Below are 57,413 nucleotides of genomic sequence, written 5' to 3' on the forward strand. Positions count from 1 at the left end.
CCGCCTGTCTGTTCCCTGCCACGGTCACCCACTCTGGTCATAGAAAAAGGGGGCCGAAGCCCCCTTTTTGTCTCATCCGGTCAACGCTTACAGCGCCTTCAGGATGGCCTCGACGCTGGCCTTGGCATCGCCAAACAGCATCTGGGTGTTCTCCTTGAAGAACAGCGGGTTCTGGACACCGGCGTAGCCAGTGTTCATGGAGCGCTTGAAGCCGATGACGTTCTGCGCCTTCCACACTTCCAGCACCGGCATGCCGGCGATGGGGCTGCCCGGATCTTCCATGGCGGCCGGGTTGACGGTGTCGTTGGCACCGATCACCAGCACCACGTCGGTGTCGGCGAAGTCATCGTTGATCTCGTCCATTTCCAGCACGATGTCATAGGGGACTTTCGCTTCCGCCAGCAGCACGTTCATGTGACCAGGCAGACGACCGGCCACCGGGTGGATGCCGAAGCGCACCTTGACGCCGCGATCACGCAGCTTCTGGGTGATCTCGGCCACCGGGTACTGGGCCTGCGCCACCGCCATGCCGTAGCCCGGGGTGATGATGACGGAGCTGGCGTTCTTCAGCATGTCGGCCACGTCTTCGGCGTTGGTCTCGCGGTATTCGCCCAGCTCCTGCTCGGCGGTGGAGGCCACGCCGTCGGAGCCAAAGCCTCCTGCGATCACGGAGATGAAGGAGCGGTTCATCGCCTTGCACATGATGTAGGAGAGGATGGCACCGGAGGAACCCACCAGGGCACCGGTGACGATCAGCAGGTCATTGGAGAGCATGAAGCCCGCCGCCGCCGCCGCCCAACCGGAGTAGGAGTTCAGCATGGAGACCACCACCGGCATGTCCGCACCACCGATGGAGGCGACCAAGTGCCAGCCGAAGGCGAAGGCGATCAGGGTCATCACCAGCAGGGCGAAGGTGGAGCCACCGGCGTTGACGAAGTGGATCATCAGCGCGATGGAGACCACCACGGCCAGCAGGTTCAGCTTGTGGCGGTGCGGCAGCATCAGCGGCTTGGAAGAGATGAGGCCACGCAGCTTGCCGAACGCCACCACGGAACCGGTGAAGGTCACGGCACCGATGAAGACGCCCAGGAACACTTCCACCAGGTGGATGTTCAGCATGGCGCCGGAGAGGTGCTCGACCTGGGCGACACTGGCCGCCTGCTCGAACGCCGCCCGGGCGGCTGCCAGGGTCGCATCCAGGTTGGAGCCGACGGAGACCACCACTTCAGCGGGGGCGGAGGGGTGCAGATCGATGAAGCTGTTGAAGCCCACCAGCACCGCTGCCATGCCCACGAAGCTGTGCAGCACGGCCACCAGCTCGGGCATCTCGGTCATCTCGACCTTGAGGGCCAGACGCACGCCGATGGCGCCACCGATGGCCATGGCCAGGATGATCCAGTGGACGCCACTGGTTTCCGGGTTGAAGACGGTGGCGAGCAGGGCGATGGCCATCCCCGCGATACCGAACAGGTTGCCATGCTTGGCCGTTTCTTGCTTCGACAGTCCCGCGAGACTGAGGATGAAGAGCACGGCGGCAACGATATAGGATGCTGTTACCAGTCCTTGAGACACGTTAAACCTCCTTAATCCTTACGGAACATCTTCAGCATGCGCTGAGTGACGGTGAAGCCACCGAAGATGTTGATACTGGCAATCAGCACGGCGACAAAGGCCAGCACGGTGACCAGGGTCGACCCTTGTCCAATCTGCAACAGCGCACCGACCACGATGATGCCGGAGATGGCATTGGTGACCGACATCAGCGGCGTGTGCAGGGCGTGAGAGACGTTCCACACCACGTAGTAACCGACCACGCAGGCCAGGATGAAGACGGTGAAGTGGGAGAGGAAGGCGGCAGGCGCCACAGCGGCCACCCAACCGAAGGCGGCGATGCCGAGGGCACCGAACACGAACTTCTTGTTGGAGGGCTTGGCCTCTTCCTTCTTGGCGGCCGGTTTGGCGGCAGCGGGTTTCTGCGGGGCAGCAGAGACGGAGATGGCGGGGGGCGGGAAGGTCACTTCACCGGCCTGGACCACCGTCATGTTGCGCTGCACCACGTCTTCGAAGTCGATGGCGACGTTGCCGTCCTTCTCCTTGCACATCAGCTTCATCAGGTTCACCAGGTTGGTGCCGTAGAGCTGGGAGGATTGGGCAGGCAGGCGGCCCGGCAGATCGGTGTAACCGATCACCTTGACGCCGTTGTCGGTGACATGCAGTTCACCCGGTACCGTGTATTCGCAGTTGCCGCCGGCCTGGGCCGCCATGTCCACGATGACGGAGCCCGGCTTCATGCTGTCCACCATTTCCTTGGTGATGAGCTTGGGTGCCGGCTTGCCCGGGATCAGGGCGGTAGTGATGATGATGTCCACTTCCTTGGCCTGCTGGGCGAACAGCTCCATCTCGGCCTTGATGAACTCTTCGCTCATCACCTTGGCGTAACCGTCGCTGGATGCGCCATCTTCGCCGCCGAAGTCCAGCTTGAGGAATTCCCCACCCATGGACTCGATCTGCTCGGCCACTTCCAGACGGGTATCGAAGGCACGCACGATGGCACCGAGGGAACCGGCGGTCCCGATGGCGGCCAGACCGGCCACACCGGCACCGATGACCAGCACCTTGGCGGGCGGTACTTTACCGGCGGCGGTGATCTGGCCGGTGAAGAAGCGACCGAACTGGTGCGCGGCTTCCACGACGGCGCGATAGCCACCGATGTTGGCCATGGAAGAGAGGGCGTCGAGGGACTGGGCACGGGAGATCCGCGGCACCATGTCCATCGCCATCACATTGATGTTGCGCTCGGAAAGCTTCTTGACCAGCTCGGGGTTCTGGGCGGGCCAGATGAAGCTCACCAGGGTGGCACCATCCTTAATTTGTGCGATTTCGGCCTCGGTCGGCGCGTTGACCTTGAAGACAAGGTCGGCTTGCCAGACGTTCGGTACCACGCTGGCACCGGCAGCCTCGAAGGCGGCATCATCGAAGCTGGCTCGCAGGCCGGCACCGGCCTCGATGGCAACCTCGAAGCCGAGCTTTTTCAGCTGCTCGACAGTGGCCGGGGTCGCTGCGACCCGGGTCTCACCGGCGAGACTCTCTCTCGGTATTCCAATCTGCATGACTATTCCCTGATGGTTAATAAACAATCATCGCCAAGTCTCTCATGTCTGAGGGGACAAGGCATGATCAAAGTGCAGGTCACGGGCCCTTTGTTATGAAAATCAGCAGGCTTCACCTCGACCTCCTGTCACGGTCAGGCCCCCGCTTTTCAGGCGCGAGGGTGATTAGTATCAAATTTTGGAGTTTTATTACAACCACGGCCCCGGGCGGGCGGGTACAGAATTCAGCCCATCCCGGACCATGATTAAAAAAAACAAACCAAATTAGGGGCTTATACCAGCAAAAAGCGCTAAAAAAAGTGATCCAACCAGTCAAAAAAAATGTTTAACCCGGCCTCTACCTTAGCGTTTTTTGTTCTTACGAAATCTGCCGTTGGCTCATCTGATGAGATGAAAAGGGAAAAAGTAACCATTTTGCAACGATCAGGGGGCCGCGTCCCCGCCTGCTGGCGGGTTCGGGCCCCCTGGTGCAACCGGGCCTTGGGCCCGTTTCAGGCGCGCTCTGCTTACCAGGCCGCCTCATAAATATGCCGGCTCTGGGCCAGGTCGATGTCGCCGTGCTCACCCAGGGCGGTCATGCCGTGCTCTTCGAGCTTGGCCAGCAGGGCGTCGATCCGGGCGTCGGCCACGTAATCCCGCAGCCGGGTCTTGATCCCCATCCGCTCGAAGAAGTCGCGGGTGGCGGCGATGGCCCCGTCGATACGCTCCTCGTCACTGCCGCTGCGCAGATCCCAGACCCGCTCGGCGTATTGCAGCAGCTTGGCGCGCTTCTGCTCGCGCTTGGCCTGCAGCAGGGCGGGCAGCACCACCGCCAGGGTCTGGGCGTGGTCCAGACCGTGCAGGGCGGTGATCTCGTGGCCCAGCATGTGGGTGGCCCAGTCCTGGGGCACGCCGGCTCCGATCAGGCCGTTCAGTGCCAGGGTGGCGCTCCACATGATGTTGGCACGCACGTCGTAGTTTTCCGGCTCCACCAGCGCCTTGGGCCCCTCTTCCGCCAGGGTCAGCAGCAGCCCTTCTGCGAAGCGATCCTGCACCTTGGCATCCACCGGGTAGGTGAGGTACTGCTCCAGGGTGTGGATGAAGGCATCCACCACCCCATTGGCCACCTGACGGGCGGGCAGGGTGTAGGTGAGCACGGGGTCGAGCACGGCGAAGCGCGGCATCACGAAGGGCGAGAAGAAGTGCTGCTTGTCCCCTGTGCTCTTGCGGGTGATGACGGCGCCCATGTTCATCTCGGAACCGGTGGCCGGCAGGGTCAGCACGCTGCCCAGAGGAATGGCGGAGGCCACCTCGCCCCCGACGGTCTCGAGGATGTGCCAGGGATCCCTGGCCGGATCGTAGTGAGCGGCCGCGGCGATGAACTTGGAGCCGTCCAGCACGGAGCCGCCACCCACTGCCAGCAGGAAGTCGATCTTCTCGGCGCGGGCCAGTTCGACGGCGCCCATCAGGGTCTCGTAGGTGGGGTTGGGCTCGATGCCGCCAAATTCAAACAGGGTCAGGCCGGCCAGCTCGCGGCGGATCTGGCCCAGCAGGCCGCTGCGCACCACGCTGCCACCGCCGTAGGTGACGAGGATGCGGGCGTCGCTGGGGATCTGGCCGCGCAGCTGGGCCACCTGGCCCTTGCCGAACAGCACCTTGGTGGGGGTGTGCAGGATGAAGTTGTTCATGGGATCTCCCGGGGTGGTCGTAGTCGGTAAGGTATGGGTTGCATTTTTCTCTTATAACCCCCTACCATCAAGGGAACTTTCTGCCGATTTATTGCCTATTTCTACTGAGCCTGGATAAATGAGTACAAATCAGCCCATCGCGGCGACCCACCAGTCCGCCCTCGCCAGCCGACTCGCCGCCCTGGCCCCCCACCCGGGGATCACCGCCGCCCCCGTGCCCGGCGTGCACCTCATCTACACCACGGAGCATCACGACCGCATCCCGGTGCTCTACCGCCCGCGCATGATCATCATCCTGCAGGGGCACAAGGTGGGCTATCTCTCGGACTTCACCTTCCGCTACGACCCCGAGCACTACCTGATGATGACCCTGCCGCTGCCCTGCGAGTGCGAGTGCTTCGCCTCCCCCGAATCCCCTCTGGTGGGGCTCTCGGTGGAGATCGACGTGGCGGCGCTGCAGGCCCTGCTGCTGGAGATGGGGGACGCGGCCCCCGCCCCGGCGGAGCCGGGTCGCGGCGTCGTCTCCGTGCCCCTCTCCGAGACCATGCTCTGCGCGGTGGAGCGCCTCATCGACGTGATGGACAAACCGCTCCACGCCCGGGTGCTGGGGCCCCAGATCGTGCGCGAGATCCTGTTCCACGCCCTGCACGAGGGGGGGGCCCCCGCCCTGCTGGCCATGGCCAGCCGTCACAGCCAGGTGAGCCAGATAGCCCGGGTGCTGCGTATCATGGAGCAGCGCTTTACCGAGAACCTGACGGTGGAGGAGCTGGCCCGGGAGGCAAACATGAGCGTCTCGGCCTTCCACCACCACTTCAAGGCGGCCACCGCCACCTCGCCCCTGCAGTACATCAAGACCCTGCGCCTGCACCGGGCGCGGCTGATGATGCTGCACGACGGCCTCAAGGCCGGGGTGGCGGCGGACAAGGTGGGCTACGAGAGCGGCTCCCAGTTCAGCCGCGAATACAAACGCTTCTTTGGCAACACCCCGAGTGAACACGCGGCACGCTTCCGCTCGGGACAACTGCGTATCGTGGAGGGATGACATGCGCACACTGATCCTGCTCGTTCTGACCCTGCTGGCCACCGCCTGCACCGGCATTCCACCGGGGCACCAGGTGGTCAAGCCCTTCCAGCTCGACCGCTACCTGGGCACCTGGTACGAGGTGGCCCGCCTCGATCACGGTTTCGAGCGCGGCCTGAACCGGGTCACCGCCACCTACAGCCTGCGGGATGACGGTGGTGTCAGGGTGATCAACCGGGGGCAGGACGAACAGGGGGAGTGGCGCGAGGCCGAGGGGCGCGCCTACTTCGTGGGTGACAGCGACGAGGGGCGCCTCAAGGTGAGCTTCTTCGGCCCCTTCTACGGCAGCTACAACGTACTGGCGACGGACTATGACCTCTCCCTGGTGAGCAGTTACAACCTCCAGTACCTCTGGATCCTCTCCCGCACGCCCCATCCCCCCAAAGAGAAGGTAGAGGCCCTGGTCGAGCGGGCCCGGGGGCTCGGCTTTGCCACCGACCGGCTGATCTGGGTCAGCCAGGATCCGGCGGGGAACGCCCCATGAGGATCTTCCAGGCCACCCCCGGTGACATTCCCCGGGTCACCCCCCTGTTCGTGGAATACCGGGCGTTCTACCGGCTGCCTGCCCGGCCCGAGGCCGCCGAAGCCTTCCTGCTGGAGCGCTGCACCGCCGGGGAGTCGGTGCTCTTCGTGGCCCAGAGCGAGGAGGGAGAGGTGCTGGGATTTGCCCACCTCTATCCCCTGTTCTGCTCCCTCGCCCTGAAGCCCATCTGGCTGCTGTACGATCTTTTCGTGGCGCCGGCGGCCCGCCAGCAGGGGGTGGCCCAGGCGCTGCTGGCGCGGGCCGATCGCCACGGCCAGGAGACGGGCGCCGCCTTCCTGATGCTGAGCACCGCCACCGACAACCGGCAGGCTCAGGCCCTCTACGAAGGGCACGGCTACCAGCGGGACAACGAGTTCTACAGCTACATCAAGCCTCTCTGAGCCTCTGCCTGCGCCCGTTGCAGGGCCAGGACCCGGTATTATTCAGCGGGTGCATGGTGAAATAATATCCATACACAGGATGAATAAAGGCGACCCCGGGGTCGCCTTTGTCACATCCGGGTCCCAGCCTAGAGCCGGAAGCGCCCGATCTCCTGCTCCAGCCGCTCGGTGAGAGACTTGAGCTGGGCCGCCTGGGCGGCCTCTTCGCCGGCCTGGGCCGCCAGCGCCTGGGAGACGTGGCGGATATTCTCGGTGTTGCGGCTGATCTCGCCGGTCACCGAGGTCTGCTCCTCGGCCGCCGCCGCGATCTGGGTCGCCATGTCGCTGATGGCGCCGATGGCCTCGTTGATCCTGCCCAGGCTGAGATTCGCCGCTTCGGCGTCCTCCACGCTGGTGCCCGCCAGCTGGCGGCTGGTCTCCATGCCGCCCACCGCCTTGCGGGTGGTCTGCTGCAGCGCCTCGATCATCTGCTGGATCTCGGCGGTGGAGTCGTGGGTGCGGCGCGACAGCACCCGCACCTCGTCCGCCACCACGGCAAAGCCGCGCCCCTGCTCCCCGGCCCGGGCCGCCTCGATGGCGGCGTTCAGGGCCAGCAGGTTGGTCTGCTCGGCGATGCCGCTGATGGTGGCCAGAATGCCGCTGATCTGCTGGGCGTGGCCATCCAGCTCGTGGATGGTCTGGCTGGCGTCGGAGACCTCCCCCGCCAGCCCCGTGATGCTGCGCTGGCTCTGGCCGACCTGGGACTGGCCGGCCACCGCGAGGCGCACCGCATCGCCGGCGGTGTTGGCGGCAAACTCGGCGTTGCCGGCGATCTCCTGGGTGGCGGAGGCCATCTCGGTCACCGCGGTGGCCACCATGACGATCTCGTCCTGCTGCTGGCGCACCCGCTGGCTGCGGGCCTCGGCCCCCGCCGCCTGGGTGCGGGACTGGGCCGCCAGCTCGACGGTGACGTCCCGCAACCGGCTGACGATGCCGTGCAGTCGCGCCACGAACTGGTTGAAGTTCTGGGCCAGCTGCCCCACCTCATCCTGGCTGCGGGTGGCGATCTGCACCGTGAGATCACCCTCCCCGTGGGCGATGTCGGCAAGCGCCCTGGAGACCCGCCCCAGATCCGCGAACAGGTAGTTGAACATGGCGATGAGCAGGGCACCGAACACCAGCAGCAGCACCAGGGTCAGCCCCACCAGTTGCCACAGCAGGGAGGCGAGCGGCGCCTCCAGCACCTCCTTGTACATCACCATGGCGAGCAGCCAGTCGGTGCCGGGCACTCCCTGCACCGAGAGCAGCACCTCGCGCCCGTTCAGGTTGGCGCCGTGCAGTTCGCCGTCGCGGCTCCACGCATCCAGCGCCGCCCCGGTGAGACCGGGATCCAGCTCCGCCACCTGCTTGAGCGCCAGCTCCTTGTTCGGGTGGCCGACGATGAGGCCGGTGCGGTCGAGCAGCATGGCGTAGCCCTCTCCCTGCACCTTCATGGCCAGCACCTCGTCGATGAGGGCGTCGAGGGAGAGATCCGCCCCGGCCACCCCGATCACCCGGCCCTGGTGGCTCACCGGCTCGGCCAGGGTCACCACCATCTGCTGCATGGTCACGCTGACATAGGGCGGCGTGACGATGAGCTTGCCCGCCTTGTCGGCGTTCTGGTACCAGGGGCGGGCCCTGGGGTCATAGTTGGCGGTGTTGAGGGAGGGATCGTGGCGGGTCATCTCCCCCTGCGCCGAACCAAAATAGGTGAGGCCGAAACCGCCGGAGGTGCGGGTCTGCAACAGGTGGGGCACCAGGGCCGTGTCGGGGTCGCGCGCAATGACAGCGGCCAGGGCGTCGACCGCGTGCTTGCGATCCTCAAGCCAGTTGCCGATGGCCACCGAGTGGGCGTGGCCGTAGTTGACCGCCTCGCTCTGGATGGCGTCAAGGGTGCGGGATTTGAGGGTGTGGAAGGCGACAATACCGAGCAGGGCTGCCATCAGCAGCACTACCCCCAGGCTGGCCGCGAGCAGCTTGCCGCGCAACGAGAGAGTCATGACAACGAATCCTTGTGGTAGCCGGGGGCCGGGAATACCCCCATCTTGGTAGTTCTATCGGCACAATGATGAACGGTCTTTAGTGAATCCTGATATTTTTTCATCTATCAACAACAGAACGCACTACCAGCAACAGACTGTTCACTATTCCATGCTGACACCCGCAGGCACCACAAGGCCGCCCGAAGGCGGCCTGTCACTTACCCCTGATAGGCACCGGCGGAGTAGGTCAGCTCATAGCTGTGGCTGTAGATCTCGATGATGTTGCCGAAGGGATCTTCCATGTAGACCATGCGGTAGGGCTTCTCGCCCGGATAGTACTCGCGCACCGGCATCCGCTGCTTGCCACCCGCTGCGACGATGCGCGCCGCCAGCCCCTCGACATCCGGATCCTGCACGCTGAAGTGGAACACCCCGGTCTTCCAGAATTCGAAGTTGTTTTCGCGCTGCTCGCTGTTGGGGAACTCGAACAGCTCGATGCCGATCTTGTCGCCGGTGGAGAGATGAGCGATGCGGAAAGAGCCCCAGCCCGGGCCAAATACGTCGTTGCACATCACGCCGATGGCGGAGTCATCCTCGGTGATGGTGGTCGCCGGCATGATGAGATACCAGCCCATCACCTTGGTATAGAACTCGACTGCCTTGTCGAGGTCAGTCACCGTGATGCCGATGTGGGAGAAGTTGCGCGGGTAAGTCATAAGTCACCTTGAAATTGTGTGTGGGAAACAGGTGACATGATAGGAAGAGACGCCATAATGAAAAATAAGGTCAAACTAATGGAATGCATAAATTAAATTTATGGTTAATCCACTCTGGCTCCACACCCTGGTGGTGGTGCATGAAACCGGCAGTTTTACCCGTGCCGCCGATCGGCTGGATCTCACTCAGGCCGCCGTCAGTCAGCATATCTCGCGCCTCGAGGCCGAATTCGGCCCCCTGCTGCTACGCAAGCCCCGTCAGCTGGAGCTCACCCCGCGCGGGCTGGTGCTGCTCGACTTCGCCCGCCAGCAGGCGCAGGCCGCCGAACAGCTGCGGGCCCGTCTCTCTGACGATGACCCTCACCGCGGCGCCATCACCCTCAGCACCCCCGGCAGCATCGGCCTGCTGCTCTATCCCCTGCTGCTCGACCAGCAACAGGAGCACCCCGGACTCACCATCCAGCACCGCTTTGCCCCCACCCCCGACATAGTGCAGGCGATACTGGCGGGGCGCAGCGATCTGGGACTGGTGGATCAACCGCCGGAGCACCCCAGCATAGCCGCCGAGCCCTTCGCCCGCGAACCCCTCTGTCTGGTAGTACCCAACGACGGCGAGGAGCCGAGCTGGCAGCACCTCTGTCAGCTCGGCTTTATTGACCACCCGGATGGCCGCAGCATGGCTCAGCGCCTGCTGGGACGATGCTATCCCGGCCAGCGCTTCGGCGAGATCCCGCTGCGCGGCTTTACCAACCAGATCGGCCTGATCCTGGAGCCAGTCGCCCGCGGCCTCGGCTTTACCGTGCTGCCCCGCTTCGCCGTCACCGCCTTTGCCCAACAGGAGCAGATCCGGGTGATCCAGAGCAGCATTGAGGTGATCGACACCCTCTGGCTGATCTACCGCGCCGAATGGCCGCTCCCCGCCCGCCACCAGCGGCTGGTGGAAACCCTCAAGACGCAGGTCGGCGCCATCTGATGGACAAACAACAAGGCCGCCTCAAGGGCGGCCTTTTACTGTCCGGCGGCTGGGTTATTTGACCCGCGCCAGCGCCGTGTTGATCCTCAGGTTGGTCGCTTCCAGCCCCGGCTGCTGGCCGTAGAAGTCGAACGCCAGCTCGACACCGGGGCGACACAGCAGGCAGTGGGTGGAGCCGCCGAAGTGGAACATGCCGAGCTGCTCCCCCTTCGCGATCCGCTGCCCCGGCTGCACCGTCACCTCGCAGCTCGACACCTCGGCCATCCCCACCGGCACCACGCACATCAGGCCGATTTTGGGGTTGTCCGCCTCGATAAAGATGAGTGCCCGGGTCGCCACTGCGGTGAGGAAGGGCTGGGACTGGTTCGGGGCGCTGGGGTCGGGCCCCGCCGGGCTGTCGAAACCCTGGTGGCGGTTGGCCAGGTAGTAGCTGCCGTTGACCACTTTGACCGAGCGCACCGTGCCGCTCACCGGGCTGTGCCAGCGGTGATAGCTGAGGGCGCTGAGGAAGGCCTGATAGAGGGTGCCCCCCTCGAACGCGGCGACGCGCGGGTCGAAGTCCAGCAGGTTGTCCAGGGAATAGGGCTGCCCCTTGAGCCAGAAGGCGTCCTGCCGCCTTACCCCGGTCACCACCTGCAGCGGGGCCGACTCGCAGGCGTTGGCGATCACGCTGTCATCGTCCGGGGCCGTCACCGGCCGCACGCCGGGGCAGAAGCGGCGGGTGAAGAAGTCGTCCCAGCTGGCGAAGCCCTCGTATTCCTCTCCCGGCACGGTGTGGAAGATCCCCTCGAAGCGCTCTGGGGTGGGGTTGTCGCCGGCCCCGAGCGCCCCCTGCGCCACCTTGACCATCTCCCGTTTCGCCACCTCCCCGAGCCAGGGGACGATCAGGGTCTGGCGATCCAGGGGGCTCACCGACTCCGTCAGCACATAACGGGACGCGGGACTTTGCAGGAAGTCGGCCCAGTATCCGAGGATCTTGCGCAGTTGCTGGTTCACCAGCGCATTGGCAAAGAAGTCGTACCCGGCGGCCGTCGCCATGGGCCAGTTGAGCAGGGCATTGATGGGGAATCCGATCAGCCCGGCGGGCTCCTGGGTCTGCACATCTTGATAGGCTTCCGGGGCCGTGGTCATGATGCCGTTGAGCAGCTGCAGGAACTCATCGAAGCTGCGCACCTGGACCTGACCGAGCGGCGTGCTGTGCTCGTGCTGCCACGCCTCGTCAAACATCCCCTGGGCCTGCTGGTGCAGGAGAGGATCCTGCTCCACCAGCGCCTTCAGTCCGGCGATCGGGGCCACCAGCGGGCGAGGCTGGCGGGTGACCGCCTGACGCAGCCGCTGTACCCAGCGCGCCACATGGGCCTGATCCCGGGGGACCCAGCCACCGGCATGGGCATGGGGGGGGCGCGTATCCACTGCCTTGTTCATCGCTCTCTCCTTGTTGAAGCTCCTTGGGCCCGCCGGATGCGATGCGCCTGAGGGCGCCATCTGGCAGGAAGCAAGGTGTAGCACAGGGGAAAAGCGGCCTCCATTGACAGAAATGGCAGCGGCGAAGCGGGGAAAAGAGGCTAACGGAGGCGGTGGCAAACGCCGGAAATGCGAAAGGCCAGCTCAATGAGCTGGCCTTTCTGAAAAATGGCAGGGGCGGCAGGACTCGAACCCGCAACCATCGGTTTTGGAGACCGCTGTTCTACCAATTGGAACTACGCCCCTGCAACAAACGAGGCGTAGTATACAAAGCGGAGGTCAAAGGTAAAGGCTTTTTTTCTCACTTTCGATGCGATCGAACAAATGACGAGCAGATCCCCGCAATTCCAACAAGGAGCGGGGGTAAGCTGCTGTATTTGCAGCCCCGACGGGGTAGGAATGGGACACAAATGGGGGTAGGGTGAAACCAGGCTCAGGGAGGCTGCCCATGCTCAATTACCGACTGCTGCAACAGCTTGCGCCCCTCAACTTCCGGGATGAGCGCAAGACGGAGACCCTGGCCGACTATCTGGACAGAGTCTCTCCCCTGGTGCCCTCCATTCCCTCCAATGTGCTCGCCCAGTGGATTTACCGTCATTGGCGCGGTTTTGAATCCAACTGGAGCTTTATCGATCTCGCCAGCCACCAGTTCGAGTGCGAGCACTGGCCCACCGCGCAGATTATCGAGCAGATAGACTCCCGCCACATGGAGGTGATCGATCGCTGGGGCGAGATGCTGCGCAGCAACCGCTACGTGCGCCGCTCCTGGCTCGGCGATGACATGCTGCGCCGGGGCACCTGGTCCGAGCCTGTCATCGTCCTCGCCACCGCCCCGGGAACCTGCTACCCGGACGGTCACCCCCTGCCCCATCCCTACTGCCTGCTGGAGGGGCACCACAGGCTCGGCTACCTGCGCAGCATGGCCGCCGATGGCGCTCCTTTGCAGGCGCAGCACGCACTCTGGATTTGCCGACCCGTTCGCGACACTTAAACGTTTTTCTGGCCAAATCCTGCCTATGAAATAAATTTTTGACAATTCAAAAACCAGCCCTATAATCGGTGCGGTTTTGAAAAAGGTCGGGACAGGACAATGCCGTTTTTGATGAAAAAAGCAGCCTTGCAGACGGGTGGAGCGCACCAGAGCGGCCCCGTTGTTTCCGGTTCCCGTCCCACAGATCCCCCGTTTTTTTTGAAAAGAGCCCCTGTTTCAGGGGCTTTTTTTTGTGCCGGAAAAACCTTCATTGATGCCAAAGGGAATGCAGACGATGACCAATCCACTCTATAACAAACACGTCATCTCCATCTCGGATCTGACCCGGTCCGACATGGAACTGGTGGTCGCCACCGCACAGCGGTTGAAGGCCGAACCCGACAGCCGCCTGCTGAAAGACAAGCTGGTCGCCAGTTGCTTCTTCGAAGCCTCCACCCGCACCCGTCTCTCCTTCGAGACCGCAGTCCAGCGCCTGGGCGGCAACATCATCGGCTTCGCCGACGGCGGCAACACCAGCGCCAAGAAGGGCGAGACTCTGGCCGACTCCATCAAGATCATCAGCTCCTACACCGATGCGGTGGTGATGCGCCACCCGAAGGAAGGGGCAGCCCGTCTGGCCTCCGAGTTCTCCCGGGTGCCGGTCATCAACGGCGGTGACGGCTCCAACCAGCATCCCACCCAGACCCTGCTCGACCTCTTCTCCATCCACGAGACCCAAGGCAAGCTGGACGGCCTCAACGTCGCCTTCGTCGGTGACCTGAAGTACGGCCGCACCGTCCACTCCCTGGCCCAGGCCCTGAGCCTGTTCAACTGCCGCTTCTTCTTCATCTCCCCGGAGGCGCTGGCCATGCCGGACTACCTCTGCGAGGAGCTGGAAGAGAAGGGCATCCGCTTCAGCGTGCACGAGACCATGGAAGAGGTGATGCCGGAGCTCGACATCCTCTACATGACCCGCGTCCAGAAGGAGCGCTTCGACGAGACCGAGTACAAGCACATGGCCGCCAAGTTCGTGCTGGAGCTGGCGACCCTGGAAGGGGCCAAGCCCACCATGAAGATCCTCCATCCCCTGCCCCGGGTTGACGAGATCGAGGTCGCCGTCGACAAGACCCCCCACGCCTACTACTTCCAGCAGGCGGAGAACGGGGTCTATGCCCGCCAGGCACTGCTGGCACTGGTACTGAACGAAACCGTCTAAGGGAAAGGGGAACATCATGTCCGAGAAGAACCAACTGCAAGTCGAAGCCATCCGTCACGGCTCCGTCATCGACCACGTCCCCGCCGGCCAGGGCATCAAGATCCTCAAGCTGTTCCAGCTGATCGAGACCCAGGAGCGGATCACCGTCGGCTTCAACCTCAAATCCGGCGCCCTCGGCAAGAAGGATCTCATCAAGATCGAGAACACCCGTCTGACCGAGCAGCAGGCCAACCAGCTCGCCCTGTTCGCCCCCAAGGCGACCGTCAACATCATCGAAGACTTCGTGGTGGTGAAGAAGCACCAACTGGCGCTGCCGGAGTTCATCGAAGGGGTCTTCCACTGCCCCAACTCCAACTGCATCTCCCACAACGAACCGGTGGAGAGCTACTTCCGGGTGCGCGAGGTGAAAGGGGCGGTGCGGATGAAGTGCAAATACTGCGAGAAGTCCTTCACCCAGGACATCGTCAGCGAACGCTACTGATTTCCTGCCGACAAAAGATATCCATGTGGGCCCCATCGGGCCCATTTTTGAACCCTGTCACATCACTTATTCCCCCTTTGGTTATAATTTGCCATCCCGTAATGGATATACCTCGCTCATCCCCTGCTTGAGTGCTCCTCATTAGTGTTTTTCGCTATGAAAAGCCGGAACGACAGACTGGGCGAGACCGCCATCGCTCATCGCCAAAGGAAGTCGCCATGGTCAACACCCTCAGCCGCCCAGCAGAACCAGAGTCCGACCTGGCCCAGCTCGACGCCTGCCGCCAGATCATCGGCCAGCACTGCTACAGCACCCAGGAGGAGATCCGCCGCGAGCTCTCCGCCCGCGGTTTTGCGGACATCAGCCAGTCCACCATCTCCCGCCTGCTGCGCCGTCTCGGGGTCGCCAAGGCCCAGAACGCCAACGGCAAGAAGGTCTACACCCTGGTGGACGAGCAGCTGGAGCCCGCCGGCAGCACCCGCTCCATCCACGACATGGTGCGCGCCGTGGTCCACAACCAGCAGATGGTGCTGGTGCATACCACCCCGGGGGCCGCTACCGTGGTGGCTCGCCTGCTGGATCGCAACGCCAATCCCGAGATCCTGGGGGCCGTGGCCGGCAACGACGTGGTACTGATCGCCCCGCGCCACATCAGCCGAACCCGCCAGGCTCACGCTGCCGTGGTGCGCACCCTGGAAAACGCCCGCTGACCCCTGCTGGATGCCAGAAGGCGACCCCGGGGTCGCCTTTTAGTTGCCCGCGCGGCAAGGAGCCAAGCCACGTGAGAGGCCGGGCGCCCCGCTTTGCCAGCCATCAAAAACGGGAGCCCCAGGCTCCCGTTGTTGTCCCTATGTCTGTCGGCATTCATGCCAGCACGGCGCCCAGGCTCAGGCAGAGCACGATCAGCACGGTCAGCATGCCGAGCAGCGGGGCCACCCACTTCAGCCAGCGCACATAGGGCACCTTGGCAATGGCCAGCCCCCCCATGACCACGGCGGAGGTCGGGGTCACCAGGTTCACCAGGCCGGAGGCGGACTGGTAGGCGGTGACCACCAGCTCGCGGCCCACGTTGGCGAAGTCGGCGAGCGGCGCCATGATCGGCATGGTCAGCACCGCCAGACCGGAGGAAGAGGGCACCAGGAAGGAGAGCACCACTTCCAGCACGAACATCACGTTGATGAAGACGATGGTGGAGAGGCCGGTCACTATCCCCTCTGCACTGTGCAAAATGGTATGGGTGATCATGCCGTTATCCATCACCACCACGATACCGCGGGCGATACCGATGATGAGGGCCACGCCGAGCAGATCGCGGGCACCGTCGATGAAGTTGGAGGTCAGCTCCTCCTCGCTCATGCGGGAGATGACGCCGACGATGATGGCGGCAGCCAGGAACACGCCGGAGATCTGCGCCATCCACCAGCCCAGCACGGCCACCCCGTAGATCATCACGGCAAAGGCGGCGACGAAGATACCCAGCACGATCTTGCGGGTGGTGGTGAACTCCAGCATCTGGTCGCTCTTGTTGCCGAGGAAGTGGGCACGGTTCTCTTCCCACTTGTCGGCCACCAGGGATTTGCTGGGGTCGCTTCGCACCATCTTGGCGTAACGCATCACATAGGCCACGCAGATCAGCCAGCCGGCCACCAGCATGGCGACCCGCAACCAGATGCCGTCGGTGAAGGAGATGCCGGCCGCGTTGGCGGCGATCACGGTGGCGAACGGGTTGATGGTGGAGCCCAGGGTACCGATACCGGCCCCCAGCAGCACGGTCGCGGCAGCGACCACGGGGTCGAAGCGGGCGGCCATCATTACCGGCACCAGCAGGGTGTAGAACGGCAGAGACTCTTCCGCCATGCCGTAGATGGTGCCCCCTGCGGCGAACAGCGCCATCAGGATGGGGATCATCCACTCTTCACGGCCACGCAGGCGATCGGTGACGCGCTCGATACCAGCATCGATGGCACCTGTCTTGGTCACGATGCCAAGGAAGCCACCGATGATCAGGATGAAGAGGGAGACGTCGATGGCGCCAGCCTCATAGGTGTCGTGGTTGTAGAGACCGTCGATGGGTGCCAGCAGCACGTCGACGATCCCCTGGGGATTGGCATCCACCAGCTTGTAGGTACCGGCCACCGGCACTTCCTTGCCGAGGGCCTCGTTCATGGTCATCTCGTATTTGCCGGCCGGCACTATCCAGCTCAGGGCGGCCACCAGGGCGATCAGCACAAACAGTATCGTGTAGGCTGACGGGAACTTGAATTTGGTCATGGTCCAGCTTCCTTCTGTGGGTGTGGTATCCATGCAGGCTGCGGGTCGTAGGGTTGGAGGTATTATGCCGCTGTCACATGGTTGAAAAGCCGGGGGTCACCCCCCGGCACCACTGACGACGTCAGTCGCCCAGCGTAGCCACCATCACTGCCTTGATGGTGTGCATCCGGTTTTCCGCCTCGTCGAACACGATGCTGTGCTCGGATTCGAACACGTCCTCGGTCACTTCCAGGCCCTTCATGCCATATTTGTCGGCCACTTCCTTGCCCATGGTGGTCTCGTCGTTGTGGAACGCCGGCAGGCAGTGCATGAACTTCACATCCGGGTTCTTGGTCGCGTTGATGACGTCCATGTTGACCTGATACGGGGTCATCAGCTTCACCCGTTGATCCCAAGCTTCCTTCGCTTCACCCATGGAGACCCAGACGTCGGTGTAGAGGAAGTCGGCACCCAGCACACCCTCTTTCACGTCTTCGGTCAGGTGGATGCGCGCACCGGTCTCTTCGGCGATGAGGCGGCAGGTGGCAACCAGCTCCTCTTCCGGCCAGAAGGCTTTCGGCGCCACCAGACGGATGTCCATGCCCATCTTGGCGGCGCCCACCATCAGGGAGTTGCCCATGTTGTTGCGGGCATCACCCAGGTAGGCGAACTTGATCTGATCCAGACGTTTGCCCTTGCCGTGCTCCAGCATGGTCATGAAGTCCGCCAGGATCTGGGTCGGGTGGAATTCGTTGGTCAGGCCGTTCCAGACCGGCACACCGGCGTGGGCCCCCAGCTCTTCGACGATCTCCTGGCCGTAGCCGCGGTATTCGATGCCGTCATACATGCGGCCCAGCACCCGGGCGGTGTCCTTCATGGACTCCTTGTGACCGATTTGGGAACCGCTCGGGCCGAGGTAGGAGACTTGCGCGCCCTGGTCGAAGGCCGCCACTTCAAACGCACAACGGGTGCGGGTGGAGGTCTTCTCGAAAATCAGGGCAATGTTTTTGCCGGTCAGGTGTTTGCGCTCATAGCCACCGTATTTGGCTTTTTTCAGGTCGATGGCCAGATCGATCATGTATTGGATTTCGCGCGGGGTGAAGTCCAGCAGTTTCAGGAAGTTACGGTTACGCAGATTAAAAGCCATGATGAGTTCTCTCTATATTTGTTCAGACCAATTTGGCAGTGTTATTGACTACGCAGTTGTTCAGACCAGAGCCTTGGCTCAGGCATTGACGGTATTGGTGGCGACGATGTTGGTGCCGGCTTCCCCCTTGAGGATGGCGAGGCCATCTTCCAGGGAGCCGATGCCGACCATGCCGCCGGTCGCCTTGACGAATTCGCAGGAGGCTTCGACCTTGGGCCCCATGGAGCCGGCATCGAACTTGACGCCGGCCAGCTCGTCCGGGCTGGTGACCCGCAGCGGACGCTGGGTCGGTTTACCCCAATCCAGATAGACGGCATCGGCATCGGTCAGGATCAGCAGGGCGTCGGCCTTGATCTGCTTGGCCAGGTAGGCGGCAGACATGTCCTTGTCGATGACGGCCTCGATGCCGGTCAGGCTCTGGCCATCCCAGGTCACCGGGATGCCACCACCACCGGTACAGATGATGAGGTGACCCTGGGCAATCAGGGTTTCGATGGCGTCGCCTTCGACGATGCGCTGGGGCAGCGGGGACGGCACCACGCGGCGGAAGAACTTGCCGTCGGCCTTGACCGACCACTGCTTCTCGGCAGCCAGGGCGCGGGCCTCCACTTCTTCATAAACCGGGCCGATAAACTTGGTCGGGTTGGCAAACGCCGGATCCTGGGGATCGACCTGCACCTGGGTCAGCAGGGCGGTGACGTTGCGGCTCGGCATCAGGTTCTTCAATTCCTGGATCAGCATGTAACCGATCATGCCCTGGGACTCGGCACCCAGCACATCCAGGGGATAGGGGGAGACCTTGGTGTAGGCGCTGTTCTGCAGGGCCAGCAGGCCGACTTGCGGGCCGTTGCCGTGCACCAGCACCACGTTGTAATCCTCGGCGATGCGGGCGATGGTCTTGGCGGCGGTGGCGATGTTCTTGCGCTGGATGTCGGCTTCCAGAGGTTCACCGCGGCGGAGCAGGGCATTGCCCCCCAGGGCGACGACGACAGTTGGTTTTTTCATGGGTGTTACTCTCGAGTTCGGGTGTGTGTGGCGCCAGCCTCTGCCGGCGCCACGCCGTCTTGTCAGATACCGTCACGTTCCATCGGGCAGCTCATACAGCGGGCGCCGCCGCGGCCACGTCCCAGCTCTTCACCCGGGATGGGCAGCACAGTGATGCCGGCCTTGTCGTACTTCTCGTTGGTGTAGGTGTTGCGCTCGTAACCCACCACTACGCCGGGGCGCACGGTCAGCACGTTGTTGGCGTCGTTCCACTGCTCCCGCTCGGCCTCGAAGCTGTCGCCGCCGGTGGTGATGAGCCTGAGCTGATCCACCCCCAGCGCCTTCTCGATGGCGGTCACGAAGTAACCCTCTTCCTTGATGTTCATCCCGGTGGCGCCGCCCGGGGTCAGGCTCCAGCAGTTCACATCCTTGCGGATGACTTCCGGATAGACGGAGAAGGTGTCGACATCCATGTGGGTCATGACGGTGTCGAGGTGCATGCAGCTACGGTGTTTCGGCAGCTCCATGGCGATGACCTGTTTCGCCTGACCGTGCTTGAACAGGCTGCGGGCCAGATGCTCCACCCCTTGCGGCGTGGTGCGCTCGGACATGCCGATGAGCACGGCGCCACGGCCGATGACCAGGACGTCGCCCCCTTCGATGGTGGAGTTGTCGTAGTCGCGCTCCTCGTCACCGAAGTACTTGATGAACTCCTGACCGGCAAACTGCGGGTGCCAGCGGTAGATGGCCTTCACGTGGTTGGTCTCGCGACGACGGGCGGCCTTGGCCATGGGGTTGATGGAGACGCCGCCATAGACCCAGCAGGAGGTATCGCGGGTGAAGAGGTGGTTGGGCAGCGGTTCGATGATGAAATCGGTCGGGGCATGCATGCCGACCACCATGTTGACGCCGCTGTAGGGCATCTCGGAGTAGGTCAGGCCGCCGGAGAGGATGCGGGCCAGCTCGCGGTGAGGCATGTCCGCCAGGAAGCAGCGCACGTCGTTGGCCAGGGCAGTGCCGAGGCGATAGTCGGAGATCTGGTGTTGCAGCAGCCAGGCTTTGGCTTCCGGCACGTCCAGGGTTTCCGCCAGCAGATTGGTCAGGAGGAAGACTTCGACATTCTGATCGCGCAGTACCTGAGCGAATTTGTCGTGCTCCTGACCGGCACGTTCCACGGACAGGACGTCGTCAAACAGCAGATCCTGGCAGTTGGAAGGGGTCAGACGCTTCAGACTGAGGTTGGGGCGGTGCAACATGACACGGCGCAACTGGCCAACTTCAGAACCTACATAAAATTTGCTCATGATGATATTCCGTCTAGCAGTGGTCCCTGCGAGTGATTGAATAGATTCCTTCTATTCAGGCTCGTGACTAAGGCGGGATATTCTTTATGTAGGGTACTCGGCTTGTGTTCTATCCTGCCCTTGCCTTTCGACGCAGAGATTAGGTCTGGCAACTCCACCAAACTTGGACATTGATCACATTCACCCGAGACTGCATAAATTCAGAAGTTAATTTATGATGGAGTTTACATATCTGACATTTCCCTCACCCTCCATCCGGCATAAATACGCAATAAAGCCCCAATATATTCCACAAAGAACGCAATTTCATTCATCCATGATATCCATAAATGGATATCCACAAATAAAAAACATTAAATAAATCATTATATTAAAATAAAATCGCTCATTTTTTGAATAAAGTTCACCCACCTTTGAATTTATCCTCGCTTATCATCCCGTTTGCTCCCACATAAATAATCACCTGCTCCTTTATCGCTGAATAATCTATCTCTTGTCCCAGATCATGGCGGCCTGCCCGGGCCAGATGGCGAGCCTCATTGCCAAGTCGTGTGCACTATCTCTTTTATATGGATATGCATTTTGCACGCATCCTGATGGCGGCTTTTTCACCGACCGGAGTGCAACCGGGATTCAAAGTTTTTTCATTAGTTGAATTTTTTCAGTCACCTTGCGCCGATTTCGGGTTCGCCTTAACTCAAGAAGTGATGCTTGTCACATTCGTTCCCGTCACCAAGGAGATAACCATGAAGATCCCGTCGCTGTTTCTGTTCGTCGCCCTGGTCCTGCCCATGACACCGGCCCTGGTGCATGCCCAGGGAGCCCCCGCCATGCCGCTGGTGGTCTGTCACGTTGACCAGGCACCCCAGATGCTGGTCCCCGCCTACCTATGCCAATGGCACGGTGGCAGCCAGCATCCCTGACCCTCTCGCCCAAGGGGAGGCGATCTCCTCTTGGGTCATCCCCGCTTTCCCTCCTTTATCTCCTGAATGGGATCCGGACCACGCCACCTGCATCATGCCCGTTGCTCTCCTCCACCCTCATCTGCGATCGACACTGACCGGCCTCCCCGGATTCTGAACCGCAGTTAAACGCCTTGTGAGATATTCGCCATCGACTGCGTAAGCAAAGTGCCAACAAAATTCTCGCCATAGTCGGAAGATGCGCGTGAAAAAACAGCATAAGAGATCATTAAAACCATGATTTTAAAAAAGATAACTTCATTATCCTTTCGCGGGAAACCAGTTTGAAAAAAACGTTTTTCAGCATGTCATTGTCGCCCTGCGCGAAATCCTTATAGTTACTCCTGCACGGACGCAATGAAGTCGGTCAGGAAGACTGGCTGCCAGGGTTGGGCAAATGGACTCACCACAGGATGTGGTAAAGGACACCTCCCAGGACGGAGAAAGTGCGACGGGAACGGATGACTCGTCAGGCCATGATGGCTAAAGGACACCCCAAAGGATTGGGAAGGGGAAACCTAAAGGAAGAGGTATAGTCAGGGATTGCAGGGAGCAACTTCGTTCAAGGATATGAGCGATAAGACTATCGGGGGCGACGCAAGTCGCCCCCATCTTTTTTGGGCCTTTTTCACGTCAGCCCGCTGATGGGTCACCCCGGCCACGATATTGCTGGCCAGGGTACCCGGGACTCGCCCAGCCGGCGCTATTCCAGCCGGAAGTGCCCCACTATCTCCCGCAGCCTGTCATAGGTGCGCTGCATGGCATTCGAGCTGTCCACGGTGCGCTCGCCATTCCCCTTGAGCTGGGTGATCACCTCGGCGATGGCACTCATGTTGCGATTGATCTCCTCGGCGACGGCACTCTGCTCCTCCGCGGCCGTGGCGATATGGCTGATGAGATCGTTGATCTCCACCACTTCTCCCGCCATCAGATCCAGTGACGCATTCACCTTGCTGGTGTTTTCCGCCGCATCCTGGCAGCTCTGCCGGGTGTTGCCCATGGCGGCCACCACGGTCTGGGTGCCCCGTTGCAGCCGGGTCAGCATGGTCTGGATCTCGGCAGTGCTCTTCTGGGTGCGTCCCGCCAGAGAGCGCACTTCGTCCGCCACCACCGCAAACCCCCGCCCCTGCTCACCAGCCCGGGCCGCCTCGATGGCGGCGTTGAGGGCCAGCAAGTTGGTCTGCTCTGCGATGCCACCGATGACCCCGAGAATCGAGCCTATCTGCTGCACATCCTGCTGCATGGCTTCGATGGAGTGTGCCGTGGCCTCCACCTCCGTCACCAGCGCAGTGACGCTGGCCATGGCCTGATCCACCACCTGACGCGACTGGTTGGCCAGTTGCTGGCTCTGGCCGGTCAGCTGGGCAGTATTGGCCGCGCTCTCCGATACCGAGACGGCAGTACGGCTCATCTCGTTGATAGCGGTGACCACCTGTTCGGTCTCCCGCACATGCTCGGCCAGCAGGCCCTGGGCTGACCCCGTCTGCCTCGCCAATGCCGATATCCCTTCATTGAGCTGGCCGCTCGCTTGTCTCACCTCCCCCATCATGCCCTGCAACTGCTCGATGAAACGGTTGATGCCCGCCGAGATCTGGCCGAGATCATCCTTGCTGGTCACCGTGAGCCGGCGGGTCAGATCCCCATTGCCCTGGGAGAGCTCCTGTACCAGGTCGCGCAGGGAGAGGATGGGTCTATAGGCCAGATTGAGGGCCACCATGGAGAGGGCCAGTACCAGCGCCGCCACCCCGAGCAGGGCCAGGGTGATCTTGCCGTTGAGCGCCTGGGTCATGGCCCGGATATAGTCGAGATCCACATAACCGGTCAGGGTCCACTCGCTGCCGCGAATATCCAGCTTGTTGGGGCGGCTCTCGCTCTCTCCCTGGGGCTTGCTGCTGTAGAGCACCTGTCCCTGACTGTCGGTGAGGGAGAAGTAACGCCCTTCTCCGCTTACCTTGGTCAGCAGCGTCTTGAATTCGCTCATGTCGAGGTAGTAGAGGTAGGCGGAGTCTGCACCGCGCGGCACCAGGATGGAGATGACGGGTTTGCCGTCCAGCTGCTCCAGCGGGCTGACGGTGATCTGGTTGTTGGCGGCGGGGATCAGCTTGCGCAGGGCGTCAACCCTGGCCTTGTCGTCGATGACCCCGTTCGCGTCGAATGCCATGTCGCCAATGAGCTTGACGATGTTGTGAAAGCCGGTCTCCTGCAGCGCCTTCTTGACGCTGGTCACCCCGAGGTTGAGGTTGGCGGCCAGCAGCACCTTCTGGTTGATGTCACCCGCCAGCTTCTCCCTGACCAGGGTGATCTGCTCGTTGATGTTCTGGGTGGCCTGGGTGCGGATGTAGCCGCTGATGAAATGGTTGACGCTGAACCAGGCGGTACCGATGGTGACCAGAATGGCGAGCAGCAACAGCACGTTGATTTTGACTTTGAATGCCATGGTATGGGTCCCTCCAAAGAGAAAGGGCCGGGATGACCCGGCCCTCCCTGCCAATACTTACTTCTTCTTGGCGTACTTCATGGAGTCCAGGGCTACCGCCAGGATGATGATGCCGCCCTTGATGATGAACTGCCAGTAAGGGCTGACACCGATGTAGGTCAAACCATAGTTGATCAGCGTGAAGATAAGTACGCCGGTGATCACACCCGCGACAGTTCCCACACCGCCGGCAAACGAAACGCCCCCCACCACGCAGGCCGCGATGGCATCCAGCTCGTACATGAAGCCGAGGTTGTTGGTGGCACTGCCGATCCGCCCCGCTTCCAGCATGCCGCCGAAGGCGTAGAAGACACCGGCCAGGGCATAGATGACCACCAGGTTGACGGCGACGTTGACGCCGGACACCTTGGCCGCTTCCGGGTTGCCACCGATGGCGAAGATGTTCTTGCCAAAGCGGGTCTTGTTCCACAGCACCCAGACGAAGACGCTGGCGATGGCCGCATAGAAGGTCAGGTACGAGAGCTTGAACCCGCCAATCCGGATGAAGCCCTGCGCAAAGTTGGAGAAGCGAGGATCAAACCCGGCTACCGGAGAAGCCCCCACGGAGTCGAAATAGAGGGAGTTGATGCCGTAGACGATGATCATGGTGCCCAGGGTGGTGATGAAGGGCGTCACGTTCAGGTAGGCGACGATCAGGCCGTTGACCAGACCAATCAGGGCCCCCACCACGCACACCAGCAGGATCACCGCCGGAATGGGTACCTCCCCCAGGGTGGGGAAGACCTTGTTGACGTTGGTCAGGGCCTGCAGCATGGTGGCCGCGATCAGCGCCGCCAGACCGACCTGACGACCGGCGGACAGGTCAGTACCCTGGGTGATGATGATGCCCGCCACCCCGAGGGCGATGATGACCCGCACCGAGGACTGGGTCAGGATGTTGCTGAGGTTGGTGAGGCTGAGGAAGGAGGGCTCCTTGATCACGATGATCATGAGCAACACCAGCAACACCACATAGATGCCGTTCTCTTTGAGCGCCTGCATCAGATTGAAATTTTTAGCCGACTCCATAATGTCTTCCTGTCTTTATAGGTACAGAGATGCCAGGCGCAGGATCTCGCTCTGGTCAGTTTCTTTGGTGTTGACGATCCCCGCGACCCGGCCATTGCTCATGACCATGATGCGGTCCGTGATGCCGAGCAGTTCCGGCATTTCGGAGGAGATGATGACGATGCCCTTGTCCTTCTTCGCCAGCTCCAGGATGAGCTGGTAGATCTCGAACTTGGCGCCGACGTCGATACCCCGGGTCGGTTCATCCAGCATCAGGATCTCGGGCTGGGTCAGCAGCCAGCGACCGATGATCACCTTCTGCTGGTTGCCACCGGAGAGGGAGCCGATCTGGGTCTGCTGGGTCGGTGTCTTGACCCGCATGGAGTCGATGACCCACTGGGTATCGCTCTTCATCTTGTTGTCGCTGAGCAGCCCCATGGATCCCTTGTAGTTGTCCATGTTGGCGATCAGGGAGTTGAAGGCGATGTCGAGGCGTGAATAGATCCCGGTAGAGCGGCGCTCCTCGGTCACCAGGGCGAAGCCGTTCTGGATCGCCTCGTGGGCGTTGTGGTTCGCCACCTCTTTGCCGTGCAGCTTGATGGTCCCTTCGCTGCGATCGCGGATGCCGAACAGGGTCTCCACGATGTCGGTGCGCTTGGCCCCCACCAGACCGGCGATGCCGAGGATCTCCCCCTTGTGCAGGTTGAAGGTCACGTCCTTGATGGAAGGCTGGTTCTTGGCCGTCAGGTGCTCGACCTCGAGGATCACCTCTTTGGGCTGGTTGGTTTTTTCCGGGAAGCGCTGGGTGAGCTCGCGGCCGACCATCATGCCGATGATCTGATCCATGGTCATGCCCTGGAGGGGCTGGGTCGCCACCCACTGGCCATCCCGCAATATGGTGATCTCGTCACAGAGCTGGAAGATCTCTTCCATCTTGTGGGAGATGTAGACGATGCCGCACCCCTTCTCCTTGAGCTTATTGATGATCTTGAAGAGGTGGTTGACCTCTTTCTCGGTCAGGGAGGAGGTGGGTTCGTCCATGATGACGATCTTGGCGTCATAGGAGAATGCCTTGGCAATCTCGATCATCTGCATCTGGGAAACCGACAGGGTGCCGACCTTGACCTTGGGGTCGATGTCGATGTCCAGCTCCTCGAAGATATGCTTGGTGTCCTGATACATCTTGCCGTGGTCGACAAACAGTCCCTTGGTGGGATAGCGGCCGAGCCACATGTTGTCCATCACGGTGCGTTGCAGTACCAGGTTCAGCTCCTGGTGCACCATGGAAACGCCATTCTCCAGCGCCTCTTTGGACGAGGTGAAGTTGATCTCCTGTCCCTTGAAGAAGATCTTGCCCTGATCCTTCTCGTAGATGCCGAACAGGCACTTGAGCAGCGTGGACTTCCCTGCGCCATTCTCGCCCATCAACGCATGCACAGAATGAGGACGGACCCGTAAATTGACATTATCGAGTGCCTTGACGCCAGGAAAGCTCTTACTGACGTCAATCATCTCCAACAGCCATTCTGATTGTTGCCGTGTTGTCATATCAGCCATCACATCTGGTTGAAAAGAGGGCAAGGGGATCTCCCTTGCCCTGAGGGGGGAATTACTCGAATTGGGACAGGTTGTCTTTGTCTACGCCCACGTAGGCAACGCGGACGACCTTGTTGTCGATCTTCCAGTTGGTGCCTTCACCGGCCGGCTTGCCTTCGGCCAGGTTCTTGGTCAGCTCGAAGGTGGCCTTGGCCTGGTTGGCCGCATCGTTCAGCACGGTACCGGCCATGGCACCGCTCTTGACCATGGCCAGGGCTTCCGGCAGGGCGTCAACACCGAACACCGGGATGGCGGTCTTGCCCTGGGCCTTCAGGGATTCCACGGCGCCCATCGCCATGCCGTCGTTGTTGGCGATGACCACTTCGATCTTGTTGGCGTTCGGACCGGAGATCCAGGCGTCCATCTTGTCCTTGGCCATGGCGGTATCCCACATACCGGTATCCATGTGCAGCTGCTCGGTCTTGATGCCGCCATCGTTCAGGGTCTTGACGACGTAGGTGGTGCGGGCTTCCGCATCCGGGTGGCCAGGCTCACCCTTGAGCAGCACGAACTGGATGACGCCATCCTTGTTCAGATCCCACTCGGGGTGCGCTTTCCAGTGCTTTGCGATCAGCTGGCCCTGGATGATGCCGGACTCCTTGGAGTCGGTGCCAACGTAGTAGGCCTTGTCATAGCTGGCCAGGTCGGCCGCGCTCGGTTCCTTGTTGTAGAAGACCACGGGGATCTCGTCCGCACGGGCTTTCTCAATCACGACAGGGGCCGCCGCCGGGTCAACCAGGTTGATGGCCAGGGCCTTCACGCCCTTGGCCAGCAGCACGTCGATCTGGTCGTTCTGCTTGGACTGGTCGTTCTGGGAGTCGTTCATCAGCAGTTCCACACCCGGGGTGGCCGCCGCTTCTTTCTCGATGGCCTTGCGCACCACGGCCATGAAGTTGTCGTCGTACTTGTAGACGGTGACCCCGATACGGGTATCGGCCTGGGCTTGGGCTCCCGCCATCAGTCCCATCAGCAAGGTGGCAACTGTCGTGAGTTTTTTCATTGTTATGCTCCGATCTCTATCTGTTTTTTGTAGGGAATGCTGTACACCGTTTGAGCTGGCGCCAGCCTAATGTAATCAGTTTGTTGTGAGGCGGTCTGTGATCCTGGCAACAAAATGAAAACGTTTACACTCTGTTACATAGCCGTAATATTGTTAAAAATTAAATAGTTACGTGAGAAACTGCCTTTGGGTCTCGCCATCTCGCGACGGCGGGTCCGGCTAGCTCAGACGGCAGTGCCAGTGATAACGCCCCGGCAACAGCCAGAACTCGGGCCGCACGCTCTGGCTCCAGGAGTCGTCGCCTCCTACCCCCATGTGGAAGCCATCGAGGCACAGGTGCGTGCCCCCCAGAGCCACCAGATCAGTCTGGTGACGGGCTTCGGCCAGTTGCTGCTGACTGTAGCGGCTGACGCTGAAGTGGAAGCGCCCCTCCACCGCCAGATCCCCCAGTTGCAGTGCGCGGGTATCGCAGCGCAGTCCGTTGTCGGTGGGGAAGACATAAGGGGTGTGCAACGCCTCGATGGGCAATTGCCAGCGACCGAGATCGGCGGCGAGCCGGCGATCCGGGTAATTCTCGTGGGGGCCAAGCCCCAGCCAGCTCACCGGGGCACCTTCGGCCGGTTCATCGGCCAGCCAGAGCCGGGCACCGATGCGCGGCAGGGAGGGCATGTCGGCGGCCACCTCCACCTCGATGGCGAGGTGCATGACTCCCTCCCCGTCCATCCTGTGATGCCAGCGGGTCAGGATCTTCGGCTCGTCACCCACGAAGTAGCCGTGGTGCGCCGTGATAAGCCCCAGCTCCGGACTCGCCTCCAGGCCGAGACAGCGGTGCTGCAGATCATTGAGTCCGGCCTCCTGCCAGCGGGCAATCCAGGCGTTGGGATCGGCGTGATCCGCCTCGCTGGTGCCGATATCGTTGTCGAGCGGCGCCCGATAGAAATGATCGGCGATGGCGTCGCGCAGCCGCTCGCGGCCCTGCTTCTGCCAGCTGACGATGCGACCACTGGCCTTGTCGAGCTGCCACAGGGAATCTGCGGCGCCAAGCACCCAGTGATCGCGCAGCTCTGTCAGGCTGACCGCCGGGCAGGCCGACGGCAGCGCCATGGGCGCGGGCAACAGGCATTGCTGGCGAGCCACCTCGTGACCCGCTCCGGCCCAGGCCGTGGCGGTGGGCTGCACGATGGCGAGATCCAGCCAGGCGAGCGCCCCCGGCGCAAAGGCCGGCAGTTGCTCCAGCAGGGTCAGCGTCACGCTCCCCCGGGGGGCCAGCTCGAGCGGGCATTCACCCTGGCTCACCACCACGCCGTCTTCACACAGACGCCACAGCAGGCGTTCGTTGTCCGTCTCGCGGAACAGGTATTCGCTGCGGATCTCCACCGTCAGCGGCTGGCGACCCTGCAGGGTCAGAACGAAGGGCTGCTGGGCACGCCGGGCTTCAAACAAGGAGGGATGGGGGGTGCGATCGGGGAACAGCAGGCCGTTGCAGCAGAACTGGCGATCGTTGGGAGTGTCGCCAAAATCGCCACCATAGGCCCAGAAATGGCGGCCATCGTCGGTCTGCTTGTCCAGCCCCTGATCGACCCAATCCCAGACAAACCCACCCTGCAGCCGCGGATGATCGCGAAATGCCTGCCAGTAATGGGCATAGCCCCCCAGGCTGTTGCCCATGGCGTGGGCGTATTCGCACAGGATCAGCGGCCGGGTCTCTTCCGGCAGGCCGATCCACTTGGCCAGCGCCCACTTGGGCACCGCCGGGAAGGGTTGATCCTGATGGGTACGGGCATACATGGGGCAGATGATGTCGGTGGCCGGGGTGTCGGCCCCGCCCCCTTCGTACTGCACCGGGCGGCTGGGGTCCGCCCCCTTCACCCAGCGATACATGGCGTCGTGGGCCGGGCCATAACCGGATTCATTCCCCAGGGACCAGATGATGATGCAGGGGTGGTTGAAGTCCCTGGCCACCATGCGGGTGACCCGCTCCAGGAAGGCGTTGCTCCAGGCGGGATCCCGCGCCAGCCGCCCCATGGGGGTCATGCCGTGGGTCTCCAGGTTCGCCTCGTCCACCACATAGAGGCCGAGCCGGTCGCACAGGCGATAGAGCTCGGGGTGATTGGGATAGTGGGAGCAGCGCACCGCGTTGAAGTTGTGCCGCTTCATCAGCAGCAGATCCTGCTCCATGTCGGCCGGGGTCACCACGTGACCCGTGGCGGGATGGTGTTCATGGCGATTGGCACCACGAATCAGCAGGGGTTGGCCGTTGACCCGCAGCAGGCCGCCACGGATCTCCACCGCCCGAAAGCCCACGTCATGGGCCTCGCTCTCGAGGACGCTTCCTTGCTCGTCCAGCAGGGTCAGGGTCAGGCGATAGAGGTGCGGGGTCTCGGCGCTCCACTTGTGTGGCGCCGTTACCATCAGCCACAGCTCGGCGCGATCGTCATACACCCCTTTCTCGTCGATGGCCTGGGTGCCGATCCGCTGGCGCAGGGTCGCAACCCGCTCGTCGCCATCATAGAGGTTGGCCTCCACCGACAGACCGGCTCCGTTGGCCGCCTGCAATTCAACCTTGAGGCGGGCATCCCGGTAGCAGGCGTCGAGCTCTGGCGTCACCCGGATATCCATCAGATGACGGGCCGGTTTGTGCAGCAGGCTGACTGAGCGGAAGATGCCGCTCATGCGCCACATGTCCTGATCTTCCAGATAGGAGCCGTCAGACCAGCGCAGCACCAGGACGGCGAGGCGGTTGGCCCCGGCCTGGAGGAAGGGGGTCAGATCGAATTCCGCCGGCAGCCTGCTGTCCTGGGAGTAACCGACCCAGCGGCCGTTGCAGAAGAGGTGAAACGCGCTGTCCACTCCGTCGAAGATGATCCGGGTCTGCCCCTCGGCCAGCCAGTCCGCAGCAACGGTGAACTCGCGGGAGTAGCAACCGGTGGGATTCTCGGCAGGCACCCGGGGCGGGTCGCAGGGAAAGGGGTATTTGATGTTGGTGTAGATGGGCACATCCGTGACGGGCCGCGCCCCCGGATAGGCCGCAGCCAGTTGCCAGTTGCCCGGCACCTTGATGGGGCAGGCATCTGGCAGATCCTCTACCAGCCACTGCTCCGGCACCCGCTCCGGGGCCTCGAACCAGGAGAACTGCCACTCGCCGTCCAGCAGCAGGCGGGAAGGTGACAACCCCCCTATCCTGGCTTCCCCTTCACTGCGCCAACTGGACAAGGGGGTATGGGCTGGCAACCGGTTCACGGCGGTGATCCCCTGGGTCTGCCAATCCTGACGGGCCACTATCTCCCTGAGCATGCTTCACTTCTCCCTGCATTCACGCTGAAAACCACTGCAGTGTAGGAGAGTTTTGCCCGGTGATCGGCGATCCCGCTCACACAGATGTAAACGATTACACTCGTTTTGTTAAGTAAAACGGAGTAAAAATCGGATAAATCCGAGTAAATAACCCCACGGGGGAAAAGCGGACCTTCGGAAGGGCAAAAGATGCCCGGGAGTGTGAAACCGGGAGGCAATGGCCGAACCAGCTGAGCAAGCCATGGCAAAGACCCGACATCACGCCCCCCCCCCCGCTCCATCAGGCGCTGGAGCGCCTCAACCCGGTTCCGGGCACGCACGCAGCCCGGCCTCTCGAAGGAGTGTGCAGAGGCCACGAGAGCCCCTGCCCGGCGCAGAGAAAAGCCATGGCGAGCGTCTGGCAGGATCTGGCTGGAAGTGAGGCTCGGCAGGCCGGGGGAGAGGGGCTCGTGACAGACGAGCGGGAAGGACTGGCGAGTTCGGCAGGCAGGGAGCGTGAGGGGACGGTTCTCACTCCTCAGACAGTCCTTTATGGTCTGCGCTAGCCATGCTCTGAGCTATCTATCGTCTGAGCTATGGGGGCGCTTTATATGCTGCAGTACGGGTTCGCCAGGTGCAGCGCTTGCGCCGACGGGGGCGCAAGCGCTGCGATCAGGACCTGACGGGAGCGACCGAATGGCGGTTGATCAGGGTGGGGGTATAGATGCGGCTCTGCACCGATTCGCTCTCCCCTGCGGCGAGTTGCAGCGCCAGCTTGGCCGCCTGGGCCGCCATCAGCTCGATGGGATAGCGCATGGTGGAGAGCTTGGGTCTCAGGTATCTGGCGTAGATGATGTCATCGAAGCCTACCACCGACACCTCTTCCGGCACCTTGAGGCCGTTGTCCGCCAACACAGAGATGGCCCCTGCCGCCATGGCGTCGTTGTAGGCCACCACCGCCGTGATGGGCAACCCCTTGGCCAGCAGGTTGAGCATGGCGCGCTCGCCCCCCTCTTCATTGGGCATGCCGCTCTCCACCAGCTCGGGATCGGCGAAGACCTCCGCCTCCGCCAGGGCATCCTGATAGCCCTGGTGGCGCAACAGCGCATCCTCGATGGCGTGATCCGAGCTCAGGAAGGCGATATGGCGGTGGCCGAGATCCAGCAGATGACGGGTGGCGGTCGCCGCACCCTGGCGGTTGTTGAGAGCGATGCAGCGCCCCCTCAGACTCGGAATGTCGCGGTTGATCAGCACCATGCCGGGGGCGCGCAGGGCGTAGTCGACCAGCTCCTCGTCGCTGAGCGCCTTGCTGTGCACCACCAGTGCCTCGCAGCGTTTGCCGATGAGCAGCTCGATGGCCTCCCGCTCCTGCTGGGCGCGGTGAAAACCATTACCCATCAACAGGTGCAAGCCCTGCTCCACCGCCACCGCTGCGACCCCTTTGACCAGGGCGCCGAAGAAAGGATCCGCCACGTCACCCACCACCACTCCCATGGTGTCACAGGTCTGGCTGACCAGGGCCCGCGCGTTGGCGTTGGGGGTATAGCCCAGCTCGGCCATGGCCTTCAGCACCACCTCGCGGGAGGCGGCACTGGCCTTGGGTGAGTTGTTCATCACCCGTGAAACCGTTGCCACTGACACATTGGCCAAACGGGCGACATCCTTGATGGTGCTCATGCTGTTTTCACTTATTTCACGCTGCGACTGGCCGCATTATACCGTTCAATGTCACTGATAACAGGGGGAAAAATCAGAACTTGCCACATTGGTCGATGAAAACAAGTGTAATCGTTTACACATATTTGTTAAGCAGCTCACAGTTTGCCCGTCAGCCCCTCGGCTAGACTCCTGCTCAGGCTTTCCTGATGCGAGGAGTTGAGGGTGGAACAACGGATGAAAGTACTGGTCACCGGCGGTTGCGGCTACATCGGCAGCCACACCTGTCTGGCCTTGCAGGCCGCAGGCATGGAGCCCGTGGTGGTGGACAACCTCTGCAACAGCAAGGCGAGCGTCCTGACCCGTGTCGCCGCCATCAGCGGGCGCGAGCCCCGCTTCTACGTGGGGGACATCCGTGACCCGGCCCTGCTGGATCGCATCTTCAGGGAGCAGCACATCGACGCCGTGATCCACTTCGCCGCCCTCAAGGCGGTCGGCGAGTCGACCCGCATCCCGCTGGACTACTACGAGAACAACCTGAGCGGCACCCTGGTATTGCTGCAGGCGATGAAACGGGCCGGGGTACGCAATCTGGTGTTCAGCTCGTCGGCCACCGTCTACGGCGATCCCGCCAGCACCCCGATCCGGGAGGATTTCCCCCGCAGCGCCACCAACCCCTATGGCCGATCCAAGCTGATCATCGAGGAGATCCTCGAGGATCTGCAGCGGGCCGAGCCCCACTGGAGCATGACCTTGCTGCGCTATTTCAACCCCGTCGGCGCCCACGAGTCCGGCACTCTGGGGGAGGATCCCCAGGGCATCCCCAACAATCTGATGCCGTTTTTGACCCAGGTCGCCATCGGCCGGCGCGACTGCCTCTCGGTCTTTGGTAACGATTACCCAACCATCGACGGCACCGGGGTGCGCGACTACATCCATGTGATGGATCTCGCCGAAGGGCACGTCAAGGCTCTGGAACACTGCGCCGGACGGGGCGGTGTCCACGCCTACAACCTGGGCACGGGCCAGGGCCAGAGCGTGTTGCAGATGGTCGCGGCGTTCGAGGCCGCCTGCGGTCGGCCCCTTCCCTACCGGATCGAGCCACGGCGCCCCGGCGACATCGCCGAGTGCTGGGCCGATCCCGCCAAGGCCGCTCGGGAACTGGGCTGGCACGCCAGCCGGGATCTCGCCGCCATGTGCGCCGACAGCTGGCGCTGGCAGTCCGCCAACCCCAATGGTTACGAGGCGTAGGCCCTGGCCTGCGCCTTCGGATGTATTCAACTCACAGACTGGAGTGATGATGTTCAACCCCGTTGATCACCCCCACCGCCGCTTCAACCCGCTCACCGGCCAGTACGTGCTGGTCTCCCCTCACAGGGCCAAGCGCCCCTGGCAAGGCCAGGTCGAGAAGGTGAGCCTGGCGCCGAGCCAGGCCCATGATCCCGACTGCTTCCTCTGTGCGGGCAACACCCGGGTGACCGGCGATATCAACCCCGACTATCAGGACACCTTCGTCTTTACCAACGACTTCGCCGCCCTGATGCAGGACACCCCGGCCGCCGACGCGGCGCCGGATCCCCTGCTGAAGCTGGAAGCCGCCCGGGGCACCAGCCGGGTCATCTGCTTCTCGCCGGATCACGGCAAGACCCTGCCCGAGCTGCCCCTGCCCGCCATCGAAGGGGTGATCACCACCTGGATGGACCAGGTGGCCGAGCTCTCTGACCAGTGGGAATGGGTGCAGGTGTTTGAAAACAAGGGCGCCGTCATGGGCTGCTCCAACCCGCACCCTCATGGCCAGCTCTGGGGCAGCGACTTCCTGCCCAACGAGATTGCCCGGGAAGAGGCTCACCAGCGCGCCTGGCTGGCCGAACACGGCCGCCCCCTGCTGCTGGACTATGTGGAGCGGGAGCTGGCGGATCGCTCCCGCATCGTGGTGGAGACGGCCTACTGGCTGGCGGTGGTGCCCTTCTGGGCGGCCTGGCCGTTCGAGACCCTGCTGCTGCCCAAGGCCCATGTCCCCTCCATGCTGAATCTCACCCGGGAACAGCAACAGGACCTGGCCATCGCGCTCAAGGAGCTCACCAGCCGCTACGACAATCTGTTCCAGTGCAGCTTCCCCTACTCCATGGGCTGGCACTTCGCCCCGCCCCGTTCCGACTGCCCCGAGGCGTGGCAACTGCACGCCCACTTCTATCCGCCCCTGCTGCGCTCCGCCACGGTGCGCAAATTCATGGTGGGCTTCGAGATGCTGGCCGAAACCCAGCGCGACCTCACCCCGGAACAGGCGGCGGAACGGCTGCGCGCCCTCAGTCCCATCCACTACAACGACCAGAACCAGGCCAACGAGGAGGCCCTATGACCCCGAGCCAGCGCGTCAGCGCCGTGTTTGCCGAGCAGTTTGAGCAACAACCCGACCTGCTGGTACGGGCTCCAGGCCGCGTCAACCTCATCGGCGAGCACACCGACTACAACGACGGCTTCGTGCTGCCCTGCGCCATCGACTACGAGACCTGCGTCGCCATCGGCCTGCGCGGCGACAACCTGGTCGAAGTGATCGCCGCCGACTACGACAACCAGCGCGACCGGTTCAGTCTCGATCAACCCATCGAGCACCACCCCAGCCAGCGCTGGAGCGACTACATCCGCGGCGTGGTGAAACACCTGCAGGCACGGGGCCACGCCCTGCGCGGCCTCAATCTGGTGGTCTCCGGCAACGTGCCCCAGGGGACGGGTCTCTCCTCCTCCGCTTCCCTGGAGGTGGCCATCGGCCAGGCCTTCAAGGAGGCCCAGGGGCTGGCCATCAGCCAGGCGGAAATCGCCCTCAACGGCCAGCAGGCGGAGAACCAGTTCGTCGGCTGCAACTGCGGCATCATGGATCAGATGATCTCCGCGAGCGGCAGGCAGGATCACGCCCTGTTGCTCGATTGCCGTTCCCTGGAGACCCGGCTCATCCCCATGCCCACCGATCTGGCGGTGCTCATCGTCAACTCCAACGTGCGCCGCGGCCTGGTGGACAGCGAATACAACACCCGTCGCCAGCAGTGCGAAACCGCCGCCCGTCACTACGGGGTCAAGGCCCTGCGCGACCTGGATCTGGCGACCCTGGAAGCGGGCAAGGTCGGTCTGGACGAGGCCTGCTATCGCCGTGCCCGCCACGTGGTCGGCGAGAACGCCCGCACTCTGGCGGCGGCCGATGCGCTGGCACAGGGCGATCTGGTGCGCCTCGGCGAGCTGATGGGCCAGTCCCACGCCGCCATGCGGGATGACTTCGAGATCACCGTGCCCCCTATCGACGGCCTGGTGGAGATCATCAAGGCCCGGATCGGCAGCGAAGGCGGTGTGCGCATGACCGGCGGCGGCTTTGGCGGCTGCGTGGTCGCCCTGCTGCGCCCCGAGAAGGTGGCCAAGGTGATCGCCGTGGTGGAGGCGGAATACCCGGCCCGTTTCGGCCTCAAGGCGGACTGCTACGTCTGCCGTGCCAGCGCAGGGGCCGGCAGACTGTAACGCACGCCTGACAACGGGTGACGCCCCCTGCCCGGCACTCGCGACGCCGGCAGGGGGCGACGGGATCACGACGGGGAACCGCAAACCATGATGAGATTCGAGCTGGAAAACGAGGAGGGACTGCGGCTGCGCGGTCTCACATACGGGGCCACCCTCACCTCCCTCACCCTGCCGGTGGCGGGAGAGCGGCGGGAGGTGCTGCTGGGTTGCGCCGACGAGGCCTACCTCACCCAGCAGGTATGGCTGGGGGCCGTGGCGGGGCGCTTTGCCAACCGCATCGGCGGCGCCCGCCTTGAGCGGGAAGGCCAGTGCTGGACGCTGGACGCCAACCAGGGGGCCAACTGCCTGCACGGCGGGCGCGACGGGTTCCATCGCCGCACCTGGCAGATCAAGGAGCAGGAGGCGGACAGGGTCAAGCTGGCGCTCCTCTCCCGGGCGGGGGATCAGGGCTTTCCCGGCAATCTGAGGGTGAGCCTGGAGTATCGGCTGGAGCAGTGCGATCTGGTGGTCGACTTCTGCGCCAGCACGGACGCCCCCAGTCCGGTCAGCCTCACCAGCCACGCCTACTTCAACCTGGATGGCGGTGGCGACATCCGCCACCACACCATCAGCCTAGACGCCGACCGCTACCTGCCCACGGATGACCAGAGCCTGCCGCTGGCCATCGCCCCGGTGGAAGGCCCCTTCGATCTGCGCGCCCCCCGCCCCATCGGCCAGGCGTGGCTGGACCACCCCCAGCAGCAGTTGGCCAAGGGGTACGATCACGCATTTCTGCTCAACAATAACGATTTTGAGCCTGCTGATGAGCCGTTTGGTGGGACCAATCAGCCATGGGCCGCCCGGGTGATCTCGGGGGATGGCAAGCTGACCATGGCGGTCTACACCAATCAGCCCTCCCTGCAGTTCTACAGCGGCAACTGGCTGACCGGCACACCGGATCGTCAGGGCCGACCCTACCGGGATTACGACGGCTTCTGCCTGGAGGCCCAGCAATTGCCCGACAGCCCGAACCGGCCCGCCCTCGGCGATCCCTGGTTGCTGCCGGGGCAGCGTTATCGCCACCAGACCCGTTATCGCTTTATTCCTGCCCCCTGACAGCCCCGCTCGGGCAGACGAAGGGGCCCGGGCGCGCCGCCACGTCATGGCAGCCCCGGCCCCGATGGCACCGCCGAATCAGCCGGGGTGAGGCCCGCCGCAGGGCCCGTCGCTCCTCATTGCACACCAGCCAAGGAACCGCACCGTGATGGATGACAACTACCTCGCCGCCCCCGACCGCTACCAGCGCCAGCCCTACCGACCGGCGGGCCGCCACGGCCTGCGCCTGCCCGGCATCGGTCTGGGCCTTTGGCACAACTTCGGCGCCGGGAGCGATCCCGCCACCGCGAAGGCCATGGTGCATCAGGCGTTCGATCTGGGGATCACCCACTTCGATCTCGCCAACAACTACGGGCCGCCGCCGGGATCTGCCGAAGTGACCTTCGGCACGCTGCTCAAGAGGAGCCTGGCTCCCTATCGGGACGAGCTCATCATCGCCAGCAAGGCGGGCTACGTGATGTGGGACGGCCCCTACGGCGATGGCGGCAGCGCCAAGTACCTCTTCGCCAGCCTGCACCAGAGCCTGCGCCGTCTGGGCCTCGACTACGTGGACATCTTCTATCACCACAGGCCGGATCCCCGCACCCCGCTCGAGGAGACCTGCCAGGCCCTGGCCCTGATGGTGCGCCAGGGCAAGGCGCTCTACATCGGCCTCTCCAACTACCCGGCCCCGCTCGCGGCCAAGGCTGCCGCCCGGCTGGCGGAGCTCGGCACCCCCTGCCTGGTCAACCAGCTCAAATACTCCCTGTTCCAGCGCGATATTGAGCCCGACACCCTGCCAGCCTGCCGGGAGCACGGCATGGGGGTGGTCGCCTTCTCGCCCCTGGCGGGGGGGCTGCTGAGCGATCGCTACCTGGCGGGCATTCCCGCGGATTCCCGCGCCGCCAGTGCCAGCCCCTTCCTCACGGCGGACCAGATCACCGAGGAGAAGCTCGCCACCGTCCGCGCCCTGCATGCACTGGCCCTGCAACGGGGTCAGTCCCTGTCGCAACTCGCACTGCAATGGGTGCTGCGCGACCCCGTGGTGAGCTGCGCCCTGATCGGCGCCAGCCATCCCCAACAGATAACGAGCGCCGTCGACGCCCTGGGGCAGCCCCCTCTGGACGATGATCTTCAACAGAAAATCCTGTCCATACTGGCCTGACAGCACAAAAAGGTCATAAAGACGAGGGCATCTGGCGTGACTGCCCTGTCAGAACGTGACGGGGCAGTCATGGTTTCTGACAACATGCTTCAAGCCGCGCCCTGCATGGTCCGCCAGCGCCCTTTCCCGGCCGGAACAGGGCGCTGAAATCCCCAATATTCACTGGTTGCCCGCGCGATTTTCCGCCATCATTGGCCGCCCCGACCCGTTCGGGGTTGATTTTATCCAGACCCCATAACCAAGAGATCTGCACCATGACCGAATCCTACGCCCTGTTCGTCGCCTTTGTGCTGGGCATAGTGGAAGGCCTGACCGAGTTCCTCCCCGTCTCCTCCACCGGCCACATGATCATCGTCGGCCACCTCCTCGGGTTTGAAGGACCCAAGGCCGCCACCTTCGAGGTGGTGATCCAGCTCGGCTCCATCCTGGCAGTGGTCGTCATGTTCTGGCGCCGCCTGTTCGGACTCATCGGCATTCACTTCGGTCAGAAACCGACCCCGGGCCACGCGACCCTCTCCCTGGTGCACGTCATCCTCGGCATGCTGCCCGCCGTGGTCGTCGGGCTGGCCATCCACAGCTGGATCAAGGCCAATCTGTTCGGGCCGGAAACCGTGATGTATGCCCTGGTGGCCGGTGGCATCCTGCTCATCATCGCCGAAAAGTTCCGCCCCGCCGTGACCGCGGAGACCCTAGACGACATCAGCTACAAGCAGGCCTTCGGCATCGGCCTGTTCCAGTGCCTGGCTCTCTGGCCCGGTTTCTCCCGCTCCGGCGCCACCATCAGCGGCGGCATGCTGATGGGCATCAGCCGCCACGCGGCAGCGGAATTCTCCTTCATCATGGCGGTACCCATGATGATCGCGGCCAGCGGCCTGGATCTCTACAAGAGCCGCGATTTCCTCTCCATGGCGGACTTCCCCATGTTTGCGGTGGGCTTCGTCACCGCCTTCGTGGTGGCCATGGTCGCCATCAAGACCTTCCTGGCGCTGATCCGTCGTCTCGACTTCATCCCGTTCGCCATCTACCGCTTCCTGCTGGCCTTCGTCGTCTACCTGGTCTTCGTGGCCTGATGGGCTTCGCCGCCAAGCAACACAAAAGGGACCCGAGGGTCCCTTTTTTCATGCCGTGATACCGCCTCAGTCGCGCGGCAGCCCGCGATCACCGGGCAGCCGTGAGCCCAACTCAATAGAGGTGCTGACTGATGCCGTTGAGCAGCCGTGACAGCCCCTTGGTGAACTGCACGGGGGCATCCTGCACCGTGTAGCAGAGGCAGCCGTCCGGGGTACGGGGGCTGTGGGCGTGGCTGGCGTCACGCCAGATGAAGTCCCCCGCCTGATAGCGGGTGTCGCCATCCTCGATGGTGCCCGCCAGCAGCAGGGTCAGCTCATATCCCTTGTGGGTGTGCTCCGGGATCCGCCCCCCCGCCTCGATGTGGAGCAGGTTGGCCCGCGCCCCCATCTCGTCCAGGGGCAGGCTGACCTGACGGATGGCCCCGAGATGACGCCACCTGGGGGCATGATGCCGAGCCAATGCCCGCGGCAGCCGGTAACTGTGACCCGCCACCCTGAGCTCTGGCCTCAGGCTCTCGGGAAGGGCGAGCGCCGCCTCCGTCACCACCGGCTGTTGCAGTATGCCCGCCAGCATGGCATCGAATCCGGCGGGCAGCGCCTCGTCCGGCGCGTCAGGGGCGAGATGCTGGCACGCCAGCGCCTCTTCAAATTCCTTCACCCGGGCGGCGCACTCGGGGCAGAACTCGCAATGGGCGGAGACACCGACGGCCAGCGGCAGGGGCAGCTCGTCGGCGGCGAAGGCGCGCAGCATGGGTTCAGTCGGATGGGTCTTAATCATGGCCTTGCTCCACTTGTTCCTTCAGTTTCTGTAGTGCCAGCCGCAGCCGGGACTTGATGGTGCCAAGAGGCACGCCGAGCCGGTCGGCCAGCTCCTGCTGGGAGAGCTCCTGCAGGTAGATGCCGCGCACCACCTGCTGCTGCGGCTCCGGCAACGTGGCGACATAGTGGGCCATCTGGCGGGTCAGCACCGCGTCTTCACCGCCGCTCAGGTGCTCCTCTTCGGCCCGGAACTCCAGCAACGGCCAGATCTCCTCGGCGCAGAGCTCCTCCTTGCTGGCGCGGCGGCGGCGCAGCATGTCAAAGCTCTGGTTGCGCATCACTGTGTAGATCCAGGTGGTGGCGGCGCCCTTGTCGGGGTGATAGAGCCGTGCCTTCTGCCAGACCAGCAGCATGGTCTCCTGCACCAGTTCCATGGCGTTGGCTTCACTGCCGAGGTGGCGCAGCCCGTAGCTGCGGATGCGCGGCGCGAAGTGGTGGAACAGGGTGGCGAAGGCAGCCTTGTCGGCACGCTCGGCCACCCGGACCAGCAAAGATGTGAGGTCGCCGTCTGGGTTGTCCATGGGGGGCGATGTCCTGCGTGGAGCCGATTGTTGTTGGCCAGTATATGCCATTGCGCCATCCCTCGCGTGTGGTGTTCACCCCCAATACGGTGAGCGAGGAAAAAGGATCACCGGGAAGGGGAATTCAATGGCTCGCGACCAGCAGACCGCTCAGCAGGGAGAGGGTGGGCTGGTTGTCCTTGGCCGCCACCAGCCACTGTTTTTGCTCCACCGGGATGGGCAGCACCTCCAGCCAGCGCTGGGCGACCCAGCTCGCATCCTCCCAGTCCGGCTCCGGATAGAGGGCCGCATACTCCGGATAGTCGTTGAACACGTCCTGCAACGCCTTGGCCAGGGAGTGCTGATCCGCCTGGAGCCTGCCGCTCTGCCAGGGGGGCAGGGGCTCCACCTCGCCGACCCGCAGACCGTCCTCTTCCTGCCAGAGATCCGTGATGCGCACCCGCTCCACCCCGAGCACCGTGATGCCGAGCAAACCATCGGGCAGCAGATCGAAATCGATGATGCGCACCCGGGTGGCGATGGGGTACATGTTGCGCAGCGCGTCGGGCTGGCGGGGGTCCAGCATGCAGAGCGCGAACTCCCGCTCCCGGGACTCGGCGATCATGCGCTGGTATCTGGGCTCGAAGATGCGCAGCGGCATGATGCCGCCCGGCAGCAGGTGAGCGGAGAGTGGAAACAGTACCAGTGTCATGGGAATCATCCTCCAACGGCGTCCTCAAAGGATACGACCGCCACGGGAAGCGGGATCATTCAGATCGAATCGGTATAAATAACCCTGTCATAATCAGGGGAAAATAGCCTGGACAAGCCGTTTCGTTATGCAGTAGAAATGGATAACCACCACTTACCCAAATCAATATCCTGCAATGTGGTGGAAAACGCAGTGAAATATCCGCCACGCCCACGGGTGCGGGCCGTTCCTATAGTTTTCTCGGCCCGATGCGGGTAAAATTCACGCCCTTATCCAGTCAGTCACTTTTCGACGCGCAACCTCGGTGGTCAGTTATGAAAGAGCATATTCATCATCTACTTGAACAAACGGTAGCCAATCTCAAGTCCGCAGGCGTCCTGCCCGCCGACCTGGAAGCCCGGGTGCAAGTAGACCGATGCAAGGAGAAGGCTCACGGCGACCTGGCCACCAACCTGGCCATGCTGCTGGCCAAACCGGCCCGCAAGAATCCCCGCGAGCTGGCCGCTGCCATCATCGAGCACCTGCCTGCCTCCGATCTGATCGCCAAGGTCGAGATCGCCGGCCCCGGCTTCATCAACTTCTTCTTCGACCCGAGCTGGCTGGCCGGTCAGGTGGAAGCCATGGTGACCTCCGACAACGCCAACGTGAAACTGCCAGCGCCGCAGACCGTGGTGGTGGACTACTCCGCCCCCAACGTGGCCAAGGAGATGGCGGTGCACCACATCCGCTCCACCGTGCTCGGTGACGTGGCCGCCCGCGCCCTCGAATTCCTGGGCCACAAGGTGGTGCGTGCCAACCACATCGGCGACTGGGGCACCCAGTTCGGCATGCTGATCGCCTATCTGGAGAAGATGGCCAACGAGCACGCCTCCGACATGGAGCTCAAGGACCTGGAAGCCTTCTACACCCAGGCCAAGCGTCACTACGACGAAGACGAAGCCTTCGCCGAGCGCGCCCGCAACTACGTGGTGAAACTGCAAGGTGGCGATGAGTACTGCCGCACCATGTGGAAGAAGCTGGTCGACATGACCATGGAGCAGAACCAGCGCAACTACGACCGTCTGAACATCTCCCTGTCCAACAAGGACATCATGGGCGAGTCCATGTACAACGACATGCTGCCGCAGATCGTTGCCGACCTGAAAGCCAAGGGGCTGGCAGTCGAGAGCGAAGGGGCCACAGTGGTCTTCCTGGACGAGTTCAAGAACAAGGATGGCGAGCCCATGGGCGTCATCATCCAGAAGAGCGACGGCGGTTTCCTCTACACCACCACCGACATCGCCTGCGCCAAATACCGTTACGAAAACCTGGGCGCCGACCGGGTCATGTACTTCATCGACTCCCGTCAGCACCAGCACCTGATGCAGGCCTGGACCATCACCCGCAAGGCGGGCTATGTGCCGGAATCCGTGCCCCTCGAGCACCACGCCTTCGGCATGATGCTGGGCAAGGACGGCCGTCCCTACAAGACCCGCTCCGGCGGCACCGTCAAGCTGGTCGACCTGCTGAACGAAGCGGAAGAGCGCGCCAGCGCCCTGCTGGAGAGCCGCAACAGCGACCTCTCTGCCGAAGAGAAGGCCCAGGTGGTGCACGCCATCGCCATGGGCGCGGTCAAGTATGCGGATCTCTCCAAGAACCGCACCACCGACTACATCTTCGACTGGGATCTGATGCTCTCCTTTGAAGGCAACACGGCGCCGTACCTGCAATACGCCTACACCCGTATCCAGTCCATCTTCCGCAAGGCCGGCGTCGATGCCGACACCCTGAGCGGCAAGGTGGTCCTGAGCGAAGACGCCGAAGAGACCCTGGCCCAGAAGCTGATCCAGTTCTCCGACGCGGTCAACGGCGTGGCGGACAAAGGGATGCCGCACCTTCTGTGCACATATCTCTATGAATTGTCTGGCAACTTTATGACCTTCTACGAAGCCTGCCCGATCAACAAGGACGGCGTGGACGAGGCGACCCGCCAGAGCCGTCTGCTGCTGTGCGCCGCCACCGCCAAGGTGCTCAAGCTGGGCCTGGGCGTGCTGGGCATCCACACCCTGGAGCGCATGTAATAGATGGCGACCCGGGATTACGTCGGCAACAGCCCGAGACGACGGGCGGGTGGCCGTAACATCAAGAAAGCGGCCCCTCGCCGCTTTCCTGTTATCCCGGCACTGCTGGCCGGGGCCCTGGTCGTCGGTTTCGGCGCCTTCCTCTACCTCATCAACGGCAAGGGCGCCGATGCCCCCACCATCGAAGAGCAGGTGAAGGCCAACAAACCCAAGGCACAGGGCAATACCCTGCCCCAGGAGAAGTGGAGCTACATCGAGCGGCTGGAGAACAAGCAGGTGGACATCATAGAGCCGCCGCCCCAGCCGGGCGTGCTGCCGCCACCGCCCGCCGAGACCATGACCCTGCAACCGGAGGCACTGCCCAAGCCGGTCGCGACTGACATCCCCCAGCCGGGAACCCCCATCGGTCAGGTGAAGCCCTATCAGCCGCAACCGGTGCAACCGGCCAAGCCGGCCACCGGCGCCCCGGTCGCCAGCGCCCGGGAGCAGGTGATCGACCAGAAGGCCGAGCGTGAGCGGATGGAGCGGGAGATCCGCGCCGAACTGGAGCGGGAGCGGGCCGAGGCCGCCAGGGCCAAGGCGGCGACCCAGACTGCACAGACCGCAGCCGCCGACGGCGGTCGCTACATGATGCAGTGTGCCGCCCTGCGCTCCCAGGATTCCGCGGAATCCCTCAAGGCGCGCATCGCCTTCACCGCCGGGCTCTCTTCCAGCCTGCAGGTGGTGAACGGGGCCGGTGGCGCCGTCTACAAGGTGATGGTGGGCCCCTTCAACGGCAAGGCGGCGGCCGACGCGGCCAACCGCAAGCTGCAGGGCTCGGGCATCAGCGGCTGCATCCCCAAGAAGGGGTGATCGCCGCGTCCATGCACAGGGCCGGGTGGCAACACCCGGCCCTGTTTCTTTTGGCGCCATCCCGCGCCCACCCGATCCCTCCCCCGCGATCCGTGCTCGGCACAGGCTTGAAAAGCCGTTTTGCCATCCCCATCTTTTCCTCCATGCACAGTCAGGCCGTCATTCGGCTCAAGCGAGGTAAGTAAAGTGACTACCATAGTTTCAGTTCGCCGCAACGGTCAGGTCGTCATCGGTGGCGATGGCCAGGTTTCTCTTGGCAACACCGTCATGAAGGGCAACGCCCGCAAGGTTCATCGCCTCTACAACGGCAAGGTACTGGCTGGTTTCGCCGGCGGCACCGCCGACGCCTTCACCCTGCTCGAGCGCTTCGAAGCCAAACTGCAGGCCCATCAGGGCAACCTGGAGCGCGCCGCCGTGGCGCTGGCCAAGGACTGGCGCACCGATCGCGCCCTGCGCCGCCTCGAGGCGCTGCTGGCCGTCGCCGACGAGCACAAATCCTTCATCATCACCGGCAACGGTGACGTGGTGCAGCCGGAGCACGATCTCATCGCCATCGGCAGCGGCGGCAACTTCGCCCAGTCCGCCGCTATCGCCCTGCTGGAGAACACCGAGCTGGATGCCAGGACCATCGTCGAGAAGTCCCTCAAGATTGCGGGCGACATCTGCGTCTTCACCAACGGCAACCACACCATCGAAGTGCTGGATTATTCAGCTAAATAAGTCGGCGAAATAGGGCCGCCAAATAAGGCCGCCTTGCCAGACGCCCCATTTTCCAAGGGGTGGGCCCTGCCCGCCCCGGATACAGGAACGCCATCATGTCCGAGATGACCCCGAGAGAAATCGTCCACGAGCTGGACAGACACATCATTGGTCAGGCCGACGCCAAGCGCGCGGTCGCCGTCGCCCTGCGCAACCGCTGGCGCCGGATGCAGCTCTCCGAGGAGATGCGCCACGAGGTGACCCCGAAGAACATCCTGATGATCGGCCCGACCGGCGTCGGCAAGACCGAGATCGCCCGTCGCCTGGCCAAGCTGGCCAACGCCCCCTTCATCAAGGTGGAAGCGACCAAGTTCACCGAAGTGGGCTATGTGGGCAAGGAAGTGGACAGCATCATCCGCGATCTGACCGATGTCGCCATCAAGCTGGTGCGCGAGACCGAGATGGAGAAGATGAAATACCGCGCCGAGGAAGCCGCCGAAGAGCGCATCCTCGACGCCCTGCTGCCCAACCCGCGCAACAGCTGGGGTGAGGAAGAGAAAGCCGACAACTCCAACACCCGCCAGATCTTCCGCAAGAAACTGCGGGAAGGTCAGCTGGATGACAAGGAGATCGAGCTGGATCTGGCCGCCTCCCCCATGGGTGTCGAAATCATGACCCCGCCGGGCATGGAAGAGATGGCCAACCAGTTGCAGGGACTGTTCCAGAACCTGGGCCAGAACCAGAAGAAGAAGCGCAAGATCAAGGTCAAGGAGGCCATGAAGGCGCTGATCGAAGAGGAAGCGGCCCGCCTGGTCAACCCGGAAGAGCTGAAGCAGAAGGCCATCGCCTCCGTCGAGAACAATGGCATCGTCTTCCTCGACGAGATCGACAAGATCTGCAAGCGCGGCGAGAGCTCGGGCCCGGACGTTTCCCGTGAAGGGGTTCAGCGCGACCTGCTGCCGCTGGTCGAGGGCTGCACCGTCAACACCAAGCACGGCATGGTCAAGACCGATCACATCCTGTTTGTCGCCTCCGGTGCCTTCCAGATCGCCAAGCCGTCTGACCTCATCCCCGAGCTGCAGGGCCGTCTGCCGATCCGGGTCGAGCTGACCGCCCTGACCACCGAAGACTTCGAGCGCATCCTGACCGAGCCGAACGCCTCCCTGACCGATCAATACAAGGCGCTGATGGCCACCGAAGGGGTCAACATCGAGTTCACCCAGGATGGCATCCGCCGTCTGGCCGAAGCGGCCTGGCAGGTCAACGAGCGCACCGAGAACATCGGCGCCCGCCGTCTGCACACCGTGATGGAGCGGCTGATGGAAGACATCTCCTACGACGCCTCCGAGAAATCCGGCGAGACCTTCGTCATCAACACCGACTACGTCAACGCCCACCTCGGCAAGCTGATTGAAGACGAGGACCTGAGCCGCTTCATTCTGTAACAGGTTGATCGATAACGAGGATCCGAGCGGTTTACTATCTTGCTCAATCCCATAGCAAGACGCCTCCCCTGTGGAGGCGTCTTCGTTTTCAGCGTTCTCCCGACTCGCAGCCGTCCCGGGTCGCGTCATCCTGCGCGGCACGCTCCTCCCTTCCCGCCAGCCAGAGCGCACTCATCAGCAGCAAGGCCGTCAGGGCGAAGGTGACCCGGGTGGCGAACGCCAGCTCGTCCGCCGTCGCGAGGGCGAGATCGGGCCGCCCCGCCAGGGCGGCGAACAGGCCCCCCAGCCCCGCCGCCCCCGTCAGCTGGCCCAGGTTGCGCGACAGGGTCAGCAGCCCGGCCACGGCGCCCCGGCTCGCCCCCTCTGCCTCCCCCACCACGGCGCTGTTGTTGGCGGTCTGGAACAGGGCATAACCGGCGGTGAGCAGCAGGATGGGCAGCAGGTAGCCGAGGGGCCCGAGCGCCCTGTCCAGCAGGGCCAGCAAGACGGCGGCCACCACCATGAGCCCCAGGCCGAGGCGCACCACAGGGGTCGCCCCCACCCTGTCCACCAGCCAGCCGGCGGGCATGCCGGACAGCGCCGCCAGCAGGGGGCCCATGGAGATCATCAGCCCCACCGTCCCCATGTCGAGGGCAAAGGCGCCGTGAAGGTAGAAAGGACCGATCAGCAGCGTCGCCACCATGACGCTGGCCACCAGCGCACTGGCGATGATCCCGCCTCTTCGCCTGGACGCCCCCAGCAGCGCCAGGGGCAGCAAGGGGCGACGGGCGCCCGAGTCGGCACACACGAAGAGCACCATGGCGACGAGCGCACCTATCCCCGGCCAGACCCCGAGTGGGCTGCCCCGGGTCAGTGCCAGCCCGTAGCAGAGCAGCGCCGTCACCAGCAGCAACAGACTAGTGAGCGGGAGGCCTCCCTCGGCAGAGCCCGCCTCATCCCGGGGCAGATCCCGCCAGGCACACCCCAGCGCCAGCAACGTCAGGGGGAGCAGCAGCAGGAAGGGAGCCTGCCAGCCAAATCCGCCGATCAACAGGCCGCCAAAGGAGGGGCCGAGCGCTGTGCCGCAGGCCGACAGGGTGCCGAGCATTCCCATGCTCCAGCCCCGTCGGGCTGGCGGCACCAGCTCTCCTGCCATGGCCAGCGAGAGCACCAGCATGCAGGCCGCACCCGCCCCTTGCAGGGTGCGAGCGGCAATGAGCCAGCCAATGGAAGGGGCCAGGGCGCACAGCAGGGAAGCCAGCGCAAAGACCCCGGTCCCCCAGAGCAGCAGGCGACGCCGCCCCAGACGATCGCCCAGCCGGCCCGCCACCACCGTCAGACTGGTGATCCCAAGCAGGTAGGCCACCAGCACCCATTGCAGGCTGGCGAAGGGCACGCCGAAGTCCCGCCCCAGGGCAGGCAGCACCAGGTTGGCCATGCTGCCCGCCAGCATGGGCAGCAGGGTGGCGAGCCCGAGCCCCGCGAGACCAAGACGGCGCGTCACGGGAGGGGAAACAAGAAGTGGTGTGGACATGGCAGTCTCTCCGGCAAGTGATGATGCACCCAGGCTAGCGGGGGGGATGACAAGGCGGAAGACGCACGGATTGCAGCTTATAGTTGCATCAGACGCCATATGAAGAGACGGCAACTCGCGTATCATGAAGGGGTCGGCCCGTCAGGCGCCGCCTGCGAGGAGACGACCATGACCCCGGATTTCAACCTGCTGATCACCCTGGATGCCCTGCTGGAAGAGGGCAGTGTGGCGGGCGCCGCCAGACGGCTAGGCCTGAGTGCTTCCGCCATGAGCCGAGCCCTGGCAAGGCTGCGGGAGACCACGGGGGATCCGCTGCTCGTGCGGGCGGGACGCGGCCTGATCCCCACACCTCGGGCGCAGATCCTGCGGGATGAGGTCGCCCGCCTGGTTCAGGAGACCCGGGCCGTGCTGCGCCCCCAGCAGGAAGTAGACCCGGCGAGCCTGGAGCGCACCTTCCGCCTGCGATCCAGCGACGGCTTCGTGGAGGCGGTAGGCCCCGCCCTGCTGGCGCGCCTCGCCGTCGAGGCCCCCGGGGTGCGGCTGCACTTTCTGGCCAAACCCGACAAGGAGAGCGGCCCCCTGCGCCGTGGCGAGCTGGACTTCGAGACCGGGGTCATCGGCGCCACCACGGCCCCCGAGCTGCGCACCCAGGCCCTGTTCCAGGACCACTTCGTCGCCGTGGTGCACCCGGACCACCCCCTCTGCGACGGCACCCTGACCGTGGCGCGCTATGCCGCCGCCCGCCACGTGCTGGTCTCCCGCCGGGGCCAGCCACACAGCCTCATCGACGAGATCCTCGCAGGCCAGGGGAAGCGGCGCACCATCACCACCCTGGTTCCCGGGTTTGCGACGGCGCTGGCCCTGGTCAGGGAGAGTAATCTGGTGGCGACGGTGCCGCACCTGCACTGCGCCAGCCTGCTCGGCGATCTGGTCACCCTGCCCCTGCCCTTCGCTCTGCCAGGGATCCGGGTCGCCCTGCTCTGGCACCCCAGTCAGGATGCCGATCCGGGCCACCGCTGGCTGCGCGCCCTGATACGGGACACCTGTGCCCGGCCCCCCTATCACACCGGGGCCACCGACACCCCCTGATCCGGGTCAGGCAGCGCCCGGCTCCATCACAGGCCCCTTGTGGCCCGAGCGCCCGCCCCCGGGACCAGAAGCGCCTGTCACCACCCCATCACACCGACATACCCGTGGCTTGGGCACAATCGGTGGATCCTTCCCCCTGCCGGACGGGAATCACGCCCCCTCAGAGCGGGGCGGATCACATTGCGGGCAAAAAGATCCTGCTGCCCGCTTCCGCATTTTTTATACGGCCGTATAATTGCGTACAAAATGCATACACCAAGAGCGCCAGCCAGATGCACCCCACCCGTCAGAAACTGCTCGATACCGGCCTCGCCATCGCCACCGACAAGGGGCTGCGCGGCCTCACGGTGCGCGAGCTGGCGGCAGCGGCCGAGGTGAACCTCGGCTCCTTCGTCTACCACTTCGGCAACCGCGACGCCTTTATCGACGAGCTGGTGGAGCTCTGGTACGCCCCCCTCTATGCCGAGCTCAAATCGGTGGCAGCCAAAGGCTCCTACCCCTCTGCCATCGCCATGTTCGAGGCGACCATGGAGGCGCTGATCGGGCTGGTGGCGCGCCAGCGCGGCTTTATCAACCACCTGTTTGGCGATGCGCTGGCGGGCGAAGGGGCGGCCCAGCGCTTTCTGCTCAGCCTGCCGCGCCGCCATCCCCTGCTGCTGATCGAACAGGTACGGATGGCACAGGCGGAAGGGTCGCTGGTCGCCGGTCACCCGCTCCAGCTGATGATCTTCATCATGGGGTCGGTCGGCCTGCCGCTGGTGATCGCCGGCAGCGGTCGCCAGCTCGGCTGGCTGCCCGAAGAGGCCGCCCCCTTTCTCAGCCAGATAGACAACCCCGAGGCCGCCAGACAACGGCTGGTATGGGCCCTGCGCGGCCTGCGCCCCACCGACATGAAAGAAGGAGAAGCGGCATGAAACAACGCATCGCTATGGTAGCTCTGCTGCTGGCGGTTCTCAGTGGTTACCTCTGGCTGCAGAACCACCCTCAAGGAGAAGCGGTATGAAGCAACGCATTGCAATCGTAGCCCTGCTGCTAACCGTTATCGGTGGCTACCTCTGGTGGCAGGGGCGCCCGGCTGACGGCTCCATCCTCTACGGCAACGTCGATATTCGCGACGTCAATCTGGCCTTTCGGGTCGGCGGCCGCGTCGATCAGGTGCTGGTAGACGAGGGGGATAGGGTAAAAGCAGGTCAACTGCTGGCACGCCTGGATCCGGCGCCCCTCACCCACAGCCGCGACAGCGCCTTGGCCAATCTGGCTGCGCTCACTGCCGCCAACGCCTTGATCCACAAAGGCTATCGCAGCGAAGAGACCGACCGCGCCCGGGCTGCACTGGCCGCCGCAGACGCCGCTGCGCTGGAAGCCGACCAGCAGTGGCGCCGCCAGAGCGCATTGGCCGCCACCGGCGCCATCTCCCGCGGTCAGCTCGATACCGCCCGCTCCCAGCGGGATCAGACCCGGGCCCAGGTGCGCTCGGCACGCGAACAGCTCGCCCAGCTCGAAACCGGCTACCGCCCGGAAGAGATTGCCCAGTCCGATGCCCAGCTGGAAGGGGCCAAAGCGGCGCTCGCCAGTGCCGAGCTGGCGCTGGCGGATGCCAGCCTGACCGCCCCCAGCGACGGCATCATCATCAGCCGCGCCGTCGAGAACGGCAGCATGGTGCAGAGCGGAGCGACCGCCTTCAACCTCTCCCTGACCGCGCCGGTCTGGGTGCGCGCCTATGTGGAGGAGCCCTGGCTCGGCCACTTCCCGAGCGGCGCCAAAGTGACGCTCACCACCGACTCGCGGCCGGATAAGCCCTATCACGGGGTGGTGGGCTTTGTCTCGCCGAACGCCGAGTTCACCCCGAAATCGGTGGAGACACCGGACCTGCGCACCCACCTCGTCTACCGGCTGCGCATCGTGGTACAGGATCCCGACCCGGCCCTGCGCCAAGGGATGCCGGTCACCGTCAGGCTGGCCCCATGAGCTGCGCCATCTCCCTCGAGGGGCTCACCAAACGCTTTGGCGATCGGGTCGCCCTCAACGCCATCTCGGCCACCATTCCGGCTGGCGGCATCACCGGGCTGGTCGGCCCCGACGGCGCCGGCAAGAGCACTTTGCTACGCCTGCTGGCCGGTCTGCTGATCCCGGAAGCGGGCACCATCCGGGTGCTGGGGCTGGATCCGGTGAGCGAGGGAGATCTGCTGCGCCAGCGCCTTGGCTACATGCCCCAGCAGTTCGGCCTCTACGAGGATCTCAGCGTGCTGGAGAACCTCACCCTCTACGCTGACTTGCGCGGCGTACTGGAGCCCGAACGCACGCCCACCTTTGCGCGGCTGCTCGCCTTCACCGATCTTGCCCGCTTCACCGCAAGGCCGGCAGGCAAGCTCTCTGGCGGGATGAAACAGAAGCTCGGGTTGGCCTGCGCCCTGCTCGGCACCCCGGATGTGCTGCTGCTGGACGAACCGGGGGTCGGGGTCGATCCCATCTCCCGCCGCGCCCTCTGGCAGATGGTGCGCGAGCTGGCCAAGGGAGGGATGACGGTGCTCTGGAGTACCGCCTATCTCGATGAGGCGGAGCTGTGCGACCACGTGCTGCTGATGGCGGATGGCGAGGTGCGCACCAGCGGCACCCCGGCCGATCTGATGGGAGCCATGGCCAGCCGCTGCTGGCTGCTGGAGGCGGGGCAACTGGATGGCCGCGAGCGGCGCGCCCTGCTGCGCCGGGCACTGGCTCACCCGGCGGTGATGGATGGCGCGGTGGCGGGGGAGCGGGTTCGCCTGCTGCTGCACCCGGGCATGACGCCCCCGCCGCTGGCGGAGCTGCAACTGGCCAACGGCGCCTTTCAACCGGCCCAGCCCCGGTTGGAGGATGCCTTTATCGACCTGCTCGGCGGCGGCCCCGGCGGTGAGTCGAGTCTGGCAACCGGGATGCGCGAAGCGGAACTGCCGCAGGGGGTCTCCCCCGAGGCGGTGATCGAGGCGCGCCACCTCACCAAGCGCTTCGGCGATTTTGCCGCCACCGATGACGTCAGCTTTGCGGTGCGCCGCGGCGAGATCTTCGGCCTGCTCGGCCCCAACGGGGCGGGCAAGTCCACCACCTTCAAGATGGAGTGCGGCCTGCTGCGCCCGAGCGAGGGACAGGCGCTGGTGACCGGCATCGATCTGGCCCACAGCCCCTCGGCAGCGCGCCAGCGTCTCGGCTACATGGCGCAGAAGTTCTCCCTCTACAAGCAGCTCACCGTGGCCCAGAACCTCTCCTTCTTCGCCGGTATTTACGGCCTGTTCGGCCGCCACCAGCAGACGCGGATCGACGCCATGGTGACTGCCTTTGCCCTCGCCCCCTGGCTCGATCAAAAGGCGGAATCCCTGCCACTCGGCCTGCGCCAGCGCTTATCGCTGGCCTGCGCCCTGCTGCACGAGCCGCCGCTGCTGTTTCTCGACGAGCCCACCTCCGGGGTCGATCCGGTGACCCGGCGCGAGTTCTGGTCGCACATCAACGCGCTGGCCGACCACGGCGTCACCGTGCTGGTCACCACCCACTTTATGGATGAGGCGGAGTATTGCGACCGCATTGCCCTCATCTATCGCGGCAAGCTGCTGGCCCTCGGCACTCCGGACGATCTCAAGGGGCTGGCCGCCAAAGAGGCGGCGACCTCTTTGCCAACCGGCTCCTTGCCGACCTGTTCTTTGCCAACAATGGAAGAGGCCTTTATCACCCTGGTCGAGCGGGCCAGCGAGGAGGACGCATGAGCATCAACCGTCGGCGACTGCTGGCCCTCTGCCGCAAGGAGATGCTGCAAATCGTCCGAGATCCGAGCAGCATCCTCATCGCCTTCATCATGCCGGTGGTGCTGCTGGTGGTGATGGGTTACGCCATCAATCTGGATGTGGACCATCTGCGCCTCGGCATCTGGCGTACCGACAGCGGCGCCCCGGCGGTGCGGCTGGAGCAGGCCCTGCGCGGCTCAACCGCGCTGGAGATCCACAGCGGCCCGAGCAAGGAGTCCCTGCTCGCCAGTCTGGCCCGTGGCGAGATCCGCGGCCTGCTGGTGATCGATGACGGCTTCTCCCGCGCCATGGCCGGTCAGGGCAATGGCACGCCGCAGGCGCTGCTGCTGACTGACGGCTCCGAGCCCAACACCGCCAACTTCGTCACCAACTATGTGCAGGGGATCTGGCAGGGGTGGCTCGCCGGCGAGGGGGTCGCCATGCCGGTGTCGATAGAGAGCCGCGCCTGGTTCAACCCGGCGCTGGTGAGCCGCAACTTTCTGGTGCCGGGCTCCATTGCGGTGGTAATGACCATCATAGGGGCCCTGCTCACCTCGCTGGTGGTGGCGCGGGAGTGGGAGCGCGGCACCATGGAGGCGCTGCTCGCCACCCCGGTCACCAAGGGGGAGCTGCTGCTCTCCAAGCTGCTGCCCTACTATGGCCTTGGCATCATCGCCATGCTGCTCTGCCTGCTCTTCTCGGTGGCGGTAATGGGCGTGCCGTGGCGCGGCTCCCTGCTGCTGCTCTTTCTGGTCACCAGCGTCTTTCTCGGCAGCGCCCTTGGGCTCGGGCTGTTCCTCTCTACCGTGATGCGCAGCCAGTTCAACGCCGCGCAGGCGGCGCTGATCGCCGCCTTTCTGCCCGCCGTGATGCTGTCGGGCTTCGTGTTCGAGATCGCCAGCATGCCGCCGCTGCTTCGGGCCATCACCCACCTCATTCCGGCCCGTTACTTCGCGAGCTCCTTGCAGACCCTCTATCAGGCGGGCAGCGTCTTCTCGATCCTGCTGGTCAACGGTTTCTGTCTGCTGCTGCTGACCGGTTTCTGGCTGGCCCTGACCGCCCGCAAGACGCGGCGCACTCTGGAGTAACCCATGCTGATCCGACTCTGGTGGCTGATCCGAAAAGAGCTGCAGGCCCTGATGGGCAATACTCAGGGGCGCTTTCTGCTCATCATGCCGGTGCTGCTGCAGACCGCCCTCTTTCCGTTCGCCGCCACTCTGGAGGTGACCGGCAACACGCTGGCCATCTACAACCAGGATGGCGGTGCCCAGAGCCGCGAGCTGCTGGAGCGCCTCACTCATATGCCCGCCTTCACCACCATCATCCCGGTGCAGGGCGAGGCGGGCATGACCGAGGCCATCACCGGACAGCAGGCGCTCCTCGGTCTGGTCATCCCGAGCGATTTCTCCCGCCGGCTGGCGCGGGGCGAACCGGCCAAGGTGCAGCTGATCATCGACGGCCGCCGCTCCAACGGCGGTCAGGTGGCGGCGGGCTACATCAGTCAGGTGATCGCCCGCTGGCAGAATGAAGAAGGGAACGCAGGCAAGGCGCCGCCGACCCTCGCGGTGCGCAACCTCTACAACCCCAATATCGAGTTCCACTGGCATATCCTGCCGGCCCTAGTGGCCATCATCACCACCACCGGCTGTCTGATTGTCACCGCCCTCTCGGTCGCGCGGGAGCGGGAGGAGGGCACCTTCGATCAGCTGCTGGTTTCCCCCCTCACCGCAGGCTGGATCATGGCGGGCAAGGCAGTGCCCGGCATCCTGGTGGCGGTGGGACAAGGGTGCATAGTCGCGCTGGCCGCCCGTTTTGTCTTTCACCTCCCCTTCGCGGGGAGCCTCAGTCTACTGCTGGCGGGCATGGTCTGCTACGGCCTGGCACTGGCCGGGATCGGGCTCTTCATCTCGTCGTTCTGCTCGACCCAGCAACAGGCCTTTCTCGGGGTCTTCTCCTTCACCGTGCTGGCGGTGATCCTCTCGGGCTATATCTCGCCGGTGGAGAACATGCCCCAGGTGTTCCAATGGCTGGCGGCCATCGACCCCCTCACCCACTTCATCGTGCTGCTCAAGGGGGTCTTCCTGAAGGGGCTCGGCTGGTCGGCGGCCTGGCCCCTGCTCTGGCCCCTGATCGCCATCGGCGGCATCAGCCTCTCCCTGGCCCTCGCCCTGTTCCGCCGCCATATCGCCTGACGGTGTCGGCGCTCCACCAGGAGACCCGATGCAGGGTCTCCTGGTCCATGGCGGCAATTTTCATCTTTTCCGTCAGGCAGATAAGGCCTCGCCTCCTTCCCTTTCCCCCTCCCTGATTGCCCTGACGGGGCCCCTGAATGAGCCTTCAATATACCCATTTATGTATATGCTTGAATTTTCGAACATTACCCCTGAAGAGATATATAAACAGACACTTGATTTGCATCAATCGCCCACCCCCGCCGACTGGGTAGCCTAGCCCCAGAATGATGTTTTATTACTCCAAACTTGAGGCAACTATGAGCAAAGTCAGACTGGTCGTTGTGGGCAACGGCATGGTGGGGCACCGCTTCATCGAAGAGCTGATCGAGCGGGCCGACCCGGGCCGCTACGAGATCACCGTCTTCGGTGCAGAACCCCGTCCCGCCTACGATCGCGTCCATCTCTCCTCCTACTTCTCCCATCACACCAGCGAAGATCTCTCCCTCGTCAAACCCGGCTTCTACGACAAGCACGGCATCCGCCTGCTGCTCGGCGAAGCGGTGAAAAAAATCGACAGGGCCAACCGCGAAGTGCACTCCAACAAGGGCACAGTGGTCGAGTACGACAAGCTGGTGCTGGCCACCGGTTCCTACCCCTGGGTGCCGCCCATCCAGGGCAGCCAGCACCATGAGTGCTTCGTCTATCGCACCATCGAGGATCTGAAAGCCATCCGCAGCGCCGCCAAGAGCGGCAAGAGCGGGGTGGTGATCGGGGGCGGTCTGCTTGGCCTCGAAGCCGCCGGTGCCCTCAAGGCACTGGGTCTCGAAACCCACGTGGTGGAGTTTGCTCCTGTGCTGATGGCCGAGCAGCTCGACGGTCAGGGCGGCCAGCTGCTGCGCCGCAAGATTGAATCCATGGGCGTTCAGGTACACACCAGCAAGAGCACCAGCGAGATCCTGATGCATGGCGGCGAGCAGGCGAAACACCGCCTCGCCTTCGCCGACGGCAGCCAGCTTGAAGTGGACGTGGTGGTCTTCTCCACCGGCATCCGCCCGCAAGATACCCTCGGCCGTTACGGTGATCTCGCCATCGCCGAGCGCGGCGGCATCGTCATCGACGATCACTGCCTCACCTCCGACCCCGACATCTACGCCATCGGCGAGTGCGCCGCCTGGCAGGGCCGCTTCTTCGGACTGGTGGCGCCGGGCTACAAGATGGCCCAGATCACCGTCGACCATCTGCTCGGCGGCGACAGCCGCTTCGAAGGGGCAGACATGAGCGCCAAGCTCAAGCTGCTCGGCGTCTCCGTCGGCTCCATCGGTGATGCTCACGGCCGCACCCCGGGCAGCCACAGCTATGTGTTTCAGGACGATCAGGCCGGCGTCTACAAGAAGATCGTGGTGAGCGAAGACAACAGCCGATTGCTCGGCGCCGTGCTGGTGGGTGACGTGGAAGATTACGGCAACCTGCTGCAGATGATGCTCAACGCCCTGCCGCTGCCGAGCCACCCGGATACCCTGATCCTGCCCGCCTACGCCGGTGCCAAGCCGACGCTGGGGGTGGATGCCCTGCCTTCAACCGCCCAGATCTGCTCCTGCTTCGACGTCTCCAAGGGCGACATCGCCAAGGCGGTGGCCGAGGGTCACACCACCCTTGCCGCAATCAAGCAGCACACCAAGGCCGGTACCGGCTGCGGCGGCTGTGTGCCGCTCATCAGTCAGGTGCTCAACGCCGAACTGGTGAAGCAGGGCATCGAGGTCAACAACCACCTCTGCGCCCACTTCCCCCACTCCCGCCAGGAGCTGTTCCATCTGGTCAAGGTGGAGGGGATCAAGAGCTTCGACGAGCTGCTGGCCAAGCACGGTCAGGGCTATGGCTGCGAGGTGTGCAAACCGACCGTCGGATCCATCCTCGCCTCCTGCTGGAACGAGCATGTGCTGAGCCCGCGCAACATCCCGTTGCAGGACACCAACGACATCTTCCTCGGCAACATGCAAAAAGACGGCAGCTACTCCGTCATCCCGCGCATGGCCGGTGGCGAAGTGACTCCGGAGGGGCTGCTGGCGGTGGCCGAAGTGGCCCGCGACTACAAGCTCTACACCAAGATCACAGGCGCCCAGCGCATCGGCCTGTTCGGGGCCCAGAAGGATGATCTGCCCGCCATCTGGCGCAAACTGCTGGCAGCGGGTTTCGAGACAGGTCAGGCCTACGCCAAGGCGCTGCGCATGGCCAAAACCTGCGTCGGCAGCACCTGGTGCCGCTTCGGCGTGCAGGACAGCGTCGGCCTCGGGGTCTTCCTCGAGAACCGCTACAAGGGGATTCGCACCCCGCACAAGATGAAGTTCGGCGTCTCCGGCTGTACCCGCGAGTGTGCGGAAGCGCAGGGCAAGGACGTTGGCATCATCGCCACCGATGCGGGCTGGAACCTCTATGTGGGCGGCAACGGTGGCATGAAGCCGCGCCACGCCGATCTGCTGGCGTCTGACCTCGACCGCGAGACCCTCATCAAGCTGATCGACCGCTTTATGATGCTCTACGTCACCAGCGCCGACAAACTGCAGCGTACCTCGGTCTGGCTCGGCAATCTTGAAGGGGGCGTCGACTACCTGCGCGAGGTGATCGTCGACGACAAGCTGGGGCTGGCCGACACCCTGGAGCGCGATATCCAGACCCTTATCGACAGCTACGAGTGCGAATGGTCGCGCACCCTCAACGAAGAGGAGGCAC

The 57,413-nt window shown here is 63.7% G+C and carries 46 protein-coding genes and 1 tRNA gene (1 of these 47 cut by a window edge); 26 read left to right on the forward strand and 21 right to left on the reverse strand.

Annotated features, from left to right (window positions below; all coding sequences use genetic code 11):
- Positions 1-87: 87 nt before the first annotated feature.
- The 3 genes from pntB to yqhD form a co-directional block, all read right to left on the reverse strand.
- Positions 88-1,572, reverse strand: a complete 1,485-nt coding sequence (pntB, locus tag I6L48_RS02625; protein WP_010675995.1) for a Re/Si-specific NAD(P)(+) transhydrogenase subunit beta — start codon at positions 1,570-1,572, stop codon at positions 88-90.
- 11 nt (positions 1,573-1,583) lie between these two features.
- Complete coding sequence (locus tag I6L48_RS02630; protein WP_010675996.1) at positions 1,584-3,110, reverse strand: Re/Si-specific NAD(P)(+) transhydrogenase subunit alpha; 1,527 nt, start codon at positions 3,108-3,110, stop codon at positions 1,584-1,586.
- A gap of 506 nt (positions 3,111-3,616) precedes the next feature.
- Complete coding sequence (gene yqhD / locus I6L48_RS02635) at positions 3,617-4,777, reverse strand: alcohol dehydrogenase (protein WP_113069144.1); 1,161 nt, start codon at positions 4,775-4,777, stop codon at positions 3,617-3,619.
- A gap of 118 nt (positions 4,778-4,895) precedes the next feature.
- Between yqhD and I6L48_RS02640 the strand changes: the two genes are divergently transcribed.
- Genes I6L48_RS02640 through I6L48_RS02650 form a run of 3 tightly spaced genes read left to right on the forward strand, consistent with a single transcriptional unit; the run spans position 4,896 to position 6,782 of the window.
- Positions 4,896-5,819: an AraC family transcriptional regulator gene (locus I6L48_RS02640; RefSeq protein WP_010675998.1), complete on the forward strand. Its 924-nt coding sequence runs from the start codon at positions 4,896-4,898 to the stop codon at positions 5,817-5,819.
- 1 nt (position 5,820) lies between these two features.
- Positions 5,821-6,342 (forward strand): lipocalin family protein, encoded by a 522-nt coding sequence (locus I6L48_RS02645; protein ID WP_039039627.1) that lies wholly within the window; start codon positions 5,821-5,823, stop codon positions 6,340-6,342.
- The gene (locus I6L48_RS02650) at positions 6,339-6,782 is read left to right on the forward strand and encodes a GNAT family N-acetyltransferase (RefSeq protein ID WP_045522818.1); all 444 of its coding nucleotides are present in this window, start codon (positions 6,339-6,341) and stop codon (positions 6,780-6,782) included. Before I6L48_RS02645 ends, I6L48_RS02650 begins: the two co-directional genes overlap by 4 nt.
- A 128-nt stretch (positions 6,783-6,910) precedes the next feature.
- On the opposite strand, the gene I6L48_RS02655 is transcribed toward I6L48_RS02650, so the two are convergent.
- Together I6L48_RS02655 and I6L48_RS02660 are read right to left on the reverse strand one after the other, a co-directional pair.
- Positions 6,911-8,800, reverse strand: coding sequence for a methyl-accepting chemotaxis protein (locus tag I6L48_RS02655; protein WP_216987750.1), 1,890 nt, complete (start codon positions 8,798-8,800; stop codon positions 6,911-6,913).
- Between the two features lie 200 nt (positions 8,801-9,000).
- On the reverse strand, positions 9,001-9,498 hold the full coding sequence (locus I6L48_RS02660) for a lactoylglutathione lyase family protein (protein WP_041209527.1): 498 nt from the start codon (positions 9,496-9,498) through the stop codon (positions 9,001-9,003).
- 100 nt (positions 9,499-9,598) lie between these two features.
- Here I6L48_RS02660 and I6L48_RS02665 point away from each other — a divergent pair, with 100 nt between their 5' ends.
- Complete coding sequence (locus tag I6L48_RS02665) at positions 9,599-10,471, forward strand: LysR family transcriptional regulator (protein WP_216987751.1); 873 nt, start codon at positions 9,599-9,601, stop codon at positions 10,469-10,471.
- 54 nt (positions 10,472-10,525) lie between these two features.
- Here I6L48_RS02665 and I6L48_RS02670 read toward each other — a convergent pair whose 3' ends face one another.
- Both I6L48_RS02670 and I6L48_RS02675 read right to left on the reverse strand, forming a co-directional pair.
- Positions 10,526-11,896: a phosphatidylserine decarboxylase family protein gene (locus tag I6L48_RS02670; RefSeq protein ID WP_216987752.1), complete on the reverse strand. Its 1,371-nt coding sequence runs from the start codon at positions 11,894-11,896 to the stop codon at positions 10,526-10,528.
- 208 nt (positions 11,897-12,104) lie between these two features.
- A tRNA-Trp gene (locus I6L48_RS02675) sits at positions 12,105-12,181 on the reverse strand.
- Between the two features lie 202 nt (positions 12,182-12,383).
- On the opposite strand from I6L48_RS02675, the gene I6L48_RS02680 reads away from it, so the two are divergent.
- From I6L48_RS02680 to I6L48_RS02695, 4 genes are all read left to right on the forward strand, one after another.
- Positions 12,384-12,926, forward strand: coding sequence for a hypothetical protein (locus tag I6L48_RS02680; protein WP_039039632.1), 543 nt, complete (start codon positions 12,384-12,386; stop codon positions 12,924-12,926).
- 274 nt (positions 12,927-13,200) lie between these two features.
- Positions 13,201-14,121: an aspartate carbamoyltransferase gene (gene pyrB / locus I6L48_RS02685; RefSeq protein ID WP_010676005.1), complete on the forward strand. Its 921-nt coding sequence runs from the start codon at positions 13,201-13,203 to the stop codon at positions 14,119-14,121.
- Positions 14,122-14,137: 16 nt separating this feature from the next.
- A complete protein-coding gene (gene pyrI, locus I6L48_RS02690) occupies positions 14,138-14,602 on the forward strand; it encodes an aspartate carbamoyltransferase regulatory subunit (protein WP_010676006.1) in 465 nt (154 codons plus the stop codon).
- A 218-nt stretch (positions 14,603-14,820) separates the two neighbouring features.
- Complete coding sequence (locus tag I6L48_RS02695) at positions 14,821-15,312, forward strand: arginine repressor (RefSeq protein ID WP_039039633.1); 492 nt, start codon at positions 14,821-14,823, stop codon at positions 15,310-15,312.
- A 154-nt stretch (positions 15,313-15,466) separates the two neighbouring features.
- Here the strand turns inward: I6L48_RS02695 and I6L48_RS02700 are convergent, their stop codons facing one another.
- The 4 genes from I6L48_RS02700 to arcA all read right to left on the reverse strand — a co-directional run bounded on the left by I6L48_RS02700 (position 15,467) and on the right by arcA (position 20,287).
- A complete protein-coding gene (locus I6L48_RS02700) occupies positions 15,467-16,873 on the reverse strand; it encodes a YfcC family protein (protein ID WP_010676008.1) in 1,407 nt (468 codons plus the stop codon).
- Positions 16,874-16,994: 121 nt separating this feature from the next.
- On the reverse strand, positions 16,995-17,999 hold the full coding sequence (gene argF / locus I6L48_RS02705; RefSeq protein WP_041211943.1) for an ornithine carbamoyltransferase: 1,005 nt from the start codon (positions 17,997-17,999) through the stop codon (positions 16,995-16,997).
- A gap of 78 nt (positions 18,000-18,077) precedes the next feature.
- Entirely contained in the window at positions 18,078-19,004 is a 927-nt protein-coding gene (locus I6L48_RS02710; RefSeq protein ID WP_048209544.1) for a carbamate kinase, read from the reverse strand.
- A 62-nt stretch (positions 19,005-19,066) separates the two neighbouring features.
- Positions 19,067-20,287: an arginine deiminase gene (gene arcA / locus I6L48_RS02715; RefSeq protein WP_201985321.1), complete on the reverse strand. Its 1,221-nt coding sequence runs from the start codon at positions 20,285-20,287 to the stop codon at positions 19,067-19,069.
- Positions 20,288-21,033: 746 nt separating this feature from the next.
- Between arcA and I6L48_RS02720 the strand changes: the two genes are divergently transcribed.
- Complete coding sequence (locus I6L48_RS02720) at positions 21,034-21,210, forward strand: hypothetical protein (RefSeq protein ID WP_103243883.1); 177 nt, start codon at positions 21,034-21,036, stop codon at positions 21,208-21,210.
- A gap of 742 nt (positions 21,211-21,952) precedes the next feature.
- On the opposite strand, the gene I6L48_RS02725 is transcribed toward I6L48_RS02720, so the two are convergent.
- From I6L48_RS02725 to I6L48_RS02750, 6 genes are all read right to left on the reverse strand, one after another.
- Complete coding sequence (locus I6L48_RS02725) at positions 21,953-23,686, reverse strand: methyl-accepting chemotaxis protein (protein WP_039039635.1); 1,734 nt, start codon at positions 23,684-23,686, stop codon at positions 21,953-21,955.
- Positions 23,687-23,743: 57 nt separating this feature from the next.
- Entirely contained in the window at positions 23,744-24,754 is a 1,011-nt protein-coding gene (mglC, locus tag I6L48_RS02730; RefSeq protein ID WP_010676014.1) for a galactose/methyl galactoside ABC transporter permease MglC, read from the reverse strand.
- A gap of 15 nt (positions 24,755-24,769) precedes the next feature.
- The gene (mglA, locus tag I6L48_RS02735; protein WP_216987753.1) at positions 24,770-26,290 is read right to left on the reverse strand and encodes a galactose/methyl galactoside ABC transporter ATP-binding protein MglA; all 1,521 of its coding nucleotides are present in this window, start codon (positions 26,288-26,290) and stop codon (positions 24,770-24,772) included.
- A gap of 52 nt (positions 26,291-26,342) precedes the next feature.
- Complete coding sequence (mglB, locus tag I6L48_RS02740; RefSeq protein ID WP_010676016.1) at positions 26,343-27,329, reverse strand: galactose/glucose ABC transporter substrate-binding protein MglB; 987 nt, start codon at positions 27,327-27,329, stop codon at positions 26,343-26,345.
- Between the two features lie 219 nt (positions 27,330-27,548).
- Positions 27,549-30,623, reverse strand: a complete 3,075-nt coding sequence (locus tag I6L48_RS02745) for a beta-galactosidase (RefSeq protein WP_216987754.1) — start codon at positions 30,621-30,623, stop codon at positions 27,549-27,551.
- Positions 30,624-31,274: 651 nt separating this feature from the next.
- Complete coding sequence (locus I6L48_RS02750; RefSeq protein WP_042882348.1) at positions 31,275-32,279, reverse strand: substrate-binding domain-containing protein; 1,005 nt, start codon at positions 32,277-32,279, stop codon at positions 31,275-31,277.
- Between the two features lie 216 nt (positions 32,280-32,495).
- Between I6L48_RS02750 and galE the strand changes: the two genes are divergently transcribed.
- From galE to bacA, 6 genes are all read left to right on the forward strand, one after another.
- Entirely contained in the window at positions 32,496-33,509 is a 1,014-nt protein-coding gene (gene galE / locus I6L48_RS02755) for a UDP-glucose 4-epimerase GalE (protein WP_113069157.1), read from the forward strand.
- Between the two features lie 49 nt (positions 33,510-33,558).
- Positions 33,559-34,617, forward strand: coding sequence for a UDP-glucose--hexose-1-phosphate uridylyltransferase (locus I6L48_RS02760; RefSeq protein WP_216987755.1), 1,059 nt, complete (start codon positions 33,559-33,561; stop codon positions 34,615-34,617).
- Positions 34,614-35,762: a galactokinase gene (gene galK, locus I6L48_RS02765; RefSeq protein WP_216987756.1), complete on the forward strand. Its 1,149-nt coding sequence runs from the start codon at positions 34,614-34,616 to the stop codon at positions 35,760-35,762. The genes I6L48_RS02760 and galK overlap by 4 nt, the downstream gene beginning before the upstream one ends.
- Positions 35,763-35,849: 87 nt before the next feature.
- Entirely contained in the window at positions 35,850-36,857 is a 1,008-nt protein-coding gene (locus I6L48_RS02770; RefSeq protein WP_216987757.1) for a galactose-1-epimerase, read from the forward strand.
- Positions 36,858-37,005: 148 nt separating this feature from the next.
- Positions 37,006-38,001 carry an aldo/keto reductase gene (locus I6L48_RS02775; protein WP_216987758.1) on the forward strand — a complete coding sequence of 332 codons (996 nt, stop codon included), beginning with the start codon at positions 37,006-37,008 and terminating at the stop codon, positions 37,999-38,001.
- Positions 38,002-38,255: 254 nt separating this feature from the next.
- On the forward strand, positions 38,256-39,071 hold the full coding sequence (gene bacA / locus I6L48_RS02780) for an undecaprenyl-diphosphate phosphatase (RefSeq protein ID WP_010676024.1): 816 nt from the start codon (positions 38,256-38,258) through the stop codon (positions 39,069-39,071).
- 112 nt (positions 39,072-39,183) lie between these two features.
- Here the strand turns inward: bacA and I6L48_RS02785 are convergent, their stop codons facing one another.
- The 3 genes from I6L48_RS02785 to I6L48_RS02795 form a co-directional block, all read right to left on the reverse strand.
- Positions 39,184-39,849: a ChrR family anti-sigma-E factor gene (locus tag I6L48_RS02785; protein ID WP_216987759.1), complete on the reverse strand. Its 666-nt coding sequence runs from the start codon at positions 39,847-39,849 to the stop codon at positions 39,184-39,186.
- Positions 39,842-40,411: a sigma-70 family RNA polymerase sigma factor gene (locus I6L48_RS02790; RefSeq protein WP_010676026.1), complete on the reverse strand. Its 570-nt coding sequence runs from the start codon at positions 40,409-40,411 to the stop codon at positions 39,842-39,844. Before I6L48_RS02790 ends, I6L48_RS02785 begins: the two co-directional genes overlap by 8 nt.
- Positions 40,412-40,535: 124 nt before the next feature.
- Positions 40,536-41,102, reverse strand: a complete 567-nt coding sequence (locus I6L48_RS02795) for an LON peptidase substrate-binding domain-containing protein (RefSeq protein WP_010676027.1) — start codon at positions 41,100-41,102, stop codon at positions 40,536-40,538.
- A gap of 314 nt (positions 41,103-41,416) precedes the next feature.
- On the opposite strand from I6L48_RS02795, the gene argS reads away from it, so the two are divergent.
- The 4 genes from argS (at position 41,417) to hslU (ending at position 46,158) form a co-directional block, all read left to right on the forward strand.
- A complete protein-coding gene (gene argS / locus I6L48_RS02800) occupies positions 41,417-43,162 on the forward strand; it encodes an arginine--tRNA ligase (protein WP_010676028.1) in 1,746 nt (581 codons plus the stop codon).
- Positions 43,163-43,165: 3 nt separating this feature from the next.
- On the forward strand, positions 43,166-44,014 hold the full coding sequence (locus I6L48_RS02805) for an SPOR domain-containing protein (RefSeq protein WP_052815344.1): 849 nt from the start codon (positions 43,166-43,168) through the stop codon (positions 44,012-44,014).
- Positions 44,015-44,200: 186 nt separating this feature from the next.
- Positions 44,201-44,734 (forward strand): ATP-dependent protease subunit HslV, encoded by a 534-nt coding sequence (hslV, locus tag I6L48_RS02810; protein ID WP_005340772.1) that lies wholly within the window; start codon positions 44,201-44,203, stop codon positions 44,732-44,734.
- A gap of 95 nt (positions 44,735-44,829) precedes the next feature.
- The gene (hslU, locus tag I6L48_RS02815) at positions 44,830-46,158 is read left to right on the forward strand and encodes an HslU--HslV peptidase ATPase subunit (protein WP_010676031.1); all 1,329 of its coding nucleotides are present in this window, start codon (positions 44,830-44,832) and stop codon (positions 46,156-46,158) included.
- 88 nt (positions 46,159-46,246) lie between these two features.
- Here the strand turns inward: hslU and I6L48_RS02820 are convergent, their stop codons facing one another.
- On the reverse strand, positions 46,247-47,671 hold the full coding sequence (locus I6L48_RS02820) for an MFS transporter (RefSeq protein ID WP_113069167.1): 1,425 nt from the start codon (positions 47,669-47,671) through the stop codon (positions 46,247-46,249).
- A gap of 168 nt (positions 47,672-47,839) precedes the next feature.
- Between I6L48_RS02820 and I6L48_RS02825 the strand changes: the two genes are divergently transcribed.
- The 7 genes from I6L48_RS02825 to nirB all read left to right on the forward strand — a co-directional run.
- On the forward strand, positions 47,840-48,760 hold the full coding sequence (locus tag I6L48_RS02825) for a LysR family transcriptional regulator (RefSeq protein WP_113069169.1): 921 nt from the start codon (positions 47,840-47,842) through the stop codon (positions 48,758-48,760).
- A gap of 272 nt (positions 48,761-49,032) precedes the next feature.
- A complete protein-coding gene (locus tag I6L48_RS02830; protein ID WP_113069171.1) occupies positions 49,033-49,674 on the forward strand; it encodes a TetR/AcrR family transcriptional regulator in 642 nt (213 codons plus the stop codon).
- Positions 49,675-49,759: 85 nt separating this feature from the next.
- Positions 49,760-50,728 carry a secretion protein HlyD gene (gene hlyD / locus I6L48_RS02835; RefSeq protein WP_216987760.1) on the forward strand — a complete coding sequence of 323 codons (969 nt, stop codon included), beginning with the start codon at positions 49,760-49,762 and terminating at the stop codon, positions 50,726-50,728.
- On the forward strand, positions 50,725-52,494 hold the full coding sequence (locus tag I6L48_RS02840) for an ATP-binding cassette domain-containing protein (RefSeq protein ID WP_113069175.1): 1,770 nt from the start codon (positions 50,725-50,727) through the stop codon (positions 52,492-52,494). Before hlyD ends, I6L48_RS02840 begins: the two co-directional genes overlap by 4 nt.
- Positions 52,491-53,600 (forward strand): ABC transporter permease, encoded by a 1,110-nt coding sequence (locus I6L48_RS02845; protein WP_113069177.1) that lies wholly within the window; start codon positions 52,491-52,493, stop codon positions 53,598-53,600. The genes I6L48_RS02840 and I6L48_RS02845 overlap by 4 nt, the downstream gene beginning before the upstream one ends.
- Positions 53,601-53,603: 3 nt before the next feature.
- Complete coding sequence (locus I6L48_RS02850) at positions 53,604-54,704, forward strand: ABC transporter permease (RefSeq protein ID WP_216987761.1); 1,101 nt, start codon at positions 53,604-53,606, stop codon at positions 54,702-54,704.
- 299 nt (positions 54,705-55,003) lie between these two features.
- Positions 55,004-57,413 carry the 5' portion of a nitrite reductase large subunit NirB gene (gene nirB, locus I6L48_RS02855; RefSeq protein WP_216987762.1) on the forward strand. The gene runs 137 nt beyond the window's last position, so only the first 2,410 of its 2,547 coding nucleotides appear in the window; its start codon is at positions 55,004-55,006; its stop codon lies off the right edge, out of view.

Origin of the sequence: Aeromonas sp. FDAARGOS 1418, from assembly GCF_019048585.1 — a bacterium.
Lineage (GTDB): Bacteria > Pseudomonadota > Gammaproteobacteria > Enterobacterales > Aeromonadaceae > Aeromonas > Aeromonas caviae.

What these genes read in the sequence shown, in the direction of transcription:
- I6L48_RS02670 (WP_216987752.1), bottom strand. Translation starts at nt 11,896, where the DNA reads ATGAACAAGGCAGTGGATACGCGCCCCCCCCATGCCCATGCCGGTGGC.
- mglA (WP_216987753.1), bottom strand. Translation starts at nt 26,290, where the DNA reads ATGGCTGATATGACAACACGGCAACAATCAGAATGGCTGTTGGAGATG.
- I6L48_RS02760 (WP_216987755.1), top strand. Translation starts at nt 33,559, where the DNA reads ATGTTCAACCCCGTTGATCACCCCCACCGCCGCTTCAACCCGCTCACC.
- I6L48_RS02845 (WP_113069177.1), top strand. Translation starts at nt 52,491, where the DNA reads ATGAGCATCAACCGTCGGCGACTGCTGGCCCTCTGCCGCAAGGAGATG.
- I6L48_RS02770 (WP_216987757.1), top strand. Translation starts at nt 35,850, where the DNA reads ATGATGAGATTCGAGCTGGAAAACGAGGAGGGACTGCGGCTGCGCGGT.
- I6L48_RS02660 (WP_041209527.1), bottom strand. Translation starts at nt 9,498, where the DNA reads ATGACTTACCCGCGCAACTTCTCCCACATCGGCATCACGGTGACTGAC.
- I6L48_RS02655 (WP_216987750.1), bottom strand. Translation starts at nt 8,800, where the DNA reads ATGACTCTCTCGTTGCGCGGCAAGCTGCTCGCGGCCAGCCTGGGGGTA.
- galE (WP_113069157.1), top strand. Translation starts at nt 32,496, where the DNA reads ATGAAAGTACTGGTCACCGGCGGTTGCGGCTACATCGGCAGCCACACC.
- I6L48_RS02745 (WP_216987754.1), bottom strand. Translation starts at nt 30,623, where the DNA reads ATGCTCAGGGAGATAGTGGCCCGTCAGGATTGGCAGACCCAGGGGATC.
- arcA (WP_201985321.1), bottom strand. Translation starts at nt 20,287, where the DNA reads ATGAGCAAATTTTATGTAGGTTCTGAAGTTGGCCAGTTGCGCCGTGTC.
- mglC (WP_010676014.1), bottom strand. Translation starts at nt 24,754, where the DNA reads ATGGAGTCGGCTAAAAATTTCAATCTGATGCAGGCGCTCAAAGAGAAC.
- I6L48_RS02645 (WP_039039627.1), top strand. Translation starts at nt 5,821, where the DNA reads ATGCGCACACTGATCCTGCTCGTTCTGACCCTGCTGGCCACCGCCTGC.
- hlyD (WP_216987760.1), top strand. Translation starts at nt 49,760, where the DNA reads ATGAAGCAACGCATTGCAATCGTAGCCCTGCTGCTAACCGTTATCGGT.
- I6L48_RS02820 (WP_113069167.1), bottom strand. Translation starts at nt 47,671, where the DNA reads ATGTCCACACCACTTCTTGTTTCCCCTCCCGTGACGCGCCGTCTTGGT.
- I6L48_RS02720 (WP_103243883.1), top strand. Translation starts at nt 21,034, where the DNA reads ATGAAGATCCCGTCGCTGTTTCTGTTCGTCGCCCTGGTCCTGCCCATG.
- hslU (WP_010676031.1), top strand. Translation starts at nt 44,830, where the DNA reads ATGTCCGAGATGACCCCGAGAGAAATCGTCCACGAGCTGGACAGACAC.
- I6L48_RS02700 (WP_010676008.1), bottom strand. Translation starts at nt 16,873, where the DNA reads ATGACCAAATTCAAGTTCCCGTCAGCCTACACGATACTGTTTGTGCTG.
- I6L48_RS02805 (WP_052815344.1), top strand. Translation starts at nt 43,166, where the DNA reads ATGGCGACCCGGGATTACGTCGGCAACAGCCCGAGACGACGGGCGGGT.
- I6L48_RS02750 (WP_042882348.1), bottom strand. Translation starts at nt 32,279, where the DNA reads ATGAGCACCATCAAGGATGTCGCCCGTTTGGCCAATGTGTCAGTGGCA.
- yqhD (WP_113069144.1), bottom strand. Translation starts at nt 4,777, where the DNA reads ATGAACAACTTCATCCTGCACACCCCCACCAAGGTGCTGTTCGGCAAG.
- I6L48_RS02680 (WP_039039632.1), top strand. Translation starts at nt 12,384, where the DNA reads ATGCTCAATTACCGACTGCTGCAACAGCTTGCGCCCCTCAACTTCCGG.
- I6L48_RS02650 (WP_045522818.1), top strand. Translation starts at nt 6,339, where the DNA reads ATGAGGATCTTCCAGGCCACCCCCGGTGACATTCCCCGGGTCACCCCC.
- I6L48_RS02825 (WP_113069169.1), top strand. Translation starts at nt 47,840, where the DNA reads ATGACCCCGGATTTCAACCTGCTGATCACCCTGGATGCCCTGCTGGAA.
- pyrI (WP_010676006.1), top strand. Translation starts at nt 14,138, where the DNA reads ATGTCCGAGAAGAACCAACTGCAAGTCGAAGCCATCCGTCACGGCTCC.
- argF (WP_041211943.1), bottom strand. Translation starts at nt 17,999, where the DNA reads ATGGCTTTTAATCTGCGTAACCGTAACTTCCTGAAACTGCTGGACTTC.
- I6L48_RS02790 (WP_010676026.1), bottom strand. Translation starts at nt 40,411, where the DNA reads ATGGACAACCCAGACGGCGACCTCACATCTTTGCTGGTCCGGGTGGCC.
- I6L48_RS02725 (WP_039039635.1), bottom strand. Translation starts at nt 23,686, where the DNA reads ATGGCATTCAAAGTCAAAATCAACGTGCTGTTGCTGCTCGCCATTCTG.
- I6L48_RS02795 (WP_010676027.1), bottom strand. Translation starts at nt 41,102, where the DNA reads ATGACACTGGTACTGTTTCCACTCTCCGCTCACCTGCTGCCGGGCGGC.
- I6L48_RS02630 (WP_010675996.1), bottom strand. Translation starts at nt 3,110, where the DNA reads ATGCAGATTGGAATACCGAGAGAGAGTCTCGCCGGTGAGACCCGGGTC.
- galK (WP_216987756.1), top strand. Translation starts at nt 34,614, where the DNA reads ATGACCCCGAGCCAGCGCGTCAGCGCCGTGTTTGCCGAGCAGTTTGAG.
- argS (WP_010676028.1), top strand. Translation starts at nt 41,417, where the DNA reads ATGAAAGAGCATATTCATCATCTACTTGAACAAACGGTAGCCAATCTC.
- I6L48_RS02830 (WP_113069171.1), top strand. Translation starts at nt 49,033, where the DNA reads ATGCACCCCACCCGTCAGAAACTGCTCGATACCGGCCTCGCCATCGCC.
- I6L48_RS02775 (WP_216987758.1), top strand. Translation starts at nt 37,006, where the DNA reads ATGGATGACAACTACCTCGCCGCCCCCGACCGCTACCAGCGCCAGCCC.
- I6L48_RS02695 (WP_039039633.1), top strand. Translation starts at nt 14,821, where the DNA reads ATGGTCAACACCCTCAGCCGCCCAGCAGAACCAGAGTCCGACCTGGCC.
- I6L48_RS02665 (WP_216987751.1), top strand. Translation starts at nt 9,599, where the DNA reads ATGGTTAATCCACTCTGGCTCCACACCCTGGTGGTGGTGCATGAAACC.
- I6L48_RS02850 (WP_216987761.1), top strand. Translation starts at nt 53,604, where the DNA reads ATGCTGATCCGACTCTGGTGGCTGATCCGAAAAGAGCTGCAGGCCCTG.
- I6L48_RS02710 (WP_048209544.1), bottom strand. Translation starts at nt 19,004, where the DNA reads ATGAAAAAACCAACTGTCGTCGTCGCCCTGGGGGGCAATGCCCTGCTC.
- bacA (WP_010676024.1), top strand. Translation starts at nt 38,256, where the DNA reads ATGACCGAATCCTACGCCCTGTTCGTCGCCTTTGTGCTGGGCATAGTG.
- pyrB (WP_010676005.1), top strand. Translation starts at nt 13,201, where the DNA reads ATGACCAATCCACTCTATAACAAACACGTCATCTCCATCTCGGATCTG.
- I6L48_RS02840 (WP_113069175.1), top strand. Translation starts at nt 50,725, where the DNA reads ATGAGCTGCGCCATCTCCCTCGAGGGGCTCACCAAACGCTTTGGCGAT.
- mglB (WP_010676016.1), bottom strand. Translation starts at nt 27,329, where the DNA reads ATGAAAAAACTCACGACAGTTGCCACCTTGCTGATGGGACTGATGGCG.
- I6L48_RS02785 (WP_216987759.1), bottom strand. Translation starts at nt 39,849, where the DNA reads ATGATTAAGACCCATCCGACTGAACCCATGCTGCGCGCCTTCGCCGCC.
- I6L48_RS02640 (WP_010675998.1), top strand. Translation starts at nt 4,896, where the DNA reads ATGAGTACAAATCAGCCCATCGCGGCGACCCACCAGTCCGCCCTCGCC.